Below are 57,671 nucleotides of genomic sequence, written 5' to 3' on the forward strand. Positions count from 1 at the left end.
CCCCTGGGTCCCGGCTCTCCGCTTCGCTGCGGCCGGGATGACACATTGAATTGGGTTGATGAAGGTGATTGGCATAAAGTGACCGAAGTCCTTCGCACCTCGGTCATGATCGCCACGTTCTGACCCCGGCCCCGCGATAGGCTGCCTTCCGTCGACCACCGGAACAGCGCCATGACCTCCTCGGTATTCACCGGCCTCACGCCTCAGGCGCCGGACTCCCTGCTGTCGCTGATCGGCCTCTATCGCCGCGATCCGCGGCCCGAGAAGATCGACCTGGGTGTCGGCGTGTTCCGGGACGATCTGGGCGCGACACCGGTGCTGGCGACGGTCAAGGCCGCCGAACAGATCCTGCTGAACACCCAAGTCACCAAGTCCTATCTCGGCCCCGAGGGCGACCTCGGCTTCTTGGACCTGCTGAAGCCGATCATCTTCGGCGACCAGGTCAGCCACGAGGTGTTCGGGGTGCAGACGCCGGGCGGCACCGGCGCCATCCGCCTGGCCTGCGAGCTGCTGAAGGCCGCCAAGCCGGACCTGCGCGTGTTCATCGGCGCGCCGACCTGGCCCAACCACACCCAGATCCTGGACCAGCTGGGCGTCGAGACCGTCACCTTCCGCCACTACGACCAGCGCGGCCAACGTCTCTGTTTCGACGAGATGATGTCGGTGCTGGAGACGGCGCGGGCCGGCGACGCCGTCCTGCTGCACGGCTGCTGCCACAACCCGTCCGGGGCCGACTACAGCCTGGACGAGTGGCGCGCCATCGCCGAGCTGGTCGCCCGCAAGGGCCTGACGCCGCTGATCGACCTGGCCTATCAGGGCCTGGGCCTGGGGCTCGAGGCCGACGCGGCGGGCGCGCGCCTGGTGCTGGCGGCGGCCGACGACGGCCTGCTGGCCTATTCCTGCGACAAGAACTTCGGCCTCTACCGCGAGCGCGTCGGCGCGCTCTACACCCTGTCGCGCGACGCCGACACGCTGGACCTGGCCGCCAGCAATATCCGGGCCCTGGCGCGGACCAACTGGTCAATGCCGCCCGACCACGGCGCGGCCACGGTGCGGGTCATTCTCGAGTCCGAGGCCCTGACCACCCTCTGGAGGTCCGAGTTGGAGGCCATGCGCGTCCGCGTGGCCGACCTGCGCCAACGCCTGGCCAAGGCGGCGCCGGCCCTGGCGCCGTTGGCCGGCCAGCACGGCCTGTTCGCCCTGCTGCCGCTGTCGCCGACCCAAGTCGCGCGGCTGCGCGAGGAGCACGGGATCTACATGGCCGGCTCGGGCCGCATCAATCTGGCCGGCCTGACCGTTACCAACATCGACACATTCGCGCGGGCCTATGAGGCCTGTCTGCAGGGAGAACCGGCATGACGCTCGTCAGCGACCAAAACCCGCTCGGCCTCGACGGCTTCGAATTCGTCGAGTTCACCAGCCCCGACCCGGCCACGATGAAGGCCCTGATCGAGCAGCTGGGCTTCGTGCCGGCCAGCAAGCACCCGACCAAGCCGGCGACCCGCTACAAGCAGGGCCGCATCAACCTGATCGTCAACGAGGATACGAGCGGCCAGGTCGCCGACTTCCGCCAGGCCCACGGCCCGTCGGCCAACGGCATGGCCTTCCGCGTCGAGAACGTCGAGCACGCCTATGCCGAGGCCCTGAAGCGCGGGGCCTCGGCGGCCGACGCCAGCCGCTCGCTGCTGGGCGAGGGCGCCAAGGTGCTGGAAGGCATCGGCGGCAGCTTGCTCTACCTCGTCGACCGCTACGGCGACGCCGGCACCATCTACGACAGCTGGGAGCAGGTCCCGGGCGCGGCCCTGGCCGAGGCCAAGAGCAATGTCGGCCTCGACCTGCTCGACCACCTGACCCACAACGTCAAGCGCGGCCAGATGCGAACCTGGTCGAGCTTCTATCGTCAGGTCTTCGGCTTCGAGGAGCAGAAGTACTTCGACATCAAGGGCCAGGCCACGGGCCTGTTCAGCCAGGCGATGATCGCGCCCGACAAGGCCATCCGCATCCCGCTGAACGAGAGCCAGGACGACAAGAGCCAGATCGAGGAGTTCATCCGCCAGTACAACGGCGAGGGCATCCAGCACCTGGCCCTGACCACCGAGAATATCTACGACACCGTCGAGAAGCTGCGCGCCCGGGGCGTCAAGCTGCAGGACACCATCGAGACCTATTACGAGCTGGTCGACAAGCGCGTGCCCGGCCACGGCGAGGACCTGGAGCGCCTGAGGAAGAACCGCATCCTGCTGGACGGCAATGTCGGCGACGAAGGCCTGCTGCTGCAGATCTTCACCGAGAACCTGTTCGGCCCGATCTTCTTCGAGATCATCCAGCGCAAGGGCAACCAAGGCTTCGGCAACGGCAACTTCCAGGCCCTGTTCGAAAGCATCGAGCTAGACCAGATCCGCCGGGGCGTGATCACGGTCGAAGGGTGAGCCTCCCGGTCAAATACCCCTTCCTTGTCATCCCGGCCGAAGCGTAGCGTAGAGCCGGGACCCAGGGGGTGACGAAGCGCGGTGCGCGCCGCTCCTGGGTCCCGGACAGCCTCTGCGAGGCTTCCGGGATGACACGACAATGATGGCCAGAAGGTCACGGGAACGCACATGGACCTCCGCTACCAGACCGGCTTCGGTTCTCACTTCGCCACCGAGGCCGTGGCCGGCGCCTTGCCGGTGGGCCAGAACTCGCCGCAGCGGACGCCGTTCGGCCTCTATGCCGAGCAGCTGTCGGGCACGGCCTTCACCGCGCCGCGGCACGAGAACCGCAGGAGCTGGCTCTACCGCCTGCGGCCCAGCGCCGGCCATGGCCCCTACAAGCCCTACGCCCAGGCCAGGATCGCCGGGCCGGCCGACGGTCCGGTAACGCCAAACCGCCTGCGGTGGGACCCGCTGCCGATCCCGAGTGAGCCGACGGATTTCGTCGATGGCCTGGTCACCCTGGCCGGCAACGGCGACGTGGCCACCCAGGCCGGCGTCGGCATCCACCTCTATCTCGCGACCGCCTCGATGAAGAACCGCGTGTTCTACGACGCCGACGGCGAGCTGTTGATCGTGCCGCAGCAGGGCGTGCTGACCCTGGTCACCGAGATGGGCGTACTGCAGGCCGGGCCCGGCCACATCGTGGTGATCCCGCGCGGCGTGCGCTTCCGGGTCGAGCTCGACGGCCCGTCGCGCGGCTATGTCTGCGAGAACCATGGCGCGGCCTTCAAGCTGCCGGACCTCGGCCCCATCGGCTCGAACGGCCTGGCCAATCCGCGCGACTTCGAGACGCCCGTCGCGGCGTTCGAGGACGTCGATGCGCCGACCGAGGTCATTCAGAAGTTCCAGGGCCAGCTGTGGGCCGCCGAGTGGGACCACAGTCCGCTGGATGTGGTGGCCTGGCACGGCAATCTCGCGCCGTACCGCTACGACCTGGCGCGCTTCAACACGATCAACACGGTCAGCTTCGACCATCCCGACCCGTCGATCTTCACGGTCCTGACCTCGCCCAGCGAGATCCCGGGCACGGCCAATTGCGACTTCGTGATCTTCCCGCCGCGCTGGATGGTGGCCGAGCACACGTTCCGCCCGCCGTGGTTCCACCGCAACGTGATGAGCGAGTTCATGGGCCTGGTCCACGGCGCCTACGACGCCAAGGCGGGCGGCTTCTCGCCGGGCGGGGCCAGCCTGCACAATGGCATGAGCGACCACGGCCCCGACGTGGCCAGCCATCGCAAGGCGACCGAGGCCGAACTCGCGCCGCACAAGATCGACGGGACCATGGCTTTCATGTTCGAAAGCCGCTGGGTGATCCGGCCGACGAAGTTCGCGCTGGAGACTTCCGCGCTTCAGGGTGACTATGACGCCTGCTGGACGGGCTTCCCCAAGGCGCGCCTGCCTTAAGAGCCCGGCCTAACAAGAACGAACAGAGGAAGCGCCGATGAAGCTTGCGTCTCTCAAGGGCGGCCGCGACGGCCGGCTGGTGGTGGTCTCCAACGACCTGGCCTGGTTCACCGACGCCGGGACGGTCGCGCCCACCCTGCAAGCGGCGCTGGACGATTGGGAGCGCTGTGGCGCGCTGCTGCAAGGCCTGGCCGACAGCCTCGAACACGGGGCGGTGCCCAAGGAACGTTTCCACGAGCACGACGCCCTCAGCCCGCTGCCGCGCGCCTTTCAATGGCTGGACGGCAGCGCCTATGTGAACCACGTGCAGCTGGTGCGGCAGGCGCGGGGGGCCGAGATGCCCGAGACCTTCTGGACCGATCCGCTGATGTACCAGGGCGCGTCCGACGGCTTCCTGGGTCCGCGCGATACGATCCCTCTGGCCGACGCGGCCTGGGGCTGCGACTTCGAAGGCGAGATCGCCGTGATCGTCGATGACGTGCCGCTAGGCGCCAGCCGCGAGGAGGCTCTGGCCGCCATCCGCCTGGTCATGCTGTGCAACGACGTCAGCTTGCGCAACCTGATCCCGGGCGAACTGGCCAAGGGCTTCGGCTTCGTGCAGTCCAAGCCGGCCAGCGCCTTCTCGCCGGTGGCGGTGACGCCGGAAGCCCTGGGCGCGGCCTGGAAGGACGGCAAGCTGTCCGGCGCGCTGCTAGTCGAGCTGAACGGCGTCGATTTCGGCAAGGCCGACGCGGGCGTCGACATGACCTTCGACTTCGGGACCCTGGTGGCCCACGCGGCCAAGACCCGGGCCTTGAGCGCCGGCACCATCGTCGGCTCCGGCACGGTCAGCAATCGCGGCGCCGACGAGGGCCCGGGCAAGCCGATCGCCGACGGCGGCGTCGGCTATTCGTGCCTGGCCGAGCTGCGCACGGTCGAGACCCTGCTGAGCGGCAAGGCCAAGACGCCGTTCCTACTGGGCGACGACACCGTCCGCATCGAGATGAAGGACGCCAAGGGCCACACGATCTTCGGGGCCATGGAGCAGACGGTCGAGCGGGTTTGAGTGAAGAGGCCCCTGTCGAGGCGTCCAGTGTCGAGGCGTCCAGTGTCGCGGTCGGCCGTGTCTGGTCGACCCCGGCGGGGGTCAATCTCGGCCCGCTGGAGCTGATCGCCGACGGCGAGGCGCGGAACTACGTGCTCCAGATCGGTCAGAACCGCTTCCACGGCTTCGTGGTGCGCCGGGGCGAGGCGGTGTTCGGCTATGCCGACCGCTGCCCGCACGCCGGCCTGCCGCTGGCCCAGCAGCTGGACCAATACCTGAGCCCCGACGGCGGCCTGATCGCCTGCTCCTGGCACGGGGCAGTGTTCGCGGTGGAGACGGGGACCTGCGTCGGCGGTCCCTGCGTCGGGGCCAGGCTGACGCCGTGGCCGGTCGAGGTTCACGAGGGGCGGGTGGTTACGGGGTAGCGCACGGGTGGTTCATGGCAGGATCGACCCGAACGAAATTTCGAGATCCCTCTCTCATAGAGAGAGGGAGGGGCCCATGCGCAGCATGGGAGGGTGAGTGGTTACGGTCTCGCCGAATGTGCACTGTTCCCCCGACCTCCCCGGCGAAGGCCGGGGCCCAGGCCGAACCCACCAGCGCCTGTGATCCTGCCCGATCGGCGGATCGCGAATACCCCAGCCTTTCCGGATGAATCTGGGCCCCGGCTTTCGCCGGGGAGATCGGCGTTTTGGGGAGCGAACCCTTGATCTCGGGATTTTCCGGCCGGCGGTGAAACCTCTCACCCTCCCACCGCCTGCGGCGGCGGGCCCCTCCCTCTCTCTATGAGAGAGGGGTTTCGCGCGCGATCCGCATGTCCGTTGTCACATCGGCAAGAGGCCCGCCGCTCCGGCGGGCCCGAAGCTCAAGCTCACACCAGGGTCGTCACGACCTCGATATTGCCGTGCGTGGCCTTCGAGTAGGGGCAGATCGTGTGGGCGGTGTCGACCAGGTCCCGCGCCACGTCACGATCCAGACCCGGCAGGGCGACGTCGAAGCGGGCGCGCAAGAAGAACGCGCTGGCTTCGTTAAGCAGGTCGATAGTGGCGTCGACCGCGAGGTCGGCCGGCAGGGCCACCTTGCGCTGAGCCGCCACCAGGCCGATCGCGCCCATGTAGCAGGCCGACCAGGCCGCGCCGAACAGGTTCTCGGCGGCCGGGTGGGGCTCGGGGATCTTGAGGTCGAGGAACCCGTCGCTGCTGCGCGCGCCGCCGTCGCGGCCAGCGGTGTTGTGGGTCTTGCCGGTGAAAAGAACCTTCGCGGTCATAGGAGCACCTTTCGTTTCGCTTTGTTGATCAGAACCGATCTGATCGGATGCGATGTAATTTGGTGCGACCTTGAGCGGCTTCAAGGGGCTCGATTAAATCGGATGCGATTATTTTCTCGGAGACTCAGGCGCGGGCTTCGTCGGCGTCCTTGCGGGCGGCGCGCCAGACGGCGCGGGCGGCGTCCAGGTTCATGATCGCGATGCCCAGCCCCGCGACGATGTCGGGCCAGATCGAGCGCGTCAGGACGGTCAGCAGGCCCGCCGCGATGATGGCGATGTTGGCGACCGCGTCGTTGCGCGCCGACAGGAAGGCGGCCTTGGACAGACTGCCCGCCGCCGCGCGGTGACGAGCCAAGGCGAAGGCGCAGACGAGGTTGACCGCCAAGGCGCCCAGGCCGGTGACGCCCAGGGCCAGGGGTTCCGGCGGTGTGGGGTCGCCCAGCTTGCGCCACAGAGTCCACAGGAACGCCACGGCCGGGGCCAGCAGGATCGCCGCCAGCACTGCGCCGACCCTGGCCCGGCGCGACGCGCTCCAGCCCAGGGCGGCCAGGATCAGGAAGTTGACGGCGGCGTCCTCGAAGAAGTCGATGCTGTCGGCCAGCAGCGACACCGAGCCGATGCGCAGGGCCACCGTCATCTCGACGGCGAAATAGGCGAGGTTCAGCAGGGCGACGAGGCGAACGGCTGAACGGAAGCTGGGCGAAGGGCTCATGGCCCGCCGACTAGCACGCGAGCCTTGCCGGCGATATCGCGGCGCCCGGACAAAAGAACGGCCGCCCTCCAGGAGAAGAGGGCGGCCGAGTCATTGGGAGGAAACGCCCGAAAGGGCTGAATTCCATATAGCCGTTTGGATGGCGCTTGACAACGTTGTCACGAAAATATTTCGCGTAACGGTGAAATGCGCGGGCGACGGCGTGGCGGCTACTTCTTCTTCGCCGCCTGGACCTCGATCTCGACCAGCATGCCCTCCTGGACCAGCGAGGTGATCTGGCTGGTGATGCGCGAGGGCTTGTTGGGCTGGGTGGCGGTGCCGAAATAGGTCTTGTAGCCCTCCATCATGCCCATGAAGTCCATCTTGCCCTCCTTGGCCGGGTCGCCGACCAGCAGGACGCGCATCATCACGACGTCGGCCATGGTCGCGCCCTGGGTCTTCAGCGCGGCCTCGATGCGGCCCAGCACGCCCAGGGTCTGGGTCTTGGTGTCGCCGAACTTGGCGACGCCGGTGGCCTTTTCGTCGATCACCGGCGGGGTCATGCCGCTGACATAGATGGTGTCGAAGCCGGCCGGCACGGTGACGACGCTGGCGATCGGCGACTTGGGGTCGCCGCCGCGGACGATCTCCTGGGCGTTGGCGGCGGTGGCGACGCCAGCGAGGGCGCAGAGGCCAGCGGCGAGGGCGACGAGGCGTTTCATGGGATCTCTCCGGTTCAGTCTTTGGGGTTCAGATCTTGGAGTCAGAGGCGGATCAGTGAGCCTGCAGGCCGCGCGACTTGGCGCCGGCCTTGGCGGCGAGGCGGGCCTTGGCGACGTCGACGGGCTTCACGGCCGAGGCCTTGTTGCCCCACGACGAGCGGACATAGGTCAGGATGGCCGCCAGGTCGGGGTCGGTCAGGTCGTCCTTGAAGGCCGGCATGCCGGCGCGGCCGTTCAGGACGGTGGTCGTCACGATCTTCGGGTCGCCCTGCACGAAGGCCGAGCCGGCCAGGGCCGGGAAGGCGCCCTTGACGCCCTTGCCGGTGACCTGGTGGCAGGCCGAGCAGTTGTCGTTGAACAGCGACTTTCCATCAGCGAGCGCTAACGCGGGCGCGGCGACGGCGGTGACGAGCGCCAGGGCGGCGAGACGGTAAGCGAAGGTCATCATGTCCTCGAAGGCTTTCGTTTCTTTCGCGTGATGGTCGCCGAAACCGGCTTCCACTTTCGGCTATCACGCTTGCTAGGCCTGCTGCACGCGGGCGTGAATCTTGGCGATCTGTTGCCAGGCCGACTCGATGGCGCCGGCCTGCCAGCCGCCAAGGTAGCTGAGGTGTTCGCCGGCCAGATAGAGGCGACCGTCGGGCTGGCAGAGCAGGGGGTAGGACTCCTTGCGGCCGTTCTCGCCCCACTCGGCCCAGCCGCCCAGATTGAACTCGGCCAGGTGCCAGCTGAAGGAGAAGGCGTTCTCGAAGTTCTCGGCGTATTCCGGGAAGATCTTCTGGCCCGCCGCCACGGCGTAGGCCGCGCGGTCAGCCGGGCTCTTGGCGCTGATCCGCGCCGCCTCGCCGCCGAACCCGTAATAGCCCAGCAGCACGCCCTTTTGCCCCTGCCAGCCGCACGAGGGCATGGTGATGCTGTTGATGCCCGGGATGTCGTTGTAGACGTGGCCGCCATAGATGTGGTGCTTCTCTTCCCAGAAGCGGGTCTTCATCTGCAGGCCGATCTTGTTGACCGGCGCGTACGAGACGCCTTCCATCGCCGCCTTGAACGGGGCCGAGGCGTCGAGGTCGATCTGCTTGAGCACGCTGAGCGGGATGGTGCAGACGCAATAGTCGGCGGTGATCTCGCCGGACTTGCCGTCGGCTCCCTTGAACGAGACCGTCACGCCGCTGGGCGACTGCTTGATCTTCTCGACCACGGTCGAATAGCGGATCATCGAGCCGACGTGCTTCTCGAAGCCCTTGGCGATCTGGTCCATGCCGCCGATCGGCTGCAGCATGGTGCGCTGCTGCTCGAAGCCGGTGACCGAGCTCAGGACTCGCCAGGCGTTGCTGTCCAGCACGTCCTTGAACGCGAACGGCGGCAGCTCCTTGCCAGGGCCCGGATCGACGCCGGCCCCGGGGTGGACCGCGAAGCCGCGCCCCTCGGTGCCCTTGTAGGCCAGGTCCTTGGACAGCCGGCCTTCATTGACCAGGTAGGCGATGAACTTCTCGCGATCGATCCCCGACAGCGGGGCGTCCAACTGGCCCTGGCTGGCGGCCTTGGCGACCAGTTCGGCGGTGTAGCCGCGGATGTCGGCGGCGATCTCGCCCTTGCGCACCGGCTTGCCGGCCAGCGGCCCGGTCGCCTTCTCGAAATAGACGTAGGAGGCGTCGTTGTCGTTGACGAAGCTCTCCAGCGGCACGCTGAACAGCTTGGTGTAATGCAGGGTCGAGCGGTGGTGATACGGGATCCGCCAGGGGCCGTGATTGATGTAGTGGCCTTCGTCGAACTCACAGGTCTGCTCGTGGCCGATCAGGTCGGTGTGCTTGAAGCCCTTGCGCGCCGTCTGGCAGCGGCCGCCGGCGAACGCGCGCGCCTCCAGCACCTGCACCTGATAGCCGGCCTTGCTGAGTTCATAGGCGGCGGTCATGCCGGCCAGGCCCGCGCCCAGGACGATGATCTTGGTCCCCTTGGCCCCACCGGTCAGTTCGGGCGGCAGTTCGGTGGCCGAGGCCATGCCGAAGCCCAGGGCGTCCATGCCCGAGAGCACCAGCGACATGCCGCCGACCGCGGCCAGGCTTTCGAAGAAGCGACGGCGTGTGAGTACGCCACCCGTCGCAGACGCGTCCAATCCACTCATGCAATCCCCGCCGTCCTTGTTGATCAGCCGGCGTCGCCTTGGCGCTGGCTTGGCTCCGGCGATCGTGTCGCGCCGGACGGAAGACATCTCCAAATTCCGATCACGGCGACGCAATCCGTTTTCGGTCAAGGTCGGGTCTGACATGTTAGACGCCTCGGCATTGGGCGCCTGAGGCGGTCAATGAGCGATCGGTGAGCGAGGTCGGAAGATCGCCGGGCACTCGCCGAATCCTTGTTTTCTCGCGCGCCGCGACGTTGTGATGGAGCCCGTATGAAATCGTCCGTCCCCGCCTTACGCCTGCGCTTGGCGCGTCCCGACGACATGCCTGTCCTGTCGGCCCTGATGGATCGCGCGATCGGCGAGCTTCTCGGGGCCTTCCTGCCGCCCGAGGGGGTGAAGGCCTCGTTCGAGATCATGGGCCTGGACACCCAGCTGATCGCCGACGGCACCTATTTCGTGGTCGAAGAGGGGACCGAGATCGCCGGCTGCGGCGGCTGGTCCCGGCGCGCCACCCTGTTCGGCGGCGACCATTCGGCCGGACGCGATGCGGCGCTGCTGGACCCGGCCAAGGACGCGGCGCGAGTGCGGGCGATGTACACCCACCCCGACCACACCCGCAAAGGCGTCGGCCGGCTGGTGCTGGACGCCTGCGAGGCGGCGGCGCAGGCCGAGGGCTTCTCCCGCGTCGAGATGGCCGCGACCGTGGGCGGCGTGCCGCTGTACCGGGCCTGCGGCTATCACGACATCGAACCGTTCGAGGCGGTGACCTCGACGGGCTATCGGGTGCCGTTGGTGCGGATGGGGAAGGCGTTGTGACTTGGGGAAGCGCCCCCTCCGTCGCGATGCGTATCCGCATCGCGCCACCTCCCCCGCTGCGCAGGGGAGGAGGATTTCCTCCTCACCCGTGAAACGGGGAAGGTGGCGCGGCGCCGATAGGCGACGTGACGGAGGGGGTGTTCCAGCATCTCCTCCAAAGCAAAAGGGGCGGACCTCGCGGTCCGCCCCTTCGCGTTTCAGCTTGAAACCCGCCCTAGAAGGCGAACGACAGTCGGCCGTAGTAGTAGCCGCCGTTGATGCCGTACGGCGAGAACGAGGTGTACTGGGCCACGCAGCCGCCGCCGGAGGCGATGCAGGCGGCCTGGTAGGCGGCCGTGAACTTGTCCGGATACTTGTTGAACACGTTGTTGGCCCCGATCGCGGCGGTGACGCCCATCGGGAACTTGTAGGACAGTTCGGCGTCGGTGATCGCCGCCGCGCTGGCCTGGGTGTTCAGCAGCGGGCCGGTGCCGGGGTCGGACAGGGCCTCGGCCTTGCCGTAGAAGGTCTCGGTCACCGACAGCGAGACCTTGCCGAACGTGTAGAGGCCGTTCAGGCCGATCTTGTACTTCGGAGAGCCTTTTTCGAGCAGCGAGGCGGCGTTGCCGGCGAACAGGACCTGGCCGCTCGGGAAGGCGGCGCTGGGGGTCGCCAGCGGCGCCGGGGGAGCCTTGACCTTGGTGATCTTGGTCTTGTTGAAGTTGCCGCTCAGCGTCCAGTCGACACGGCCGTAGTCGCCCAGGCTGGTGGGGTAGGCGACCACGAAGTCCAGGCCGCGGGTGCRGCTGTCGAGGCCGTTCGAGAAGATGTTGATGCCGGTGCTGGTCACCGTGCTGTCCAGCACGTTGCCATTGGCGGCGATGGCGGCGTTGACGTTGGCGTTGACCACCACGCCGTTGCGGATGCCGAAGATCGAGCTGGAGCCGAAGATCCGGTTCTTGAGGTTGATCTGGTAGATGTCGACTGTGGCCGTCATCTTCGGGATCGGGTGGGCCACGATGCCCAGGCTGTAGTTCTTCGACTTCTCGGGCTTCAGCGTATCGATGCCCAGCAGGCGGGCGGCGCTGGAGTTCGGGGCCAGCTGGACGAAGGCGCTGGTCGGCGAGACGTTGGTCGCCGAGTAGTACGACTCCGCCAGGGTCGGGGCGCGGAAGCCGGTCGAGGCCGTGCCGCGAACCGCGAACATCTCGTTGAAGTCATAGCGGCTGGTCAGCTTGGCGACCGTGGTGTCGCCGAAGTCGCTGAACTTCTCGTAGCGGACGGCCGCGTCGATCTTCCACGCCTCGACCGGCGTGGCGGCGATGTCGCCGTACACGGCCCAGCTGGTGCGGGCGTGGCCGCCGGCGTCGGTCTTGGAGAAGCCCGGATACGACTGCGAGCCTTCCTTGTAGGTCGAGGYCGCGTCGCCCTGGCCGATCCGGTAGGTGTCGCGGCGCTGCTCGTAGCCGACGGCGACGTCCAGCGGGGCCGAGAAGCCGACGTCGAAGCCGCGACGCAGGTCCAGGTTGTTGGTCCACTGGGTGGTGCGCCAGCTGCCGGCGTGGAACGAGGTCGGGGTGAAGCCCTTGGTCGTCAGGGTCGAGGTGTCGGCGTAGAGGCTGGCGTTGGCCGAGTTCTCGACGCGGACCTCGATGTCATCCTTGCCGTAGGTCGAGGACAGGTCGACATCCCAGCCGGCCAGCTTGCCCGATACGCCCAGGGTCATGGCGTAGTCGTCTTCTATGATGCGCTCGCGCGGGCTGAAGCCCAGCGGGAAGGGCCGGTCGGCCGCGCCCTGCTTGCCCTGGATACGGTTGTAGCGGCGATAGTTCTCGTAGGCCGAGGCGTCCTTGTGGCCCAGGGTGCCGAACGAATAGACCTCGAAGTCCATCGGCAGCGCGATGCCGGCGTTATAGACCAGGTTATTCAGGCGATACTCGGCGTCGCCCGAGATCAGGTTCAGGTTCGGATAGCCGGGGATTTTGCTTTCGATGGCGTTGTTGGCGGCCGAATAGCTGGGGCTGGCCGGGTTGAAGACGCGCTGGTCGGGCAGGCCGCGGTTGCTGAAGCCGTGATATTTGCTCTCGACCGTGATGTTCAGATAGCTGTTCTCGGTCGGCGACATGCCGATATTGACCGAGCCGCCGGCCGTCTTGCCGCCGCCGTCGAAGTATTCGCCGCCGGTGGCCGAGATCGAGCCGCCAGAGCCGTTTTTCTTCAGGATGATGTTGACGACGCCGGCGATGGCGTCGGTGCCGTACTGGGCCGCGGCGCCGTCGGTCAGCACTTCAATGCGGCCGATGCCGGCCATCGGGATGAAGCCCAGGTCGGCCGCGGCGGCGCCTTGATAGACGCCCGACAGCACGGCGAGGTTGCCCGTGGTGTGGCGGCGCTTGCCGTTGACCAACACCAGGGCCTGGTTGGGCGAAAGGCCGCGCAGGCGGGCCGAAAGGGTCAGGTTGGCGGTGTCGCCGCCGAACGCCTGGGCGTTGAACGAGGGCACCAGATTGGCGAGGCCGACCCGCAGGTCGAYCGCGCCCGTGCGCTCCAGCGTGCTGGTGTCGACGACTTGGACGGGGGCGGGGCTGTCGATGACACGCAGACCCGTCTGGCGCGTGCCGGTGACGATGACGGTGTCGACTTCAGTTTGGTCGGGCGGCGTGGCCGCGGCGTCGGCGGCGAAGGCGGATGCAGAGTATCCGATAGTAATGGACAATGCCGAAATGCCCGCCAACAGTGCGGGTTTGAAACGTCGAGTCATTAATAACCCCCTCATTTTGTTTATTGACGCGTGTCGAATGCTCCATCCATGGCGTTTTTCTCCCGACGATTATATTTTTTGACGCACGCACTAAAAATCTATCGGGAACTTTCCGATTTATTCATGGGGGGGAAGGTCTCGGCGTTCGGCAATGGCGGGGTGTCAGGAAATCGCCACAACCGCGCCGGCGCCCGGCGGGCGCCGTTTTGCGCGGCGGCGGATATCGGATTTTAGGCAGATGCGCGCATTACGGGCGCTCGCGGAGGTCGCGGCGATCGCCTCATGAGCGTGCTCGCGGCGCCCCGGGTCAGGCGCAGAGGCGCATCGGTTCGGCCATTTCGTCGGTGTCCTCGGTCTCGAACAGCTCGAACGCCTCTTCCCAGGCGGCCATGCGAGAATCGCGCAGTTCGGCGTCGTCGGTGACGCGGACGATCTGGTCTTCGCGATCGTTCCACACCAGGCCGATGTCGGTGACGCGCTCGACGTCGCGGCCCAGCAGCAGGAACATGTCGGCCTTGGCCGCGCGCTCGTGGCTGATCCGGCGCAGGGTGCGTCCGCCGCCCAGGTCGCGATGGATGTCGGCGAAGTCCAGCACGGCCGAGATCATGGCCTGGTTGACGGGGGCAACGGCCCAGGGGGAGCAGGCGAAGCGCGACATCAGGGCCTCCTTTGAAGGGTCTCCAGTCTCGACCCCCGCAGAATGTGCGGGCGTTGCGACAGAAACGGTCGTAAGCTGTGCGTCTGCTTGAGGAACGCATGAGACACGAGAAAGCCACCCGCCTGCTGGACCTGGCCCGGATGCTGGCCGGTTCCGCCGAAGGCCTGACCCTGGACGAGATGGCCCAGAACCTGGACGTCGGCCGCCGTACCGCCGAGCGGATGCGCGACGCCGTCTGGGCCGCCTTCCCGCAGATGGAGGCGATCGACGATCCGCCGACCAAGCGCTTCCGGATCCCGTCGGGGCTGGACGGCCTGTTCCAGACCCCGACCGCCGAGGAGCTGGCCGCCCTGCGCACGGCCGCCGATTCGTACAAGGCGTCCGGGGCCGAGGCCCGCGCCGCCTCGCTGTACGCCCTGGAGGCCAAGCTGCTGTCGGCCCTGCGCGGCTCGGCCCGCCGACGCGTCGCGCCCGACGTCGAGGCGCTGGTCCAGGCCGAGACGATCGCCGTCCACGCTGGCCCCCGGCCGTTCGAGGACCAGGCGCTGCTGGCCGCCATCCGCCAGGCGGTCAAGGGGTTGTCGGCCCTGTCCTTCCGTTACCAGGGCGGCAGCACGCCGGGACGGACGCGGGAGGTGACGCCGCTGGGCGTCCTGTTCGGGCGCAGCAACTATCTGGTGGCGCTGGAGGGCCAGGGCGGCCGGCCGCGCTCCTGGCGCCTGGACCGGATGAGCGACATCAAGGTGCTCGACAGACCGGCCCCCCCGCCCGAGGACTTCTCGCTGCAGGCCTTCGCCGACGAGAGCTTCGGCATCTATCACGACGAGATCCAAGACGTGGTCCTGCGCATCAAGAAGGAGCGGGCCGACGACGCCCTGCGCTGGCGCTTCCACGCGACCCAGCAGGTGACCCAGGAGCCGGACGGCTCGGTGCTGGTCACCTTCCGGGCCGGCGGCATGCGCGAGCTGTCCTGGCACCTGTTCACCTGGGCCGACGCGGTCGAGATCGTCGCGCCGCCGTCCTTGAAAGAGATGATGGTCGAGGAACTGCGCGTGGCTGGCCGCGCCCACGGGGCGTGGTAGGGACGCGGGATGAATTACCGCCACGCCTTCCACGCCGGCAACTTCGCCGACCTTCATAAGCACGCGATCCTGCTGGCCATGCTGTCGGCCCTGCAGAACGAGAGCAGCGCCTTGTCGGTGATCGACACCCATGCCGGGGCGGGCGGCTATGACCTCTCGGGCGAGATGGCCCGCCGCTCGGGCGAGGCCCAGGCGGGGATCTTCCGGCTGAAAGCGGCGAGCGATGCTCCGTCGGTGTTCGATCCGCTGCTGAAGGCGGTGGCGGATATGAACGGTGGGAAAGACGGCGACCTCTATCCGGGCTCGCCGCTGCTGCTGGCCCGGGCGCTGCGCAAGACCGACCGCTACGCCGGCTGCGAGCTGCGGCCCGACGACGCCCGGCTGCTGCGCGAGACCCTGGCCCCCTATGCCAGCGCCCAGGCGCTGGAAGCCGACGGCTTTACGACCGCCGTGCAGCAGGCCGGGCGCGGCGGCCGGCCCTTCGTGGTCATCGACCCGCCGTTCGAGCGGCCGGACGACTATTCGCGCATCGTCGAGACGACCCGGGCGGTCCTGGCCCGCGCCAAGGACGCCGCCCTGGCCGTCTGGCTGCCGATCAAGGACCTGGAGACCTTCGACGCCTTCCTGCGCGCGATGGAAACCGTCACGAACCAGCTGCTAGTCGCCGAGCTCCGCCTCCGGCCGCTGACGGACCCCATGAAGATGAACGGCTGCGCGATGGTGATGATCGGGGCTCCGGCCTCGGTCGACGAGGCGGCCGCTCGGGCGGGCGACTGGATCGCCTCTGGCCTGGGCGAGACTGGCGGCCGCTCGCGCGTCTGGCGGACCTGACTTGACCGCCAATCCGCCGAGGATCCCGCCCACCTTCGCCGAGGCCCTGCCGGTCTGGCTGAAGATCGGCCTGCTGGGTTTCGGCGGACCGGCCGGGCAGATCGCCCTGCTGCACCGGGAAGTGGTCGAGACCCGTGACTGGGTCGACGACGACGAGTTCGCCCGCGCGCTCAGCTTCTGCATGCTGCTGCCCGGCCCCGAGGCCCAGCAGCTGGCCACCTGGCTGGGCTGGCGGCTGCACGGGATCCGGGGCGGCCTGGCGGCGGGCCTGCTGTTCGTGCTGCCGGGCCTGGCCGTCATGCTGGCCCTGTCGGCGCTGTATGTCGCCCATGGCCGCTCGGACTGGGCCGCGCCGGTGCTGCTGGGCCTGAAGGCGGCGGTGGTGGCCCTGGTGCTGCAGGCCCTGCTGAAGATCGGCGGGCGGGCCATCAAGGATCGCATGGCCGCCATCGCCTGCGGCGCGGCCTTCGCCCTGCTGGCCTTCACCACCGTGCCCTTCCCGCTGGTCGTGCTGGGCGCGGGCGTGCTGGGCTGGGCCACGGCCAAGGGCGGAGAGGGCGTTTCCGACGTTGCGCCCGCGCCGCTCAAAGGGCAGGGCAGGACCGCGCTGGCCTGCCTGGCCCTGTGGCTGGCTCCGATCGCCCTGGCCTGGATCGTCGCGCCGGGCTCGACCCTGGCCTGGATGGGCCTGTCGTTCGGTGGCTTGGCCGCGATCAGCTTTGGCGGCGCCTATGCGGCCCTGGCCTATATCGGCCAGGCGGCCTCGGCGCTGGGCTGGCTGTCGGCGACCCAGATGCTGGACGGCCTGGGCCTGGCCGAGACCACGCCGGGGCCGCTGATCCTGGTGTTCGTCTTCGTCGGCTTCGTCGGCGCCTTCCAGACCGCCGCGCCGGAATGGGCCTGGGTGCTAGGTGTCCTAGGCGGGCTGATGGCGGCCTGGACCACCTTCGCCCCGTCGTTCCTGTGGATCTTCGCCGGCGGGCCGCTGTTCGAGCGCTGGGGCCGGCGGCCGCGCCCGTCGCGAGCCCTGGCCCTGATCTCGGCCGCCTCGGTGGGGGTGATCGGCCAGCTGGCCCTGTGGTTCGCCATCCACCTGCTGTTCCGCGGCGGCCAGACGATGGAGGTCGCGGGCCTCGTGCGCGTCATGCTGCCGGACGTCGCCACTTTGGACTACGGCGCCCTGGGCTTGATGGTCCTTGCCCTGATGCTGGTCTTCGCCACCCGCCTGCCGATGCTGGCCATGATCGCCGTCCTGGTGGTCGCGGGGGTCCTTTTGAAGGTCGTCGGGCTGAGCTGAGACTCAGTTGATCGAAGGCCGGCACTTTTGCGATTGCGAACGCGTTTTCCGTGTTATGCTGCGCTGCAATAAATCGCGGTTGTCAGCCCAACGGAGCGCGCCATGGTTTCGATCTTCTCCTTCCTACCCGAGTACAAGACCGACGAGGCCGAGGCGCGGACCGCCCCGCACCTGGCGATCGGCGCGGCCTCGCCGCTGTGGCTGATGTTCGGCGGCGCGGCGGCGGCCGGGGCCACCTATTGGTGGTGGGCCTCGCGCTGGCGCGAAGCGGTCAACCTCGAAGCCTTGATGGCCCTGACGCCGGAACCGGTCGCGCCGCCCGCCGAAGCCGTGGCCGAACTGGAGGCGACGCCGCCGCTGACCGAAGCGATCGCCGAGCCGGTCGTTGGCGCTGTCGCCCTGGCGGTCCAGGCCACCGAGACGGTGCTGGACGCCGCTCAGGAGATCGTCGAGGCTGCGGCCGAGCCGCTGGTCGAGACCGCCGCCGCCAACGAAGACGTCGCCCAAGCGGTGGTCGCGCCGGAGGCTGAGCCGGTGGTCGCCGAGGCGGCCGAAGTCGTCGCCGAAGCGCCTGTCGAGTTCGCCGAGACGGCCGCCCCGGCAGTGGAGGCCGCTCCTGAAGCCGTCCTCGCCGCTGTCGAAACCGCCGGCGACGATCTGACCCGCCTGGTTGGCGTCGGCCCCAAGCTGGCCGCCTCTCTGGCCGAGTTGGGCGTGACGACCTTCAGCCAGATCGCCGCCTGGACGCCGGACGAACTGGCCTCCTACGACCAGCTGCTGAGCCTGAAGGGGCGCGCCGAGCGCGACGCCTGGATCGCCCAGGCCAAGCGTTTCGCCACACCCGACGAAGCCTGACCCTTCCCTCCGAGAATCAGAGAGGCCGCCGAGGAGACTCGGCGGCCTTCTTCTTTGGGTGATCCCCGAGGGGCGACACATGAGGCCGGAAATGTGGCGGCTGGGGTCGCTTTCCCCGCGCGTAAACGGTTAAAAAGACTTCGCAATATGGCTTTCGAAGCACGAACTGCGTGCCGTCTGCCACAGTTCGCCTGAAATGCGACAATTCGCTGACGGTAAGATTGCGGTCCCGCCGCGAAGCGGATTGGGTGGTCGCAGCGGTAATTCGTCGCGCGCCAACGGGGCTTGGCGGGGGGGCGTGCCGCGTTGTCCGCAATCGAAGGCGAAAATCCTCCAATGCTCACTCATCGTAGACATCTTCTGGCCTCGACGATCATCGCGGGGCTGGCGGCCGGCGTGGCTCTCCCGGCCATGGCCCAGACGGCGCCCCAGACGCCCGATCAACCCCAGACCGAGGTCGAGGCCGTCGTCGTCACGGGTTCGCGCATCAAGCGTAGCGCGTTCAACAGCCCCGACCCGATCCAGGTCATCTCGGCCGAGCAAGGCCAGCTGCGCGGCATCGCCAGCGCCACGGGCCTTCTGCAGTCGTCGACGATCGCCTCGGGCTCGCCGCAGGTGACCGCGGCGATCTCCAACGCCTTCGTCACGGACGGCGGTCCCGGTTCGGAAACCGTGTCGCTGCGTGGCCTGGGCCCGAACCGCACCCTGGTGCTGCTGAATGGCCGCCGGGCGGGTCCGGCCGGCACCCGCGGCGGCGTCTCGGCCTTCGACCTGAACGTCCTGCCGCTGTCGGTGATCGACCACGTCGACATCCTCAAGGACGGCGCGTCTTCGGTCTACGGCTCGGACGCCGTGGCCGGCGTGGTCAACATCATCACCAAGCGCGACACCGACGGCATCGACGCGGAGATGTTCTACAGCCAGCCGCAGAAGCATGGCGGCGAGCAGTACTCGGCCAGCGCCAGCTGGGCCAAGACCTTCGACCGCGGCTTCCTGAGCCTCTCGTACGAGTACTTCAAAAAGGCCGAGCAGACGCGGGGGCAGCGCAGCTACACCAACTGCGGTCGTCAGTACATCACCGGCTCGAACGGCAAGCGTAGGGACACGATTGATCCACGCACCGGCCAGATCCAGTGCCGTGACCTGCTGTACGATCAGATCTGGCTCTACGACTTCAGCTTCGCCGGCTTGCCGGGCAAGTTGCAGTACGACTACACCGGCAAGATCAAGGGGCTGATCCCGCAGGTTCCGGCGGGCGGCGGCTATCCGGGCATGCCGGCCGGCTTCTACACCGTCGGCTACAGCGACGATCCGGCGGCCGCCGACATCGGCGTGCTGGACTACAATAGCCCGTTCAACCTGTCCAAGTCGCTGACCCCTCGCACCGAGCGCAACACGGTCTTCGCCCAGGGCACGTTCAAGATCACCGATAGCGTCGAGGCGTATGGCGAGGCCCTGCTGAACCGCCGCGCGACCAAGACCAATGGCTATCGCCAATTCTGGAGCTACTTCTACACGGGCGACGCCGATCCGTTCTCGGCCGGCTTCACGGGCGACTTCATCCTGTCGCCGACCCCGGTCACGAACCACGCGCGTGATGGCCAGCGTGTCGACTACCAGCGCTATGTCGGCGGCCTGCGCGGCGACTTCGGCAAGATCGACTTCCTGAAGGGCTGGGACTGGGACATCTTCACCCAGTACAGCCACAACAAGGGCCTCTATTCCCAGGACGTGATCCTGAAGGACGCGGTCGACATCGCCGCGTTCCGCACGGGTTCCTGCGCCGGTCAAGTCACGCCGATCAGCAAGAAGCAGTGCGTCGACGTGGCTTGGATCACGCCCGACTTCCTGGCGGGCAAATACGCGCCCGAGGAGGAAGCCTTCCTGTTCGACACCGAGACCGGCAAGACAATCTACAAGCAATTGGTCTTCGAAGGTTCGGTCTCGGGCAATCTGTTCAAGTTGCCAGCCGGCGAGGTCGGGGTGGCCCTCGGCTTCCACTACCGCAAGGACTCGATCAATGACACGCCCGGCCCGATCACCTTGGCCGGCAACATCTGGAACTCGTCGGCCTCGGGCATCACCAAGGGCGATGACCTGACGCGGGAAGTCTACGGCGAACTCAGCGTGCCGATCTTCAAGGACATGTTCCTGGCCAAGAGCGTCGAGCTGTCGCTGTCGGGCCGTCACACCAAGGTCAATTCCTACGGCGAGGACGACACCTATAAGGTCGGCCTGAACTGGCAGATCGTCCCGTCGCTGCGTCTCCGGGCCACCCGTGGCACCTCGTTCCGCGCGCCGGCCTTGTTCGAGCTGTACAAGAACGCCGAGACGGCCTTCGCCAACCAACGCACGATCGATCCGTGCGTGCGCTGGGGCCAAAACCTGGCGCAGGGCAACATCACCCAGCGCGTGGCCGACAACTGTCGCGCCGACGGCATCCCCGACAGCTATACCGGCGCGGGCGCCCAGGCGACCGTCACCTCGTCCGGCGGCAAGGGCGGTCTCGTCGCCGAAACCTCGCTGGCCAAGACCTACGGCGTCATCTGGACGCCAAAGTTCGCCGACTTGCAGGTCGTCGTCGACTATTTCGACATCGACGTGAAGAACGAGGTCACGCAGCTGGGGGCGGGGACGATCGTCAACCAGTGCTACAAGTCGCTGAACTTCCCGAAAGACCGGCTGTGCAGCCTGTTCGCGCGCAATCCCGGCTCGCACCTGATCACCACCGTCACCGACAATTACATCAACATCGCCGAGCAGATTAACCGCGGCATCGACCTGACCGTCCAGTACGGCGTCGACCTGCCCTGGGACATCCGCATGACGACCGAGCTGCAGTCGACCTGGCAACTGAAGGACACCGAGGCCAAGTTCGCCGACACCGTCGTCGACCAGAACGGCTTCGTCGGCGATCCGGACTGGACTGGTCAGCTGAACCTAAGCTTCCAGAAGGGCGACTGGACCGGCTTCTGGGGCGTCGACATGATCGGCAAGGCCTCGGACGCCGAGACGGAGGTGGACAAGAACACGGCGGGGACCTCGTTCTACAAGATCCACACCGAGTTCACGGCCTACCACAACGTCTCGCTGCGCAAGCAGTTCGAGGGTTGGTCGATCACCGGCGGCGTCTCGAATCTGTTCGACGAGCAACCGCCGGCGCTGACGATTGGCCAAGGCCTGTACGAGACGGTCGGGACCTCGGTCCTGTCGTCGCAGTACGATTATCTGGGGCGTCGCGTCTTCATGAACATCAAGGCGCACTTCTAGTCCCGACCTGATCCTCTAAGATGACGGCGGCGGAGCGATCCGCCGCCGTTTTTCTGTCCGCTTCTTTTCAAGGCCCTCGCGTGAACGCCATCATCCGCGGCAAGCCCGACAATCTCGACGCGATCGGCGAGCGCTTCGACCGCGCGCGCCTGTCCCAGCCGGTGTTCCTGAACAGCGTGCCCAAGGCCGGCACGCACCTGATCCGCAACATCCTGCGGATGTTCGTCGACCCCGAGCAGCATTGGCGGCGCGAGTACATCCAGCACGCCCTGCTGTCGCGCAGCCGCGACGCGTTCCTGGCCGACAAGCCGATGATCAGCTGGGGCCACATGCTGTTCTCGGACGAGTCGGCCGTGGCCTTGCGCGACGTGCGCCACCTCGTGCTGGTGCGCGATCCCTACGACTGGGTGCTGGCCCGGGCCCGCTTCTACCTGTCCGACGAGTTCCAGGGCGGGCTGGAGCACATCAAGAACGGCGGCGCGACGGTCGAGGACGTCATCATGATGATGATCCTGGGCGCGCACGGCCGCGTGCCGGACCTGAAGGACATCTTCAGTATGAACGCCGTGGCCTGGCTGGGCTCGCGCGCCGTGATCGTCCGCTACGAAGACATCGTCGAGGCCCTGAACGACCTAGGCTCCAGGCGGGCCGAGGCCTTCTTCCGCCAGCTGCTGGCCGACTGCGGCCTCGACCTGCCCGCCGACTGGCGCGACCGCGTCGAGGCCGGCGCCGACCGCCGCGAAAGCCGCACCGCCAGCGAGAACCTCAAAGTCACCGCCGAAGTGCCCAGGCTGCTGTCCGACACCCACAAGCGGGTGGTGGACTTCCACGCGCCGGGGCTGCGGGCGTTGCTGGGGTATCGGTGACGAGGCCGAGTTCCACCCGCCAACGCCGCAGAGCCCCCACCTGACCACGCTCCGCGTGGTCGTCCGCCCCCGGAGGGGGCGGAAGGACTTCCTTCTTCCCTCTCCGGGGGAGGAGCGCGCAGCGCGGAGGGGGGCCAGTGACCAACCCGCCACCGCGACCCATCGTCCCAGATTCACAATTAACCGGGATTCACCACGCCTCGCGACCCCGCCTTAACCATCCCGCTCCATCCTGTACTGAAATGGGATTGCCCAAACGGGATTGGAGGGGCGGATGGCCCAGCACGTGGAAACCCTGGTGATCGGCGCCGGTCCGGCCGGCCTGACGACCGCCTATACGCTGGCCAAGGCCGGGCGCGGCGTGACCGTGCTGGAGATGGACCCCGTGTATGTCGGCGGCATCAGCCGCACCGTGGACTACAAGGGCTTCAAGTTCGACATCGGCGGCCACCGCTTCTTCTCGAAGAGCCAGGAGATCGTCGACCTCTGGAACGAGATCCTGCCCGACGACTTCATCGACCGCCCGCGCCTGTCGCGGATCTATTATCGCGAGAAGTTCTACGCCTATCCGCTGAAGGCCTTCGAGGCCCTGGCCAATCTGGGCGTCTTGACCGCCGCCAAGTGCATGGCCTCGTTCGGCTGGGCCAAGTTCCGGCCGATCGCCGCCCCGACCACCTTCCACGAATGGGTCCGCAACCAGTTCGGCGAGAAGCTGTTCTCGATCTTCTTCAAGACCTACACCGAGAAGGTGTGGGGCATGAGCTGCGATGAGATCTCGGCCGACTGGGCCAGCCAGCGCATCAAGGGTCTGGACCTGGCCGCCGCCATCATCGACGGCGTCAAGCGCTCGCTGGGCGTCAAGGCCAAGGCGACCGGAGAGGGCGCGCCCAAGACCCTGATCGAGAGCTTCCGCTATCCCCGCAAGGGCCCTGGCATGATGTGGGAGGCCTGCGCCGCCAAGATCACGGCCCTGGGCGGCGAGGTCCGTCTGGGCCGCAAGGTCGACGGCCTGCACTACGACAAGATGGCCAAGATCTGGACGGTTTCGGTCGCCGGCGTCGACGGCAAGAAAGAGATCTACACGGCCAACGACGTCGTCTCCTCGGCCCCGATCCGCGAGCTGATGCAGGCGGTTTCGCCTACCCCGATCAGCGTCTTCCACGCCGGCGAGCTGATGTACCGCGACTTCATCACCGTGGTCCTGATCGGCAAGCCGCAAAAGGAGCTGCCGGACAACTGGATCTATATCCACGACCCGTCGGTGAAGGTCGGCCGCGTGCAGAACTTCCGCTCGTGGTCGCCGGAGATGATCCCGGACGGCGTCTCGACGTGCCTGGGCCTGGAATATTTCTGCTTCGAGGGCGACGGCCTGTGGACCAGCTCGGACGAGGACCTGGTCGCCCAGGCCAAGCGCGAGATCGGCAAGATCGGCCTGATGGAGCCGGCCGACGTCTACGACGCCTGCGTGGTGCGCCAGCACAAGGCCTATCCGGTCTATGACGACGCCTATGCCGAGCACATCAAGATGATCCGTCTGGACCTGAAGATGCACTTCCCGGGCCTGCACCTGGTGGGCCGCAACGGCATGCACAAGTACAACAACCAGGACCACGCCATGATGACCGGCCTGCTGACGGCCGAGAACATCATCGCCGGCGAGATCGTCCACGACGTTTGGGAGGTCAACGAGGACGCCGAGTACAGTGAGGCCGGCGTCTCCGGGGCCCGCGAGGCGCTGCGTAGCGAACGCGCCGTGCCCAAGAAGGTCGCCGCCTAGCATGGGCCTTGGCCTTCAGCTCTGGCGCCGACTCCCCGAAGGCTTGCGGGAACTGACGCTCTACGGCCTGGCCAGCGCCCTGGCGTTGGGCGTCGACTGGGGCCTGTTGCTGATCCTGACCAAGCTTGGCGTGAACTATCTGGTCGCCTCGGGCGCGGGCTTCACCAGCGGGATCGGCGTGACCTATGTCCTGTCGGTCTCGGTGGTGTTCCGCCACCGCCCGGTCGCCGACCGCAAGCGCGAGTTCGTGGGCTTTCTGGGTGTCGGCCTGGCGGGCCTGATCCTGACCCAGGGCCTGATGGCGCTGTGGGTCGAGGCCCTGCATTGGACGCCCGGCCTGGCCAAGATCCCGACCGCGGGCGTCGTCTTCCTGTTCAACTTCACCGTCCGCCGAGCGCTGCTGTTCCGCGCGCCCCGCGTCGACGCCGCGCGGCCGTGAGCCCGGCCGACCGCGTCTCCTCCTGGGCCAAGGGGGCCTGGCCGGGGCTGCTGGCGGCCTTCGGCCTCTTTCTCCTGAGCCGCGCCTATCCGGGCGTCTATCACGACGGCCGCCTCTATGTGGCGGCCGCCCTGGCCAAGCTGGACCCGTCCGGCGTGGGCCAGGACCTGATGTTCGTCCACGACGGCCAGTTCGGCTTCAGTCTCTACACGCCGCTGCTGGCCCGGCTGATCGACCTGCTGGGCCTGAGCAGCGGCGCCATGGCGATCGTGGCCTTGACCCTGGCGCTCTGGTTCGCCGCGGCCGCCTGGATGGTCGAACGCTTCCTGGCCGACCGCCCGCCCGCCGTCCGCTGGGCGGCGCTGGTCTTCGTCGTCGTGCTGCCACCGCTGTACGGGCCGCTGAACGCCATCGGCTATGCCGAGCCCTACGCAACGCCGCGCGGCCTGGCCGAGGCCGCGGGCTTGGCCGGCATGGCGGCGTATCTGTCGGGGCACAGGATCCTGAGCCTGGCCGCCTGCGCCGTCGGCATGCTGTTTCACCCGATCATGGGCCTCTGCTCGGCCGCGGCCGTCGGCCTGGCCTTGTGCCTGGAGGACCGCCGCTGGCTGTGGGCCGCCCTCGCGGCTGTGGCGCTGGTCACGATCGCCGGCCTGCTGCGCCTGCCCTTGGCCGATCGCGTCGTCACCCTCATGGACCCGATCTGGCGGGCCATTGTCGAAAAACGCAGCCCGATCGTCTTTCCTTCGGAATGGCCGATCGAGACCTGGAGCCTGATGGCGCTGCACGTCTGCGGCCTGGGGGCGGGAGCCGTCCTGCTGCGCGGCGCGCCCCAGCGGCTGGCCCTGGGCGCCCTGGCCGCCGGCCTTTTGGGCGTGGCCGTCTCGGCCGTGCTGGGCGACGGCGTTTCGCTGCTCCTGTTCCTGCAACTGCAGACCTGGCGGATGTTACAGCCGACCGCCGTCCTGGCCGCCGCCTGTCTGGCCATGCTGGCCGCCGAGCTGCCCCGGCGCGGGCCGCTTAGCCTATGGGGGCTGACCCTGTTCGGCGTGGCCTGGATGTTCCGCAATGTGGGCCATCTGGCTCTGGTCCTCGCCCCCGCCGGCCTGCTGTGCGTGCTGTGGGGCGAGCGGATCAAGTTCAGCCGGCCGAAATACATGGCGGTGGCCGCGATCGGCGTGCTGGCGGCGTCGGCGATCGCGTGCGGCGTGCTGGGGGGCATCGACCTGTCGGGCTTTCTCGCGACCATGCCGCGGACGTGGCCGTTCAGCCTGGGGTTCGTCTGGACCAGCGACTTGCCAGGCCTGGCGGTCGCCCTGGTCGTCGGCGTCTGGCTGGCGTCGGGATGGAAAGCTCCGCCCCGGGCCGTTCGGATCGCCGGCGCGATCGGGATCGGGGTCCTGGCGCTGGCGCTTTGGGACGATCGATCGCCGTTCGCACGCGAGCACGATCAGGGCCGCGACGCCATTCTGACCGCCATGACCGCGTCACGGTCTGGCGAGGTGCTCTGGCTGCTGGGCGACGTCGAGCCTTGGGTGCTGATGGGGCGGCCCAGCTGGTCCAGCCGCGTCCAATCCGCCGGCGTGGTATTTTCCCGGCCCTTGTCGCTGGAGATGAAGGATCGCGCCGCGCGCCTGCGGGCGCTGGGTCTGGTCCAGGACGATTGGATGAACCCGCCATCGGGGCGGATGACGCCGCCGCCGCGGCCGCGACTCGCGGCGGTGCGGGCTCTCTGCGGGCAGCCAGACGCCCCCGCCTGGATCATCTGGGCGCGGTGGACGGACGAGGCCCTCGAGCCAGAGCTCCAAGCGCGGGACTGGACCCCCCGGACGCCGTTCGCGCAGCCGACGCTTGATGGTTGGCTGACGGCCAGTCGCTACGCGGTGATTCCGTGCACGGGCGAATGAGCCGGTTCGTCGGGAGCCTTGGAAGCCGTGAGGCGATTGGCGCCCCAGCAGACGAAGTGCACCAAGGCGTCGGCCAGGCCGACCATCGCCGCCAGCACGAAGAAGCTCGAGATGATTAGGATCGCCAGAACCGACATGATGGCCTCCTGCCATTCCATTTAGCGGCGCGACGGAATTTCGGTTCCCTTGGCAGCGCTTCCAGAAATAGAAAAACCATCTAAATGGTTGACAACGTTGTCACGCTTCCGGTGAATGGCGCGTCCGCGCAAAGACGGATTCCACGAATATCGTCACTAGGGAGTGGTGCAGTGATTGCGGTGTTGAAGTTCAATTTCGGGGGTGTCGCCCAATGACCGACGCCGCGATCGCCAAGACCGCGCCCAAGAGCGGGGGCGTCAAGCTCGCTATCGTCTATGTGACGTGCCTGTTCTTCATCTGGGCGCTGGTCACCAACCTGCTGGACCCGCTGCTGAAGACCATGAAGACGGTCTTCACCCTGACCCCGGTGGAAGCCAACCTGACCGGCTTCGCCTTCTTCATCGCCTATGGCGTCATGTCGATGCCCTCGGCGGCGTTCCTGTCGAAGTTCGGCTACGCCAAGTCGGTGATGGTCGGCCTGGGCGGCATCGTCGTCGGCTGCTTTATCGCCATCGCCGCGGCCAAGCTGCACACCTTCGCCCTGGTGCTGACCGCCCTGTTCGTGATGGCTTCGGGCATCACCCTGCTGCAGGTCGCCGCCAACCCGCTGATCGCCTCGATGGGCCGGCCCGAGGATAGCTCGTTCCGCCTGAACCTGTCGCAGTCGTTCAACTCACTGGGCGCGGCCTGCGGCCTGTGGTTCGGCGCCAACTTCCTGCTGAAGGGCGAGATCTTCCAGAAGGGGATCACGATCACCGAGCCGATGCGCGAGCAGGCCCTGGGCTTCGTCTCGAACGTCTATTTCGCGATCGGCGCGGGCCTGGCCCTGTTCATCCTGGCCATCTTCTTCGTGCGCCATCTGATCACCGAGGCCGCCCCGAAGACCGGCCACTTCGTCAACCCGCTGACGGCCCTGTCGTCCAAGTGGGCCAATCTCGGCTCGATCGGCATCTTCCTCTATGTCGGCGCCGAGGTGGCGATCTCGCTGAACCTGCTGCTGTTCATCGAGCAGGCGCACATCCTCAACATCCCGGCCGAGCAGGCCGGCAAGATGACCACCTTCTACATGGTCTTCGCCATGATCGGCCGCTTTGGCGGCTCGGCCTTGCTGAAGTCGTTCAAGGACTACGCCCTGTTGACGTTCGTGGCCCTGGGCGCGATCGCCCTCAGCCTGGTCGTGATCTTGACCAAGGACATGGTCCCCAGCGCCCACGCGGGCGAGATTAGCCTGCTGCTGGCGACGGTCCCGGTGACGACCGGCCTGATCCCGGCCTTCGCCGCCCTGCTGATCGGGCTGTTCAACTCGATCATGTTCCCGACCATCTTCACCCTGACCCTGCAGCGCTCGTCGGCCCCGGCCTCGGCGACCTCGGGCCTGCTGTGCATGGCCATCGTCGGCGGCGCCTTCTTGCCGCYGATCTTCGGCAAGATCGAGGAGATGACCGGCTCTAAGTCGCTGGCCTTCGCCGCGCCGCTGGTCTGTTACCTCTACGTCCTGTGGTTCTCGATCGCGGCCAAGAAGGCCCCGACCCACGAGATCGAGGAAGGCGTGGCCAGCGGCCACTGACCCAAAATCACGAACTCGCACCTGCAAGCGCGCCCCGGGAAGTCCATCTTCCCGGGGTTCTTTTTTGGGCCTCGGTGGGCGAGCCTGTCGACGACAGCGAATGTGCCGCTGAAGGGCTAGCGCCGCGCCAGCAGCCGGTCGCGCAGCTTCAGGAACGGCCGCTCGACGGCGAAGTGCAGGGCCAGGGCGGCGGCCAAGACCGTGCAGGCGTAGAGCGCCAGGGCGGGAAAGCCGGTCAGCGCCCCGGCTCCCAGCCAAGCCTTGTCCAGCGTGTAGACCGGCTTGTGGACGAGGTAGAGGCTGTAGGACAGCGTCGCCAGCATCCCGACGCCCGGCAGCGGCAGGCGCGCCAGCCAGGGCTCGGCGTCGAGTGAGGCCGACAGCAGCAAGGCGCAAGCGAGCGAGAATAGCGGATAGCCGAAGACCGAGCCCGCGAAGCCCATGTACGGGCCCTCATAGCCGACGACGATCAAGGCGCCCGCCAGGGCGAACAGGCCGCAGATGAGCGCCGTCCAGGCCGGCAGCCAGCGAGCCATCGTCCGCGGGCGGAATGTCCGGCCGGCGGCGAGCAGCACGCCCAGCAACAGGCCGTCCAGGCGCACCCAGGTCGGATAGTAGAGCTTGGCCATGTAGAGGTTCCACGGCAGGTCCGATACGGCGCTGTAGAGTCCCGCCCGCAGCGCCATGCCGCCGACCAGGACCACACCCGCCAGCGCGGGCCCCGCCCACTTCGCCCGGCCGCGCAGGACCAGCAGGGTCAACGGAGCGAGCAGGTAGAAGTACTCCTCGACGCACAGCGACCAGGCCGAGCTGAACGTGCCGGTCGCCTTGGCGTCGAGGTTCCAGTTCATGCTGAAGGTCAGGAACCGCCAGGCCGGCAACATGGCCTTGCCCTCGCGCATGGTCGGGATCAACAGATATAGGGCCAGGACCACCAGGAAGGCCGGCAGGATGCGGAAGGCCCGGCGCAGGTAGAAGTCGGCGAAATCGATCCGCCGGCCTTGCGCCAGTCGCGCCATCAGCTGGCCGCCGATCAAGTAGCCCGAGAGGACGAAGAACACGTCGACGCCGAGCCAGCCCCAGGGCCAGGCGTCCGCCAGCACACCGACGCGTGCGGGCTTGGCCAGGTGCCACAGCATGACCATCAGGACGGCCACGGCGCGCAGCAGGTCGGGGCCGACCGCTCGCGCTGAACGCGTCGCCAGCGCTCCGACGTCGGCCGCCGCGCTCGCATAGTCCGCCACCCGCATGATCGCCCCCAAGCCCTGGTCTCAAAGGCAGTTGCGGCGGTTCGCCAGAGGCTGTCGAGAGGGCGGAGGCGGCCTCACGAGAAGTTGCGCCGGCGTGTCGCTCAACCTGATTTCCGGCTCCGGGGACTCACGCCGGTCCAGCGCTTGAAGGCCCGCGAGAAGGCGCTGGTTTCGGAGAAGCCGACCAAGTAGGCGGTCTCATTGACTGACAGGCGCTCGAGATAGGTCTCGGCCATCTCGCGGCGCAGGGCGTCCAGAACCTGATCGAAACTAGCGCCCTCGGCCTTGAGGCGGCGATAGAGCGTCTGGCGGCTCATACCGAGCGCTTTAGCGACGTCGTCCATGGCCAGTTCGCCGGTGTGGAGCAACGGGATCAGCAAGGCCTCGACCCGGCCGCGCGTGGTCTTCGAGGCCTCGAGGCTCTTGAGCAGCGCGTCGGCGCGGCTGTTGAACATGCCGAAGGCGTAGCGGTTGGGACGATGGATCTCGAGCGCCAACCACGCCTCCTCGATCCGCAGCGCGTTCCAGGCGGCGCCGAAGGTCACGGGCGCGCGCAGGATCCGCTCGTACTCAGCCGCGTGGGCGGGGCGTGGCCGGGTCAGGTGCACGGCGCGGACGAAGGCGAAGTCTGGATAGTGGCGGGTCACCTCGCAGACGAACCGGGCCAGCGCCGCCTCGACCATCTCGGGGAAGTCCTCGGCGTTCGAGCAGCGATCCTCCAGCCACAGCTCGCCGTCGCGGCGCGCCAGCTGGAAGCGCGGGCCGTCCGAGACGCCATCGACCTCGACCACCAGCCGCGAGAAGCGGTTCAGCTGCTTCAATGCCCCGCCCATGGTGTCGGCGGACTGGCAGATCAGGCCGACGATCGAGATCTGCTCAAAGCGCGTGGCCTCGGGGAACTTCAGGGCCAGGGCCGGCTCGCCGGTCATCGCCTGGCCGGCCCGATAGAGCGCCTTGTAGGCCGCCAGCGGCACGCGGGCGTCCTGGTCGGCGAAGTCGGCCGGGCGGACACCGGTGCGCGCCAGCAAGGCCTCCCGATCCGCGCCCAGCGACCCGGCGAACGCCAGCAAAGCGCTGAAGAACCCACCCGATACGGTCGCCTGGGCTCGCACAGTCTCGTTGGGGGCATTCTCCATGCGCCGAGCGGTAGCAGGGTGATCGCCAGGGTCAAGTTCGTGGCGCCGCGCGTCATGGCTGTGGTCGGCGTCGATCCCTAGCCTGGCTCCGAGATGCTTGTCAGGACAGGGTTTGCGTATGAAGTCGACCGCCGCCAAGGCGCTGAGTCTTTCGGCCTCCGCCTGGTTCGTCGCCCTGATCGGAGGGCTCTGGGCTTTCGGGATCTATATCGTCGGCCTTTACGGCGTTGGCGCGGCGACCGGGAACTGGGAACGCTGGAACGCCGTGCTGCCCAGCGGCCATGGCTACACCCCAGGCGACACGGCGGGGAACCTGGCGCTGGGCGTCCACCTGCTGATGGCGGTGTTCGTGACCTTCGCCGGCGCGATGCAGCTGGTCCCCGCGCTGCGGGCTAGGGTCCCGGCCTTCCATCGCTGGAACGGGCGGATCTTCGTCGTGGTGGCCTTCGCAATCGCGGGTTCGGGTCTCTACGTCGCCTTCGCGCGCGGGGCTGTGGCCGGGGTCTATATGACGATCGGCAATACGCTGAACGCGGTGCTGCTGATGGCCTGCGCAGGCCTGGCGCTGCGGTTCGCCATGAAGCGGCGGTTCGACCTTCACCGACGCTGGGCGCTGCGGGCCTTCGTCCTGATGCTGGGCGTCTTCTTCTATCGCCTGGGCATGATGCTGTGGTTCGCCGCCAATCGTGGGCCGGTCGGTCACACCGACGTCTTCGACGGCCCGTTCGACATCTTCCTGGCCTTCGCCCACCTCCTGCTGCCCCTGGCCGTGCTGGAGCTGTATCTCCTGGCGCGCGACAAGGGCGGAGCGCTCGCCAAGTGGGCCATGGCCGGCGGGATGGCCGTGGCGACCTTGGCGACGGCGGCGGGCGGGTTGCTGGCTTTGGTCGGCCTGTGGCTGCCGCGTCTTTAGGCAGATCAGTTTTCCTGAGGGGGCCTGTGGAAAAACCTCGCTCGTAAATCCCACCGGCCGGCACGACATTGATGCCTTGAGTTGCCAAGGAACGAGCATGGCCGCCGCCCAAGCCAAAAGCAGCCGCTTCATCAGCGGGTTCGGGGTCCAGGTCCTGGCCGCCATGGTCGTCGGTCTGGGCCTTGGCCTGCTGGCGCGCAACCTGGGACCGGCGGAAGGGCAGGCGGGTTACGTCCTGGCCGAGACCCTGCACCAGGTCGGGGCGATCTTCATCCAGCTGCTGCGCACCCTGGTGCCGCCGCTGGTGTTCACGGCCATCGTCGCTAGCATCGCCAACATCGCCCAGATGCAGAACGCGGCCCGCCTGGTCTGGCGGACCCTGTTCTGGTTCGCCGTCACCGCGCTGATCGCGGTGCTGATCGGCATCGCCCTCGGCCTGATCCTGCAGCCGGGCCTGCACACCTCGGTGGCCGCCGCGGCCGCCAAGGCGCCCAAGACCCACGGCTCGTGGCTGGACTTCTTGACCGGCCTGGTTCCCGCCAACATCCTGGGCCTGGCCGCCTCGACCAAGATCTCGGACGCCGGCGCGGCCACGACCTCGCTGTCGTTCAACGTGCTGCAGATCGTGGTGATCTCGCTGGTCGCCGGCGTCGCGGCCCTGAAGGTCGGCGAGGCGGGCGAGGCCTTCTTGAAGTTCAACGCCTCGGCCCTGGCCATCGTGCGCAAGGTGCTGTGGTGGGTGATCCGCCTGACCCCGATCGGCACCATCGGCCTGTTCGGCAACGCCGTGGCCCAGTACGGCTGGACCACCCTGGGCCAGCTCGGGGCCTTCACCGGCGCGATCTATCTCGGCCTGGCCCTGGTGCTGCTGGTCGTCTACCCGACGATCCTGGCGCTGAACGGGCTCAATCCGGTGAAGTTCTTCCAGGGCGCCTGGCCGGCGATCCAATTGGGCTTCGTCTCGCGCTCGTCGGTCGGCACCCTGCCGGTGACCGAGGCGGTGACCGAGACCAGCCTGGGCGTGCCGCGCGCCTACGCCGCCTTCGCCGTGCCGTTCGGCGCGACCACCAAGATGGACGGCTGCGCGGCCATCTATCCGGCGATCTCGGCGATCTTCGTGGCCCAGTTCTTCGGCGTGCACCTGGGCGTGTCGGACTATTTCCTGATCGTCTTCGTCTCGGTGATCGGCTCGGCCGCCACGGCGGGCCTCACCGGCGCGACGGTGATGCTGACCCTGACCCTGTCGACCCTGGGCCTGCCGCTGGAAGGCGCGGGCCTGCTGCTGGCCATCGATCCGATCCTGGACATGGGCCGCACGGCCGTGAACGTCGCGGGCCAGGCCTTGGTCCCAACCATCGTGTCAAAGCGGGAAGGGATCCTGGACCTCGACATCTACAACGCCGCTCGCGTTCCGGCCGAGGCGACCCTGCATCCCGCCGAATAGGCGAGCGCGGTTGCGCCGCGGGGTTTTAGCGGCGATTTTGCCGGCTTGGTGAAGCGTCCCCGGGGGATTCCATGACTTTGAAGACGGCGAACGGCGCCCCTGTGGGGGCGAGCCGGCGCGGCTTCCTGTCCGGCGCGGCCGCCTTTGCGGGCCTGGCCGTTGCGACCCCGCGCGCCTTCGCCCGGGCCTCCAATCGCGTCGAGGCCCTGCTGGCCCAGATGACGATCGAGGAGAAGGCCGGCCAGCTGTCATGCTTCGCCGACATGATCCGGCCGCCGATCGGCGACATGAACCCGCTGGTCAACATCCGCAACGCCCAGACCCTGACCGCCGAGATCAAGGCCGGGCGGATCGGCGTGCTGATGAACGGCGTCGGCGCTCAGGCCGCCTACGACACCCAGAAGGTCGCGGTCGAAGGCTCGCGCCTAAAGATCCCGCTGCTGTTCGCCGCCGACGTGATCCACGGCTTCCGCACTGTGTTCCCGATCCCGCTGGCCGAGGCCGCCAGCTTCGACCCGCACCTGGCCGAGCGCACTGCCCGGGCGGCGGCGGTCGAGGCCACGGCCACGGGCCTGCACTGGACCTTCGCGCCAATGGTCGACGTCGCCCGCGACCAGCGCTGGGGGCGCGTCGCCGAGGGCTCGGGCGAGGACGTCTTCCTGGGCGAGGTGATGGCCGCCGCCCGCGTGCGCGGCTTCCAGGGCAAGGACTTGAAGGCCGACGACAGCATGCTGGCCACGCCCAAGCACTTCGCCGCCTATGGCGCGGTGACGGCGGGGCTGGAATACAATTCCGTCGAGCTCTCGGAAGCGACCCTGCGCGAGGTGCACCTGCCGCCGTTCCAGGCCGCCTTCGCCGCGGGGGCCCTGACCGTGATGTCGGCCGTCAACGACGTGAACGGCGTGCCCGCCACCGCCAACAAGCGCCTGCTGACCGACCTGCTGCGCGGAGAGTGGGGCTTCAAGGGCGTGGTCATCTCCGACTACACGGCCGACCAGGAGCTGGTGGCCCACGGCTTCGCCGCCGACGACCGCGACGCCGCGCGGCTGGCCATCCTGGCTGGCGTCGACATCAGCATGCAGAGCGGCCTCTACATCCGCCATCTGCCGGAACTGGTCGCCTCGGGCGCGGTGCCGATGGCGACGATCGACGCGGCCGTCCGCCGGGTGCTGTCGCTGAAGGAGGCGATCGGCCTGTTCGACAATCCCTATCGCTCGCTCGACCCCAAGGCCGAGGCCGCGCACACGGCCACGCCGGCGATGCGGGCGCTCAGCCGCGAGGCCGGCGGCCGCTCGATCGTGCTGCTGAAGAACGACCGCGCCCTGCTGCCTCTGCCCAAGGCCGGCAAGCGCCTGGCGCTGATCGGTCCGTTCGCCGACGATCGCGAGAACGTGCTGGGCGCCTGGGGAGGCTTCTTCGCCGACCGGCGGCTGAACGTCGACCTGGCCACGGGCCTGCGCGCCCAGCTGGCCGATCCGAACGGTCTGATCGTCGAGCGCGGCTGCGAGGTCGAGACCACCATCGCCGGTGGCTTCGAGCGAGCCGTGGCCGCGGCGCAGGCCGCGGACATCGTCCTGCTGGCGATCGGCGAAAGCCAGGACATGACCGGCGAGGCCAAGTCGCGCACCGACATCCGTATTCCCGCCGTGCAGCAGCGCCTGGCCGAGGCGATCGCAGCCACCGGCAAGCCGGTCGTCGTCCTGCTGCGCCACGGCCGCGCTATCGCCCTGGAAGGCGTGGTCCGCGACGCGCCCGCGATCCTGGCCACCTGGTTCCTGGGCAGCGAGATGGGCAACGCCGTGGCCGACGTCCTGTTCGGAGCGGTGAACCCGTCGGGACGCCTGCCGGTCAGCTTCCCGATCGACAGCGGCCAGGAGCCGTTCTTCTACAACGGCCGCACCACGGGACGCCCGGCGCCCACCGACCCGAACGGTCAGGAATACAAGGCGCGCTGGAGATCGATCCGCAACGACGCCTTGTATCCGTTCGGCTTCGGCCTGACCTATACCAGCTTCGCGGTCTCGGACGTGAAGCTCAGCGCCACGCGCCTGGGCTGGAACGACACCCTGCGGATCACGGCCAAGGTGCGCAACATCGGCCAGGTCCACGGCGAGCACGTGATCCAGCTCTATATCCGCGACCGCGTCGCCAGCCGCACACGACCGGTGCGCGAACTGAAAGGCATCCAGCGGGTGTCCTTGGCCCCGGGGGCCGAGCGCGAGGTCAAATTCGAGCTGGAGCGCGAGAACCTGATGTTCGTCGGCGACAACGACTACTGGCTCGCCGAGCCAGGCATTTTCGACGTCTGGATCGCCAATTCCTCGGTCGATGGGCTGGGAGCGAGCTTCGAGTTGCTGGCGGCGGGGCAGGGCTGACGCCGAATCAATCCGTTAAGAAATCCGTCCTGAATGTGGCGGGCGCGGCTTTTCGCCGCGGCTGGACTGGTCGCCGACAAGCAAAATGCGTGTGGTTCAGAACAGTGATCGGATGATCCAGGTCCAGGTAGATCCTTGTCTTGCAAGGGTTTGCTGCAATTCTAGCGCCTAGATTCAGCTCGTTTTGGAGCGCGGTCGCTCGCGGGAGTAGCGCTGCGGCCGCATGTCTCGTTGAAAGGTCTTGGAAAGGAAATAAGGTTACGCCGATCAGGCCGTAGTGCGGCTTGTTGTCGGGACGCTTGAGTTGGGGGGCGTCTCCATTGCTTCGTGACGTGCTCGGGGCGCGTCCACCCAGCAAGGATGGATGAATGTCGATCTCGAGCCTTTCCGCCGCCCAGATCTCGAGCCTCACGGTCACCGCGATCCAAGGCCTGTCGACGACGGACATCCAGTCCCTCAGCGGGACCCAGGTCGCCGCGATCAGCGCAACCGGGATTGGCGCGCTCGCCGACACCCAGGTCGCCGCGCTCAGCACCACCCAGGTCAAGTCGCTCACCGCGGCCCAGATCCCGAAGTTCGCCACTTCGGTGACCTTCGACGTCACCCAGCTGACCCAGCTCTCGACCCAGCAGGTCTCGGCCCTGACCTCGACCCAGCTGGCCTCGCTCGACGTTTCCCACATCGCCGTCCTCAGCTCGACGCAGATCGGCGCGCTGTCGGCCACCAACTTCTCGGGCTTCGACGCCACCCAGGTCGGGCAGCTGAACGAGACCCAGATCAAGGGCCTCACCGCCAGCCAGGTGAAGGGTCTGTCGACCACCGACATTGGCGAACTGTCCTCGACCCAGGTCGGCGCCCTGGCGGGTGACCGCCTCGCCGCGCTCACGACCACGAATCTGTCGGCGCTTGACGCCACCCAGGTCAGCGCGCTCAGCACCACCCAGATCGCGGCGCTGACCCCGACCCAGCTGAAGGGCCTGACCACCACCGACATCGGCGAGCTGTCCGCCGCGCAGGTCGGCGCCTTCTCGGCCGCCCAGGTGGGCGCGCTGTCGGCCACCAATTTCTCGGCCCTGAACGCCACCCAGACGGCGGCGCTGTCGGTCACTCAGATCAAGGGCGTGACCAACGACCAGATCAAGGGCCTGACGACCACCGACATCGGCGAGCTGGCCGACACCCAGGTCGGCGCCCTGAACGCCTCGCAGCTGGGCGCCCTGGCTTCGACCCAGGTCCAGCAGCTGGCGACGACGCAACTGGCCGCGCTGGGCTCGACCCAAGTGGCCGCGCTCAGCGCGACGAACTTCTCGGCCCTGAACACCACCCAAGTCGGGGCGCTGAACGAGACGCAGATCAAGGGCGTGACCGTCGCCCAGATGGCCGCGTTGAACGCCACGGACGTCGGCGAACTGAGCACCACCCAGATCGGGGCGCTCAGCGCCACGCAACTGGGCTCTCTGACGGCGACCGCCTTCTCCGCCCTGGACGCCACCCAGGTGGCGGTGCTGAACACCACCCAGGTCAAGGGCCTGTCGGCGACCCAATTGAAGGGGCTGTCGGTCACGGACGTCGGCGAACTGGCCGACACCCAGGTCGGGGCGCTCGCGGCCACCCAGCTCGCCAGCGTGAACGCCACCAACATCTCGGCGCTGGACGCGACCCAGGTCGCGGCGCTGTCGACGACCCAGATCAAAGGCCTGACGGCCGACCAGCTGAAGGGGCTCTCCACCACCGACATCGGTGAGCTGGCCGACACCCAGGTCGCGGCCCTGACCGCCGAGCAGCTCAAGAATCTCTCGGCCGCCAACATCTCGGCCCTGAACCAGACCCAGGTCACGGCGCTTACCAACAGCCAAGTCGCCGCCCTGACCACGACCCAGGTCAAGGGTCTGACGACCACGGACATTGGCGAGCTCTCGTCGACCCAGGTCGGCGCCCTGACGACCGCCCAGGTCGGCGCCCTGGCCACGACCCAGGTCCAGACGCTGACGACCACCCAGGTCGGCGGCCTGTCTTCGAGCCAGATCGGCGCGCTTTCGACGACGAACCTGACCCAGCTGGACGCCACCCAGGTGGGCACGCTCAGCACGACCCAGCTGAAGGGCCTGACGACCGCCCAGCTGGCCGGCCTCAGCACCACCAATATCGGCGATCTCGCCGACACCCAGGTCGCGGCCCTGTCCTCGACCCAGCTGGGCGCCCTGACGGCGACCGGCTTCTCGACCCTGAACGCCACCCAAGTGGCGGCGATCACTGAGACCCAGATCAAGGGCCTGACGGCCACCCAGCTTAAGGGCCTCACGGCCACCGATATCGGCGAGCTGGCCGACACCCAGGTCGCGGCCCTGACCGCCGCCCAGGTCGGCGCCCTGACGGCGACCAATGTCTCGGCCCTGAACGGCACCCAGGTCGCGGCCCTGACCACGACCCAGATCAAGGGCCTGACGGCCGACCAGTTGAAGGGCCTGTCGACCACGGACGTCGGCGAGCTGTCGACGACCCAAATCAGCGCCTTGAGCGCCGACCAGATCAAGAACCTGACGGCGACCAACATCTCGGCCCTGGCCGGCACCCAGGTCGCGGCCCTGACGAGCACGCAGATCAAGGGTCTGTCGACGACCCAGCTGCAGGGCCTCAGCACCACCGACATCGGCGAACTGGCCGATACGCAGATCGCGGCCCTGGCCGCCTCGCAGATCTCCGCGCTCAGCCAGACCAATGTGAAGAGCCTGTCGACCACCCAAATCGGCGCGCTGAGCGCCGTGCAGGTGGGCGCGCTCTCGACCAGCAACTTCTCGGCGCTGGACGCCACCCAGGTCGGCGCTCTGAACGAGACCCAGGTCAAGGGCCTGACGGCTTCGCAGCTGGCCGCCCTGAACGCGACCGACATCGGCGAGCTGGCGACCACCCAGATCGCGGCCCTGGCTTCGACCCAGGTCGGCGCGCTGTCCGTGACCGGCCTGCAGGCCCTGGACGCGACCCAGACCGCCGCCCTGACCACGACCCAGGTCAAGGGTCTGACCGCCACGCAGTTGAAGGGCCTGACGGTCACCGACATCGGCGATCTCGCCGACACCCAGGTCGGCGCCCTGACCGCGAGCCAGGTGGGCGCGCTGACGGCCACGGGCTTCTCGGCCCTGAACGCCACCCAGGTGGCGGCGCTGTCGACGACCCAGATCAAGGGCCTCACCGCCGATCAGCTGAAGAACCTGACGACCACCGACATCGGCGAGCTGGCCGACACCCAAGTGGCCGCCCTGACCGCTGATCAGATCAAGAATCTCACGGCCACCAGCGTCTCGGCGCTGAGCCAGACCCAGGTCACGGCCCTGACCAACAGCCAGGTCCAGGCGCTGTCGACGACCCAGCTGAAGGGTCTGTCGGTCACCGACATCGACGAGCTGTCGTCGACCCAGGTCGGCGCGCTCTCGGCCGCCCAAATCACCGCCTTGGCCTCGACCCAGGTGCAGGAGCTGTCGACCACGCAAATCGGCGGCCTGACGGCCACTCAGATCGGCGCGATCACCGCGACCAACGTCTCGCTGATGGACGCCACCCAGCTGGGCGCGCTGAGCACGACCCAGGTCAAGGGCCTGACGAGCAGCCAGCTGGCCGGCCTCAACACGACCAACATCGGCAACTTGGCCGACACCCAGTTCGCGGCCCTGTCGGCCAGCCAGCTGGGCTCCCTGAACGCCACCAACTTCTCGGCCCTGAACGCCACCCAGGTGGCGGCGCTGAGCGAAACTCAGGTCAAGGGCCTGACGGCGACCCAGCTGAAGGGCCTGACGACCACTGACATCGGCGAGCTGGCGACGACCCAGCTGGCGGCCCTGTCGGCCGTGCAGATCGGCGCCCTGACGGCGACCAACGTCTCGGCCCTGAACGGCACCCAAGTCGCGGCTCTGACCACCACCCAGGTGAAGGGCCTGACGGCCGATCAGCTGAAGGGTCTGACGACCACCGACATCGGCGAACTGGCCGACACCCAGATCGGCGCCCTCAGCGCTGACCAGATCAAGAACCTCTCGGCGACCAACGTGTCGGCGCTGGACGCCACTCAGACCGCGGCCCTGACGGTCACTCAGATCAAGGGTCTGACCAACACCCAGATCGCCGGTCTGACGACGACCGATATCGGTGAGCTGGCCGACACCCAGATCTCGGCCCTGACGTCCGCCCAGGTCACCGCGCTGAACGTGCAGAACCTGTCGACGACGCAGATCTCGGGCCTCAGCTCCACCGTGATCGGCGCGATCGGCGCGACCAAGTTCTCGGCCTTCGACGCCACCCAGGTGGCGGCGCTGTCGACCACCCAGATCAAGGGCCTGACCGTTGATCAGCTGAAGAACCTGACGACCACGGATATCGGCGAACTCGCCGACACCCAGGTCGGCGCCCTGACGCCGACCCAGCTGGGCGCGCTGACGGCTACGGGCTTCTCGGCCCTGAACGCCACCCAGGTGGCGACGCTGAACTCCACCCAGGTCAAGGGCCTGACGCCGACCCAGCTGAAGGGCCTGTCGGTCACCGACATCGGTGAGCTGGCTGACACCCAGGTCGGCGCCCTGACGCCGACCCAGCTTGGGGCGCTGACGGCCACGGGCTTCTCTGCCCTGGACGCCACCCAGGTGGCCGCGCTGTCGACGACCCAGATCAAGGGCTTGAGCGCAGACCAGTTGAAGGGCCTGACGACCACCGACATCGGTGAGCTCGCCACGACCCAGATCGGCGCTCTGACCACCGAACAGCTGAAGAACCTCTCGGCGGCCAACGTCTCGGCCCTGTCCGACACCCAGGTCGCGGCGCTGAGCAACACCCAGATCCAAGGCCTGACGGCGACCCAGCTGAAGGGTCTGTCGGTCACCGACATCGACGAACTGTCGGCGACCCAGGTCGGCGCCCTGAGCGTCGCCCAGATCGGGGCCCTGGCCTCGACCCAGGTGCAGGAACTGTCGACCACCCAGATCGGCGGCCTCGCGGCCAGCCAGGTCGCGGCCATCTCGACGACCAACGTCGCCCAGCTGAACGCGACCCAGGTCGGTGCGCTGTCGACGACCCAGGTCAAGGGCCTGACGGCTGACCAGCTGAAGAACCTGACGGCCACCAACATCGGCGACCTCGCCGACACCCAAGTGGCGGCCCTGTCGGCGACCCAGTTGGGCGCGCTGACGGCCACCGGCTTCTCGACGCTGAACAGCACCCAGGTCGGCGCGATCACCGAGACCCAGATCAAGGGTCTGACGGCGACACAGCTGAAGGGTCTGACGGTCACCGACATCGGCGAGCTGGCCACGACCCAGGTCGGCGCCCTCACCGCGTCCCAGATCGGCGCGCTGTCGACCACGGGCTTCTCGGCCCTGGACGCCACCCAGGTCGGCGCGCTGTCGACCACCCAGATCAAGGGCTTGACCGTTGATCAGCTGAAGAACCTGACGACCACGGATATCGGCGAGCTGGCCGACACCCAGGTCGCGGCCCTGACCGCCGATCAGATCAAGAACCTGTCGATCGCCAACCTTTCGGCGCTGTCGTCGACCCAGTCGACGGCCCTGACGGCAACCCAGATCAAGGGCCTGACCAACACCCAGATCCAGGGTCTGTCGACGACCGACATCGGCGATCTCGCCGACACCCAGGTCGCGGCCCTGACCACGGCTCAGATCGGCGCCCTGGCCACGACCCAAGCCCAGCAGCTGTCGACGACCCAGATCACCGCGCTCAGCCCGACCCAGGTCGGCGCCCTGACGACGTCGGGCTTCTCGGCGCTCAACGCCACCCAGGTGGGCACGCTGTCGACGACCCAGGTCAAGGGCCTGAGCAACAGCCAACTGGCCGCTCTGACCGCGACGGACGTCGGCGAACTGGCCGACACCCAGGTTGGCGCGCTGACGTCGACCCAACTGGGCGCGCTGACGGCCACGGCCTTCTCGGCCCTGGACGCCACCCAGACGGCGGCCCTGAATACGACCCAAGTGAAGGGTCTGACCGCCACGCAACTGAAGGGCCTGACGGTCACCGACATCGGCGATCTCGCCGACACCCAGGTCGGCGCCCTGACGGCGAGCCAGGTGGGCGCGCTGACGGCCACGGGCTTCTCGGCCCTGAACGCCACCCAGGTGGCGGCGCTGTCGACGACCCAGATCAAGGGCCTCACCGCCGATCAGCTGAAGGGGCTCACCACCACCGACATCGGTGAGCTGGCGACCACCCAGATCGGCGCCCTGACCGCGGATCAGTTGAAGAACATCTCGGCCGCCAACATCTCGGCCATGGCCGACACTCAGGTCGCGGCGCTGAGCAACACTCAGGTGCAGGCGCTGTCGACGACCCAGCTGAAGGGCCTGTCGGTCACCGACATCGACGAGCTTTCGTCGACCCAGGTCGGCGCGCTCTCGGCCGCCCAGATCGGGGCCTTGGCCTCGACCCAGGTGCAGGAACTATCGACCACCCAGATCGGCGGCCTGACGGCCACCCAGATCGGGGCGATCGCGGCCACCAATGTCAGCCTGCTGAACGCCACCCAGGTGAGCGCGCTGTCGACGACCCAGATCAAGGGCCTGAACAGCAGCCAGCTGGCCGGCCTGAACACCACCAACATCGGTGATCTCGCCGACACCCAGGTGGGCGCTCTGACCTCGACCCAGCTGGGCGCCTTGACCGCCACGGGCTTCTCGAACCTCAACGCCACCCAGGTGGCGGCGCTGAGCGAGACCCAGGTCAAGGGCCTGACGGCCACGCAGCTGAAGGGCTTGACCACCACCGACATCGGTGAGTTGGCCACGACCCAGCTGTCGGCCCTGTCGGCCGGCCAGATCGGCGCCCTGACGGCGACCAACGTCTCGGCCCTGAACAGCACCCAGACGGCGGCGCTGACCACCACCCAGGTCAAGGGCCTGACGGTTGACCAGCTGAAGGGCCTGAACACGACGGATATCGGCGAGCTCGCCGGCACCCAGATCCAGGCCCTGTCCACCAGCCAGCTGGCGGCTCTGTCGACCACCAATCTCTCGGCCTTCGACGCTACCCAGACGGCGGCGCTGACCGCCACCCAGGTAAAGGGCCTGACCGTCGATCAGGTGAAGGGCTTGACGACCACCGACATCGGCGAATTGGCCGACACCCAGGTGGCCGCCTTGACCAACGCCCAGATCGGGGCCCTGGCCACGACCCAGGCGCAGCAGCTGTCGACCACCCAGATCGGCGCCCTCAACGGTTCGCAACTGGGCGCGCTGACGGCGACCGCCTTCTCGGCTCTGGACAGCACCCAGGTCGGCACGCTGAACAGCACCCAGGTGAAGGGTCTGGCCGCGACGCAGCTGTCGAGCCTGACGACGACGGATATCGGCCAGTTCGCCGACACCCAGATCGCCGCGCTCAGCATCCTGCAGCTGGCGGCCCTGTCGGCGACCAACGTCTCGGCGCTGGACTCGACCCAAACGGCCGCCCTGTCGACGACCCAGATCAAGGGTCTGACGGGAACGCAGCTGAAGGGCCTTTCCGCGACCGACGTCAGCGACCTGGCGGACACCCAACTGGCGTCGCTGACCTCGACCCAGCTGGGCGCGCTGTCGACGACCGTGATCGACACTCTGAACACCACCCAGATCGGCCAGCTGCAGTCCACGCAACTGTCCGGCCTGACCTCCACCCAACTGGACTATCTGTCGACGACCAACATCTCGGCGATGTCCAGCACCCAGGCCAACGCCCTGACCGCCACCCAGGTGCAGAGCCTGAGCGACGCCCAGATCACCGCGTATCTGAACGTCAGCTGATCCTGACCTCCGCCGCTCGCGCCCACCGGCGCGGGCGGCGGACAACGTCTCGGCCATTGGTCGAGCGTCCTTCCCCATGCCATGATCGTGTTCGGCTGACTCGCGCGCCATGTTCGCGCGTGGCTGTCGGCCGCCCACCGGTTTCAGGAAGACAATGGCCGACGTCGACACGCTGGATATGCTCAGCAAGCTGACCGCCGAGAATTGCCCGCTCGGCGATGTGATCACCCTGGCCGCGACCTTGGGGCAGGGGGGGCAACCGGCCTTGGCCGACCAGGCCTACAAGGTCTGGATCCGCTTCAATCCCGACCATCCGCAGCTGTGCGTGGCGCATTTCAACCGCTCCGTCCTGCAGGCGGCCCTGGGCGACAACGCCGCAGCGGCGGCCTCCTTGGAAGCCGCTATCGCCCTGAACGCCGATTTTCTGCCGGCCTATGTGAACCTGGGCGGCCTGCAGGAGCGCGCCGGGCTGCACGAGCTGGCGATCGTCACCTGGGAGGCGGGCGCCAACCGCCCCGCCGTCATGAACGGCATGGGCGTCAGCTACGCCTTCACCTGCCTCAAGCAGATCGCGCGCCTGCTGGGCGAGATCCACCAGCCCGCCCGCGCCGAGATGGCCCTTCAGCGGGCCGCCGACCTGGATCCGCATGCGATGGACGTGATCGGCCAGCTGGTGGCGACGCGTCTTAGCCAATGCAAATGGCCGGCGTTGCGGCCCAGCGACCGCCTAGACCGCAAGACCCTGCTGGAGGGCGTCAACCCGCTGTCGATCGCGGCCTATACCGACGACCCCCTCCTGCATCTGGCCGCCGGCAACCGGTTCAGCGAGCGCGAGGCCAAGGCCACGCCCGAACAGGTCCGGGCCGACCGCCGCGACGCTCCGATCGATCTCGCGGGCCGTCGGCCACGCATCGGCTATATCTCATCGGACCTGCGCGACCACGCCGTCGGCTATCTGATGGCCGAGCTGTTCGAAGTGCACGACAAGTCCAAGGTCGAAGTCTTCGCCTATTACTGCGGCCCTGAGTCCAGCGACGGCCTCAACACCCGCATCCGCGCCGCCGTCGAGCATTTCACCGACATTCGTCCGATGACGGACGACGAGGCCGCCCAGCGCATCGCCGAGGACGGCATCGACATTCTGGTCGACGTCAACGGCCACACCCGCGACGCCCGCACGGCCGTTTTCGCGCGCCGCCCCGCGCCGATCCTGGTCAATTGGCTGGGCTATCCCGGGACCATGGGCAGCGACTACCACCACTACATCATCGCCGATCCGTGGATCATTCCGCCGGAGATGGAGCTCTACTACTCCGAAGCCGTCCGCCGCATCCCCTGCTACCAACCGAACGACCGGCGCCGAAAGGTCGACGAAAACGTCCCGACCCGCGCCGACGCCGGCCTGCCCGAGGACGACTTCGTGTTCTGCTGCTTCAATGGCACGCAGAAGATCACCCCGCACGTGTTCGACCGCTGGATGGAGATCCTCAAGCGTACGTCGGGCAGCGTCCTGTGGCTGCTGGACAGCAATCCTGAGACCAACGCCCGTTTGCGCGACGCGGCCGAGGCGCGGGGCGTCGATCGCACGCGCCTGATCTTCGCGCCGAAGATGCCGAACGCCGCCCACCTGGCGCGCTATCGTCTGGCGGACCTGTTCCTGGACACCACCCCCTACGGCGCCCACACCACCGCCTCGGACGCCCTGTGGATGGGCGTGCCGATGCTGACCTGGTCGGGCCGCTGCTTCGCCTCGCGCGTCTGCGGCAGCCTGGTGCGCAGCGCGGGCCTGCCCGAACTGGTGGTCGACAGCGCGCGGGCCTATGTCGAGAAAGCCGTCGAGCTCGGCGCCGACCGCGAAAGGACCCAGGCCCTGCGCGCGACGCTGGAGGCCAACCGCGACACCTGCGTGCTGTTCGACATGGATCTGCTGACCGTCAAGCTGGAAGGCCTGTATGACGAGATGATCGCCGAGCATCAGGCCGGCCAGCGGCCTCGACCGAACCTGATCAATCTCGACACCTATCTCGATATCGGTCTGGCGCTGGACCGCGACGATCGCGAGATGCAGGCCGAACCCGACCTGCACGCTCTCTACCGCCACGAGCTGGCCCGGCGTCATCAGGTCAAGGCCATCCCCGCCGATCACCGGCTGTGGGAGGGCGAAGCCCCGTGAATCGCCAGCAGCTGGAGGCGCTGAAGCTGGACGGCTATGCCCCCCGCCATATCCTCGATATCGGGGCCAATGTGGGGGACTTCAGTCGCGACTTCCTGCAGGCGTTTCCAGACTGCGTTCCGACCCTGGTAGAACCCAATCCCTATTGCGAGGAGGCGCTCGCCCGGACGCCGTTCGAGCGGCACATGGTCGCCGCGTCCGACGAGAACGGCGAGGCCGAGCTGTTCCTGTCCAAGGACTGGCTGCAATCGACCGGAACCTCGCTGTACCGTGAGAACTCGCGCTATTTCAGCGACGAGATCATGATCCGCCAGACGGCGCCCAAGGTCCGGCTGGACGACCTGTTCGCCGGTCGCCGCTTCGATTTCGTCAAGATCGACACCCAAGGATCGGAACTCGACGTCCTGCGCGGCGGACAGACCGTGCTGCGCMAGGCCGACTACATCCTGGTCGAAATCTCGCTGGTCAATTTCAACGAGGGCGCGCCGCCCGCCGAGGACGTGTTCGCCCAACTGGCGTCCATGGGTTTCGCCCCGGCCGACGTCACCGAGTTCCACCGCATGGAGGAGATACGCGAGGGCATCCTGCAGATGGATGTGCTGTTCAAGCGCCGCGCGGCGCGCCCCTCGCAGTTCGACCGACTGACATCGCTGAACGATCTGGGCGCCCTCGTCGCCCACCTGCGGGCGCGCAAGGCGCAGAACGCGAACTTCCGCATCCTGCTGATCGGGGGCGGGCCCCCCGGCTGGCCCGAGGACCTGCGCGACGCCACTCTGGGCGGGACGGGCGTCGAATTTCCGGGCGACCTTTCCGATCCGGACAGCTATCGCACGGTCCTGGCGCACGTGGCGCGTGAAGGGCGGTTCGACTACGCCGTGGCCCCTCACGCGCTGCAGGTTTTGGCGCGACCGTCGGTGCTGCTGGAGCGGTTGTCGCTGGTCGCCGAGGCGGGCTGGATCACCACGCCGTCGCGCTATCTGGAAGTCTTGAAGCCGGAAGGCGCGCATCGCGGCTTCGCCCACCATCGTTGGGGCGTGGACAGCGTCGAGGGCGTCCTGGTCCTGGCGCCGAAGACGCCGCTGATCGAGCATTTGACCTTCCCGGGCGAGACGGTCTGGGAACAGGCCTCGCGGCAATTCGAGCTGCAGGTCGGCTGGCGCGGCGGGCTGCGGTTCGAGGTTCTTGGCGGGGAAGGGTCCCTTCCCGGACGCGAGCAGGCCCTGGCCCTGATGGGCCGCTTCTTCGAGGGCGTGGTCCCTGGCGCCGACCAGGGGAGTCTGGCGCCCGAGGCGTCGTCCGAAGAGGCCGGGATCGACGTCGCCGCGCAACTGGCCCAGGCGGTCGCCACCGCGCGCGATCCGCGCTCGGGCCTGCATCCGCTGGGGCGGATGAAATTCTACCACGACGCCGTCAGCCTGATCTTGTGCGAGCCCCTGACCCGCGAGCGTCTCGAGCTGTTCGAGGCCCTGTTGGCCGAGGCGGCGGCCATGGACGTCCAGGCGCCGACGCCGGAGTGGACCGACTGGGTGATCCACTACCGCGTCGTGATGGACTCCCTGACCGGCGCGAATCTCGACGGGCCCACGCCGGACGCGCCAGACGACGGTCCCCAGACCTTTCTGACCGGCGACGGCCAGACCTTCGACGGTGACGGTCTCAAGGCCCACGCCGACGCTCTGGGCGTCGAGGCGGTGTTCTTCGCCGCCGCCGACGAGCGCTATGTCGAGCTCTACGGCCGCTGGTTGGCGCTGTCGGTGCTCAAGCACAGCGACGTGCCGTTCCTGGTCGTCCTTCACGTGATCGGCGGCGGGGAACGGTTGGCGGAGGCCGCCGCGACGGTGGGGATCGACGATCCGCGGGTGATCTTCACCGGAGACGGTTTCGACGCCTCGAGCGTGAAGACCCTCTGCTACGAAGCCCCGCCCAAGGGCCTGATCGAGATCCCTGTCGCCCACTACCAGTCGGTGCGCTTCCAGCGCCTGGGCGGACTGCTGGAGCTGCTGCAGCGGCCGGTGTTCGTGTCCGACATCGACCTGCTGCTGCAGCGCGGCGTCTCGGACCTGCTGGAGCAATGGTCGCACGCGGATCTGGTGATTAACGAGAACGACCGCAATATCCAGGCCGGCTCGCGCATCACCGCCAACCTGCTGCTGGCCCGCCCGACCCCGGCGACGGCAATTCTGCTGCGCTGGCTGCGGGCCTATCTGGACGAGCGGCTGTCGCGCGAGACCGTGACGCGGTGGATCGACCAGGTGGCCCTGAACCTGGCTCGGCATCACCTGGCGCTGCACGTTCCGGACGTCACGATCGGGGCCTTCGACACGTTCAGCGACATCAACAATGTGATGTTCAGCGAGTACGTGCCGGGTCATCCCTTCCGGTTCCTGTCGCTGTACCACGGCTTCGATACGTCGACGCTGGAGGAATAGGGCGCTTCTTCCCCCCCATTAGGGGGAGGTGGATCGATGCGAATACGCATCGAGACGGAGGGGGTCGCGAAGCGATACGGCGCTTGCGGCTAGCCCCCTCCACCGCCGTTCGGCGGTYCCCCTCCCCCAGAGGGGAGGAAGGTCAGAACTCGGCGCGGGCCTTCATCAGCACCGCGCCGCCGCTCTCCGCCCAAAGCGCCGCGCCGCCGTCGATCAAACGGCCTCGCGCGGTGATCGTCTCTTCCGCGAAGGCCGGCTTCAGCGCCCGGAAGGCGAAGCGTGTCAGCGGCCGCGCGGGCATGGCCTCCAGCAGCAGCAGGGCGATCAAGGGGCCGTGGACCACCAGGCCCGGATAGCCCTCGACCTCCGTCGCATAGGCTTGGTCGTAGTGGATGCGATGACTGTTGGCGGTCGCCGCCGAGAAGGCGAACAGCAACGCCGGATCGATCGCCGTCTCGCGGCTCCAGTCGGCGGACGGCGAAGGCTCGGCGTCGGGCGTTCGCGGCGTCGGTGGGGCGGCGGTGTAGACGATCGTCTGGCGCTCGCTGACGCGGATCTCGCCCTGCTGGCTGAACGTCCGGTCGATCGTGACCAAGGTCAGCGGTCCACTACCGCCGACCTTCTCTTCAACGTCGATGATGGTCTCGACCGGCTCAGTTTCGAAGCCAGGGAGAAGGGGGCCGGCGAAGCTCATGTCCGCCGCCGCGAACATCCGGCGCGGCGCCTCGATCGGCGGCAGAAACAGGCCGCGCTTCGGATGGCCGTCCGGGCCGAGGTCCGAGCGGCGGACGGACTCGGCGAGACAGGCCCAATGCCAGGCGGGCGGGACCTCCGTCGGCGGCTCCGGGCGATCCAGCACCGCCGCCAACCGCGCTAGGTCCGACGCTTGCAGCATCGCCGTCCGTCGCCGCTGGCGGCCGACCCAGTCGGCGAAGGCGCTCATCAGTACGAGCGTGGCAGGCCGAGCACATGCTCGGCGACATAGGCCAGGATCAGGTTCGTCGAGATCGGCGCCACCTGGTAGAGGCGCGTCTCGCGGAATTTGCGTTCGATGTCGTACTCCTCGGCGAAACCGAAGCCGCCGTGGGTCTGCAGGCAGGTCTCGGCCGCCGCCCACGATGCTTCGGACGCCAGCATCTTGCCGATATTGGCCTGTTCGCCGCACGGCTGGCCGGCGTCGTAGCGGGTAGCGGCGTCATAGACGGTCAGGCGCGCGGCGTGGGCCTGGGCGTAGGCGCGGGCGATCGGGAACTGCACGCCCTGGTTCTGGCCGATTGGCCGGCCGAACACGACGCGGCTGTTGGCGTAGTCTCTGGCCTTGCCGATCAGCCAGGCGGCGTCGCCCAGGCACTCGGCCCCGATCAGGATCCGCTCGGCGTTCATGCCGTCCAGGATGTAGCGGAAGCCCTTGCCTTCCTCGCCGATCAGGCTGGCGGCCGGGATGACGAGATTGTCGAAGAAGACCTCGGTCGTGGCGTGGTTCAGCATGGTGGCGATCGGCTTGATCGTCAGGCCGACGCCTTTCGCCTCGCGCATGTCGACCAGGAACACCGACAGGCCCTCGCTCTTGCGGGCCACCTGGTCCTTGGGCGTGGTGCGGGCCAGCAGGACCATCAGGTCGGAGTGCTCGGCCCGGCTGGTCCAGACCTTCTGGCCGTTGACGACATAGGTGTCGCCCTCGCGGCGGGCGAAGGTCGAGAGCGCGGTGGTGTCGCTGCCGGCGGTCGGCTCGGTGACCCCGAAGGCTTGCAGGCGGATCGAACCGTCGGCGATCCGGGGCAGCCAGGTCTCCTTCTGGACCGTCGAGCCGTGCCGCAGCACCGTGCCCATGGTGTACATCTGGGCGTGCAGGGCCGCGGCGTTGCCACCGCTGGCGTGGACCTCCTCCAGGATCGCCGCCGCCGCCATCAGCCCCAGGCCGCCGCCGCCGTATTCCTCCGGGATCAGCACGCCCAACAGCCCCGCCTGGGTCATGGCCGCGACGAAGTCGGTCGGATAGGCCTTGTCGCGGTCCAGGGCGCGCCAATAGGCCGGCGGGAAGTCGCGGCACAGGGCCCGCACCGTCTGGCGCAGGGCTTCGATCAGTTCGGGATCGGCGGAGGCGGACATGGTCGCCAGCTTCGGGCCTGGGGCGGGCCGCGTCCAGCCTGACCCTGGGTCACCGCCAGCCGCCGCCCAACGCCTGGACCAGCGCCACCGCCGTGGTCTGGCGCGACACTGCCGTGGTGACCAGGGCTCGTCGCGCCGTCAGGGCCGAGGCCTGGGCGGTGACGACGTCGGTATAGGCCACCTGGCCGGCGCGATACTGGTTCAGCAGCATCTGCTCGGTCTGGTCGGCGGCCTGGGAGGCGGTCAGCTGCAGGGCGTACTGCCGCTCCAGGGTGCGGGCCGCGGTCAGCTGGTTCTCGACATCCTCGAAGGCCTGCAGGGCCGTCTGACGGTAGTCGGCGGCGGTCTGGTCGTAGGCGGCGCGGCTCTGGGCCACCCGGGCGCGCCGCGCGCCGGCGTCGAACAGGGTCTGGGCGGCGGAGAGGCCCAGCGACCAGGTGTTGGCCGAGGCCGCGAACAGCTCGCCCAGCTTGCTGGCCGTCGAGCTGCCGTCGGCGCTGAGATTGAACGTCGGGAAGAAGGCGGCGCGGGCCACGCCGATGTCGGCGTTGGCGGCGGCGACGCGGCGCTCGGCGGCGGCGACGTCGGGGCGGCGCTCCAGCAGGGTCGAGGGCACGCCGATCGGGATCTCGGGCACGACCGGCTTCCAGGTCGTGTCCGTCGCCAGACGGAAGGAACTGGCCGGCTCGCCGACCAACACGGCGATGGCGTTCTCGAAAGTGGCGCGGTCCTGGACTAGGCCCTCGAGAGTGGATTGGGCGTTGGCCAGCTGGGCCTGGGCCTGCAGCACGTCGGACTTGGGCGCGATGGCGGCGTTGTAGCGGTTGGTCGTGATCTGAAGACTGCGCTGATAGCCTTCGACCGTGGTCCGGACCATGGCGATCTCGGCGTCGGCGCGGCGCAGGCCAAGATAGCTGGTCGCCAGTTCGCCCTGGGCTGACAGCCGGGCGGCGGCGAGGTCGGCCTCGCTGGCTTCCGCGTTGGCCTTGGCGCCGCTGATCCCGGCGCGGATGCGGCCCCAGACGTCCGGCTCCCAACTGGCGCCGATGCCGACCTGGTAGCGCTGGGTATCGCCGGCGTTGGTGCTGCCGCCGCCCGAAGGGGTGCTGCGCGTGCCGCCGCCGCCGGACTTGGTGGCCGAGGCCGACAGGTCAAYGGTCGGAAACAGACTGGCGCGTTGCTCGCGGACGATGGCGCGGGCCTGGCGATAGGCAGCCTCGGCGGCGGCGATGGTCTGGTTGTCCACCTTCACGCGCTCGGCCAGGGCGTTCAGCTGGGGATCGCCCAGCAGGGTCCACCAGTCGCCCCGGTCGAGGTGGTCGGATGGCGTCGCGGTCTTCCAGCCCTCCAGCGCCTTGTACGATGCCGGAGCTGGGGTCTTCAGAGCGGTCGCCTCGTAGGCCGGCGTCATCGAGCAGGCGGCCAGCAGAACGAGCAGGCAGGYGGATCCGGCGATGCGGAGAGAGGAATTCATCGAGCGGGCTCCGGCGCGGTCGGATGGTGGGTCAGGTGCCGCTCGTCCTTGCGCGTCTTCCCGCGCAGCTTGTCGAGATAGACATAGACCACGGGGGTGGTGATCAGAGTCAGCAGCTGGCTGGCGATCAGGCCGCCGATGATGGCCACGCCCAGCGGGCGGCGCAGCTCGGCGCCTTCGCCGAAACCGATCGCCAGGGGCAGGGCGCCCAGGGCGGCGGCCAGGGTGGTCATCAGGATCGGACGGAAGCGCAGCAGGCTGGCCTCGCGCGCGGCTTCCTGCGCCGTCAGCCCGCGGCTGCGCTGGGCGTCGAGGGCGAAGTCGATGATCAGGATGGCGTTCTTCTTGACGATCCCCAGCAGCAGGAAGACCCCGATCAGGGCGATGATCGAGAACTCCATCTTGAAGATCAGCAGAGCCAGCACCGCCCCGACACCGGCGGCGGGCAGGGTGGACAGCACCGTGATCGGATGGACGTAGCTCTCGTAGAGGATGCCCAGCACGATATAGATCGCCACGATGGCGGCCAGGATCAGCAGGGGCTGCTGCTTCATCTGGTCGTTGGCCTGGCGGGCCTGGCCTTGGAAGCTGCCGCGCACGGTGGTCGGCATGCCGATCTCGGCCTCGGCCTGGGCCACGGCGGCCTGGGCGTCGGCCAGCGCCTTGCCGTCGGCCAGGTTGAACGAGATCGTCGTGGCCAGCTCGCCGTTCTGATGATTGACCGAGGTCGGGGTGGCGTTCTGGGCGACGGTGGCGATGGCCGACAGCGGGGTCATGGCCGTGGCGGCGGTGTTCAGGGCCGAGCCGGTCGAGGGATCGCGCAGGGCCGGATTGACGCTGGGTTCGGCCGAGGTGGCCGTCGTCTCCGTACTGGCCGGCCGGGTCGGGACATAGACGTCGTTCAGCGCCTCGGGGCCTTGAGCGAACGGCTTCTGCCACTCCAGGATCACCGCGTACTGGTTGACGTCCTCGTAGATGGTCGCGACCTGGCGCTGGCCGAAGGCGTTGTACAGCGCGTTGTCGACCGCGCGCGGCGTCACGCCCAGGCGCGCGGCGCTGTCGCGGTCGATATTGACCAGGGTCTCGACGCCGTTCTCCTGCTGGTCGGAATCGACGTCGGTCAGCACGTCGTCGTGGGCCTTCATCGCCTCGGCCAGCTTGGCGGACCAGGCCTTGAGGTCGGCGCTGTTGTCGCTGGTCAGGGTGTATTGGTACGTCGAGTTGCTCTGCCGCCCGCCCATGCGCAGGTCCTGGACCGGGTTCAGGAACACGTTGAGGCCGGTGACGCGCTGCAGCTGCGGCCGCAGACGGGCGATGACCACCGAGCCCTTCTCCTTGCGTTCGCCGATCGGCTTGAGGTTCACGAACAGGAAGCCGCCACCGGCCCGATTGCCGCCGGTGAAGCCGACGACCGTGTCGACCGCCTTGTCCTTGCGGATGATATTGACCACCTGGCGCAGCTTCTTCTGCATGGCCTGGGACGAGACCGACTGGTCGGCGCGGATGCCGGCGTTCAGCTGGCCGCTGTCCTGCTGCGGGAAGAAGCCCTTGGGCACGGCGATGTACAGCCAGGCGGTCATGGCGATCACCGCCACCAGGATCAGGATCACCAGCGGCTTGGCGGCCAGGGCCCAATCCAGGCTGTGCTCGTAGGCGCGGTGGACGGCGGCGAACGCACGCTCGAAGAAGCGGGCGATCGGGCCTTCCTTGTCCTTGCGCTCGGGCCGCAGCAGGTAGGCGCACATCATCGGCGTGGTGGTCAGCGAGATAACCAGCGAGATCAGCACCGCCGCCGACAGGGTGACGGCGAACTCGCGGAACAGTCGGCCGACTTGGCCGCCCATGAACAGCAGGGGGATGAAGACCGCGACCAGCGAGATGCTGATCGACAGCACGGTGAACCCGACCTCGCGCGCGCCCAGCAGGGCGGCCTGGAAACGGTCCATGCCCTTCTCGATGTGGCGGGCGGTGTTCTCCAGCACCACGATGGCGTCATCGACCACGAAGCCGGTCGCGACGGTGATGGCCATCAGGGACAGGTTGTTCAGCGAGAAACCCAGCAGGTACATGACCCCGAACGTACCCAGCAGCGAGACGATGGTCGCCGCCGCCGGGATGAAGGTGGCGCGGGCGCTGCGCAGGAAGACGCTGACCACCACGATCACCAGGATGATCGAGATCAGCAGGGTGACCTCGATCTCGTGCAGCGAGGCGCGGATCGAGTTGGTGCGGTCGCTGGCCACCGCCACGCTGATGTCGCCCGGCAGCTGGGCGCGCAGCTCGGGCAGGGTGGCGCGGACGCTGTCGACCGTCTGGATGATGTTGGCCCCGGGCTGGGCGGTGATCAGCACGATGATCGCCGGCTTGCCGTTGAACAGGCCCAGGGTGCGGGTGTCGGCGACGCTGTCGGTGACATCCGCCACGTCGGACAGCCGGATCGGAGCGTCGCCGCGCCAGGCCACCACGAGGCCGGCATAGTCGGCGGCCTTGCGGCCCGCGCCGGTGGTGTAGACCTGATAGCGTTGGCCGGCGCCCTCCAGCGCGCCCTTGGGCCGATTGGCGTTGGCCGACTGGATCGCCGCCCGGACGTCCTCCATGGCCACGCCGTACTTGTTCAGCAGGAACGGGTTGGCCGAGATCCGCACCGCCGGGAGCGAGCCGCCGCCGATCTCGACATCGCCCACGCCGGTCACCTGGGCCAGGCGCTGGGCCACGACATTGGAGACCGCGTCGTAGATCTGGCCGGGCGTCTTGGTGTCGGACGTCAGGGCCAGGATGATCACCGGCGCGTCGGACGGGTTCATCTTGCGATAGGTCGGGTTGCTGCGCAGCGTCGCCGGCAGGTCGGCGCGAGCGGCGTTGATCGCGGCCTGCACCTCGCGCGCGGCGCCATCGATCTTGCGGTTCAGGTCGAACTGCAAGGTGACCCGCGCCGAGCCGTTGGAGCTCTGCGAGGTCATCTCGTTGACGCCGGAGATCACGCCCAGCCGGCGTTCCAGCGGCGTGGCGACGCTGGAGGCCATGGTCTCGGGGCTGGCGCCGGACAGGTTGGCCGACACCGAGATGGTCGGGAAATCCACCTGCGGCAGGGGCGAGACCGGCAGGACGAAGAAGGCCGCGATGCCCGCCATGGCGACGCCGAGGGTCAGCAGGATGGTGGCGACCGGCCGCCGGATGAAGGGTCCGGACAGGTTCACGACGGCGCCCCCGGGATCGGCTCGGGATCGATCCGGTCGCCGTGCGGGCCCTCATCGGCGGCCCGGCGCCGGCCGGCGGGCGCCAGGCGGTCGAAGGCCAGGTAGACGACCGGGGTCGTGAACATGGTCAGCAGCTGGCTTAGCAGCAGGCCGCCGAAGATGGCGATGCCCAGCGGCCGCCGCAGCTCTGCGCCTTCGCCGAAGCCCAGCATCAGCGGGATGGCCGCGAACAGGGCCGCCAGGGTGGTCATCAGGATCGGCCGGAAGCGCAGGATGGCGGCTTGGAAGATGGCGTCGTGCGGCGACTTGCCTTGCTCGCGCTCGGCGTCGATCGCGAAGTCGATCATCATGATCGCGTTCTTCTTGACGATGCCGATCAGCAGGATGATGCCGATGATCCCGATGACGCCCAGGTCGTTGCCGGTGATCCACAGGGCCAGCAGCGCCCCGACTCCCGCCGAGGGCAGGGTCGACAGGATGGTCAGCGGGTGGATGTAGCTCTCGTAGAGCACGCCCAATACGATGTAGACGCAGACCACGGCCGCCAGGATCAGCCACAGCTGGTTCGACAGCGAGTTCTGATAGGCCCCCGCCGCGCCCAGGAAGGTGTGGGTCACCGAGGCGGGCATGTCGATCGCCTTCATGGCCTTGCGGATCTCGTCGACCGCGTGGCCTAGTGAGACGCCGGGGGCGGTGTCGAAGCCGATCGTCGTGGCCGGGAACTGGGCGACGTGGGTGACCTGCAGCGGTGACTGCTGGGTCTTGATCGTCGAGAACGCCGCCAGCGGCGTGGGCAAGCCGCCGCCGGTCTTCAGGTTCAGATTGCCCAGGGTGGTCGGGTCGGTCAGGACGCCGGGCTTGGCTTCCAGGATCACCCGGTACTGGTTGGTCTCTGTGAAGATGGTCGAGACGATCCGCTGGCCGAAGGCGCTGTAGAGTGCATCGTCGACATCCGAGGCCGTAATGGAAAGACGGGCGGCGGTGTCGCGGTCGATGTCGACGAAGGCGGCCTGACCCGTCGCGGAGGCGTCGGAATAGACGTTGCGGACAGCCTTCACCTTGGCCAGCTGAGCGGTCAGCTTGCCGGCCCATTCCTTGATCGTGGCGGTGTCGGCGCCTTCCAGCGACAGGCGGTATTGGGTCGGGCCGGTCTCGGCGTCGATGGTCAGGTCCTGGGTGGGCTGCAGGTAGAGGGTGACGCCGGCGACGTTGGCCACGCGCTCGCGCAGCCGCTGCATGATCTGCTCCTGCGAGCCCGAGCGGTTGGGCTTCAGGTTGATCTGCAATTGGCCGGTGTGGAGCATGGCGTTGTTGGCGCCGTCGACGCCGATGAACGAGGCGACGTTCTCGACGGCCGGGTCGTACAGGATCGCCTCGGCCGCCTGCTGCTGCAGGGTCGACATGCGCTCGTACGACACCGACTGGGCCATCTCGGTGCGGCCTTGCAGCTGGCCGGTGTCCTGGGTCGGGAACAGGCCCTTGGGGATGACCAGGTAGAGCACGGCGGTCAGGACGAGCGTGGCGACGGCGACGATCAAGGTCGCGGCCTGACGCTCCAGAACCCAGGCCAAGGCGGTCTCGTAACGGGCCTCGACGCGCTCGAACAGGTCCTGGGCCTTGCGGCTGATCCCCTTGGACTCCTGCTCGGGATGCGAGGACAGCCAGCGGGCCGACAGCATCGGGGTCAGGGTCAAGGAGACGACGGCCGAGATCAGGATGGTGATGGCCAGGCTGATCGCGAACTCGCGGAACAGCCGCCCGACCACGTCGCCCATGAACAGCAGCGGGATCAGCACCGCGATCAGCGAGATAGTCAGCGAGATGATCGTGAAGCCGATCTCGCGCGCGCCCTTCAGCGCCGCCTCCATGGGCTTCTCGCCCTTCTCGAGGTGGCGGGTGATGTTCTCGATCATCACGATGGCGTCGTCGACGACGAAGCCGGTCGCGATGGTCAGGGCCATCAGGCTGAGGTTGTTGAGGCTGAAGCCCAACAGGTACATCACCCCGCACGAGCCGATCAGCGAGATCGGCACGGCCAGGCTGGCGATCACCGTGGCGCGCAGGCTGTGCAGGAAGAAGAAGATCACCAGCACCACCAGCACAACGGCCAACAGCAGCTCGATCTCGACGTGGTGCACCGAGGCGCGGATGCCGGTGGTGCGGTCGGCCAGAACCTTGACGTCCAGGGTGGCGGGCAGGCCGGCTTGCAGCTCAGGCAGCTTGGCCTTGATGGCGTCGACGGTCTTGATGACGTTGGCGCCGGGCTGGCGCTGGACGTTGACGATGATGGCCGGGGTCTTGTCGGCCCAGGCGCCCAGGCGGGTGTTCTCGGCGCTCTCGACGACCTGGGCGATGTCGGACAGGCGGATCGGGGCGCCGTCCTTGTAGCTGACGATCAGCGAGCGGTAGTCGTCGACGCTGAGCAACTGGTCGTTGGCGTTGATCGTGTAGCTGCGGGTCGGGCCGTCGAAGCTGCCCTTGGCGCTGTTGGCGTTGCTGTTGCTGATCGCCGTCTGCACGTCCGACAGGGTGAGGCCGTAGCTGGCCATGGCCTGGGTGTCGGCCTGGATGCGCATGGCGGGCCGCTGGCCGCCCGAGAGCGACACGAGGCCGACACCCGAGACCTGGCTGATCTTCTGCGCCAGGCGGGTGTTGACCAGGTTCTGCACCTCGGTCAGCGGCAGGGTGTCGGAGGTGATCGCCAGGGTCAGGACCGGCGCGTCGGCCGGATTGACCTTGGCATAGACCGGCGGCGCGGGCAGGTCGGCTGGCAGCAAGGAGCCGCTGGCGTTGATGGCGGCCTGCACCTCCTGCTCGGCGACGTCCAGCGTCTCGCCCAGATTGAACTGCAGGGTGATCACCGATGCGCCGGCCGTGCTGACCGAGCTCATCCGCGCCAGGCCCGACATCTCGCCCAGCTGGCGTTCCAGCGGGGCGGTGACGGTCTGGCTCATCACCTCGGGGCTGGCGCCCGGATAGAGGGTCTGGACCTGGATGGTCGGATAATCGACCTGCGGCAGGGCCGACAGCGGCAGGAGGCGGAAACCGACCAGACCCGCCAGGACGATGGCGGCCATGAACAGGGCCGTGGCGACCGGCCGCTGGATGAAGGGGCGCGAGGGGTTCATCGCGGGACTTATTCCGAACGCTGACGACGGCTTTCACCGCCGCCCTGGCCGGCCCCTTGGGCGCCGTCGCGATGGCGACGCTGACCCTTGCCTTCACCCTTGCCCTGGCCTTGCGGACGCGCGCCGGGCAGCTGGACCTTGCCGCCGTCGCGCAGGCGGTCGCCGCCCTCCGTGATGACCTTGTCGCCGGCCTTGAGCCCGTCGGTGATCTGCACCTGGACGCCCGTGGCCTGGCCGGTCTTCACCGGAGTCTTGGAGACGGTCCTGTCGGCGTTCAGCAGCCAGACGAACGACCCGTCGCTGCTCTGGCGCACGGCGGTG

At 68.1% G+C, this 57,671-nt stretch carries 38 protein-coding genes and 1 pseudogene (1 of these 39 running past the window's edge); 23 read left to right on the top strand and 16 right to left on the bottom strand.

All coding sequences use genetic code 11. From position 1 onward, the window contains the following. The first annotated feature begins 171 nt into the window (after positions 1 to 171). The 5 genes from AC1DSO_RS09830 (at position 172) to AC1DSO_RS09850 (ending at position 5,324) form a co-directional block, all read left to right on the top strand. Entirely contained in the window at positions 172 to 1,359 is a 1,188-nt protein-coding gene (locus AC1DSO_RS09830) for an amino acid aminotransferase (protein ID WP_477068648.1), read from the top strand. Continuing rightward, positions 1,356 to 2,429, top strand: coding sequence for a 4-hydroxyphenylpyruvate dioxygenase (gene hppD, locus AC1DSO_RS09835; RefSeq protein WP_477068649.1), 1,074 nt, complete (start codon positions 1,356 to 1,358; stop codon positions 2,427 to 2,429). The genes AC1DSO_RS09830 and hppD overlap by 4 nt, the downstream gene beginning before the upstream one ends. A gap of 168 nt (positions 2,430 to 2,597) precedes the next feature. Beyond that, the gene (hmgA, locus tag AC1DSO_RS09840; protein WP_477068650.1) at positions 2,598 to 3,875 is read left to right on the top strand and encodes a homogentisate 1,2-dioxygenase; all 1,278 of its coding nucleotides are present in this window, start codon (positions 2,598 to 2,600) and stop codon (positions 3,873 to 3,875) included. 37 nt (positions 3,876 to 3,912) lie between these two features. Then, entirely contained in the window at positions 3,913 to 4,920 is a 1,008-nt protein-coding gene (locus AC1DSO_RS09845) for a fumarylacetoacetate hydrolase family protein (protein WP_477068651.1), read from the top strand. Continuing rightward, a complete protein-coding gene (locus AC1DSO_RS09850) occupies positions 4,917 to 5,324 on the top strand; it encodes a Rieske (2Fe-2S) protein (protein WP_477068652.1) in 408 nt (135 codons plus the stop codon). The genes AC1DSO_RS09845 and AC1DSO_RS09850 overlap by 4 nt, the downstream gene beginning before the upstream one ends. 446 nt (positions 5,325 to 5,770) lie before the next feature. Here AC1DSO_RS09850 and AC1DSO_RS09855 read toward each other — a convergent pair whose 3' ends face one another. From AC1DSO_RS09855 to AC1DSO_RS09875, 5 genes are all read right to left on the bottom strand, one after another. After that, entirely contained in the window at positions 5,771 to 6,166 is a 396-nt protein-coding gene (locus AC1DSO_RS09855; RefSeq protein WP_477068653.1) for an Ohr family peroxiredoxin, read from the bottom strand. Between the two features lie 124 nt (positions 6,167 to 6,290). Then, positions 6,291 to 6,878, bottom strand: coding sequence for a cation efflux transmembrane domain-containing protein (locus AC1DSO_RS09860; RefSeq protein WP_477068654.1), 588 nt, complete (start codon positions 6,876 to 6,878; stop codon positions 6,291 to 6,293). A 209-nt stretch (positions 6,879 to 7,087) separates the two neighbouring features. Beyond that, a complete protein-coding gene (locus AC1DSO_RS09865) occupies positions 7,088 to 7,579 on the bottom strand; it encodes a RidA family protein (protein WP_477068655.1) in 492 nt (163 codons plus the stop codon). A gap of 52 nt (positions 7,580 to 7,631) precedes the next feature. Then, positions 7,632 to 8,024: a c-type cytochrome gene (locus AC1DSO_RS09870; protein WP_477068684.1), complete on the bottom strand. Its 393-nt coding sequence runs from the start codon at positions 8,022 to 8,024 to the stop codon at positions 7,632 to 7,634. Between the two features lie 75 nt (positions 8,025 to 8,099). Continuing rightward, on the bottom strand, positions 8,100 to 9,701 hold the full coding sequence (locus AC1DSO_RS09875) for a flavin monoamine oxidase family protein (RefSeq protein WP_477068685.1): 1,602 nt from the start codon (positions 9,699 to 9,701) through the stop codon (positions 8,100 to 8,102). A gap of 270 nt (positions 9,702 to 9,971) precedes the next feature. Between AC1DSO_RS09875 and AC1DSO_RS09880 the strand changes: the two genes are divergently transcribed. Next, the gene (locus AC1DSO_RS09880) at positions 9,972 to 10,517 is read left to right on the top strand and encodes a GNAT family N-acetyltransferase (protein ID WP_477068656.1); all 546 of its coding nucleotides are present in this window, start codon (positions 9,972 to 9,974) and stop codon (positions 10,515 to 10,517) included. A 214-nt stretch (positions 10,518 to 10,731) separates the two neighbouring features. On the opposite strand, the gene AC1DSO_RS09885 is transcribed toward AC1DSO_RS09880, so the two are convergent. Beyond that, entirely contained in the window at positions 10,732 to 13,257 is a 2,526-nt protein-coding gene (locus tag AC1DSO_RS09885) for a TonB-dependent receptor plug domain-containing protein (RefSeq protein WP_477068657.1), read from the bottom strand. Between the two features lie 307 nt (positions 13,258 to 13,564). Then, positions 13,565 to 13,915, bottom strand: a complete 351-nt coding sequence (locus AC1DSO_RS09890) for a hypothetical protein (RefSeq protein WP_477068658.1) — start codon at positions 13,913 to 13,915, stop codon at positions 13,565 to 13,567. 98 nt (positions 13,916 to 14,013) lie between these two features. On the opposite strand from AC1DSO_RS09890, the gene AC1DSO_RS09895 reads away from it, so the two are divergent. The 10 genes and pseudogenes from AC1DSO_RS09895 (at position 14,014) to AC1DSO_RS09940 (ending at position 26,239) form a co-directional block, all read left to right on the top strand. Beyond that, on the top strand, positions 14,014 to 14,997 hold the full coding sequence (locus tag AC1DSO_RS09895) for a helix-turn-helix transcriptional regulator (protein WP_477068659.1): 984 nt from the start codon (positions 14,014 to 14,016) through the stop codon (positions 14,995 to 14,997). A gap of 9 nt (positions 14,998 to 15,006) precedes the next feature. Next, positions 15,007 to 15,828, top strand: coding sequence for a 23S rRNA (adenine(2030)-N(6))-methyltransferase RlmJ (rlmJ, locus tag AC1DSO_RS09900; RefSeq protein WP_477068660.1), 822 nt, complete (start codon positions 15,007 to 15,009; stop codon positions 15,826 to 15,828). 1 nt (position 15,829) lies between these two features. After that, a complete protein-coding gene (gene chrA / locus AC1DSO_RS09905) occupies positions 15,830 to 17,125 on the top strand; it encodes a chromate efflux transporter (RefSeq protein WP_477068661.1) in 1,296 nt (431 codons plus the stop codon). A gap of 102 nt (positions 17,126 to 17,227) precedes the next feature. Continuing rightward, positions 17,228 to 17,980 carry a phasin PhaH gene (gene phaH, locus AC1DSO_RS09910; protein ID WP_477068662.1) on the top strand — a complete coding sequence of 251 codons (753 nt, stop codon included), beginning with the start codon at positions 17,228 to 17,230 and terminating at the stop codon, positions 17,978 to 17,980. A gap of 336 nt (positions 17,981 to 18,316) precedes the next feature. Further along, a complete protein-coding gene (locus AC1DSO_RS09915; protein ID WP_477068663.1) occupies positions 18,317 to 21,250 on the top strand; it encodes a TonB-dependent receptor plug domain-containing protein in 2,934 nt (977 codons plus the stop codon). A gap of 80 nt (positions 21,251 to 21,330) precedes the next feature. After that, on the top strand, positions 21,331 to 22,116 hold the full coding sequence (locus AC1DSO_RS09920; RefSeq protein WP_477068664.1) for a hypothetical protein: 786 nt from the start codon (positions 21,331 to 21,333) through the stop codon (positions 22,114 to 22,116). Between the two features lie 61 nt (positions 22,117 to 22,177). Then, positions 22,178 to 22,249 (top strand): annotated as a pseudogene (locus AC1DSO_RS09925) (hypothetical protein); the annotation flags it as partial. A gap of 141 nt (positions 22,250 to 22,390) precedes the next feature. Beyond that, positions 22,391 to 23,893 (top strand): NAD(P)/FAD-dependent oxidoreductase, encoded by a 1,503-nt coding sequence (locus tag AC1DSO_RS09930; protein ID WP_477068665.1) that lies wholly within the window; start codon positions 22,391 to 22,393, stop codon positions 23,891 to 23,893. Between the two features lies 1 nt (position 23,894). Beyond that, positions 23,895 to 24,332, top strand: coding sequence for a GtrA family protein (locus AC1DSO_RS09935; protein ID WP_477068666.1), 438 nt, complete (start codon positions 23,895 to 23,897; stop codon positions 24,330 to 24,332). Further along, complete coding sequence (locus tag AC1DSO_RS09940; protein ID WP_477068667.1) at positions 24,329 to 26,239, top strand: hypothetical protein; 1,911 nt, start codon at positions 24,329 to 24,331, stop codon at positions 26,237 to 26,239. The genes AC1DSO_RS09935 and AC1DSO_RS09940 overlap by 4 nt, the downstream gene beginning before the upstream one ends. Here the strand turns inward: AC1DSO_RS09940 and AC1DSO_RS09945 are convergent. Further along, positions 26,209 to 26,376 carry a hypothetical protein gene (locus AC1DSO_RS09945; protein ID WP_477068668.1) on the bottom strand — a complete coding sequence of 56 codons (168 nt, stop codon included), beginning with the start codon at positions 26,374 to 26,376 and terminating at the stop codon, positions 26,209 to 26,211. The two genes, AC1DSO_RS09940 and AC1DSO_RS09945, sit on opposite strands and share 31 nt — an antisense overlap. A gap of 212 nt (positions 26,377 to 26,588) precedes the next feature. Here AC1DSO_RS09945 and AC1DSO_RS09950 point away from each other — a divergent pair, with 212 nt between their 5' ends. Further along, positions 26,589 to 27,944 carry a sugar MFS transporter gene (locus AC1DSO_RS09950; RefSeq protein WP_477068669.1) on the top strand — a complete coding sequence of 452 codons (1,356 nt, stop codon included), beginning with the start codon at positions 26,589 to 26,591 and terminating at the stop codon, positions 27,942 to 27,944. 116 nt (positions 27,945 to 28,060) lie between these two features. Here the strand turns inward: AC1DSO_RS09950 and AC1DSO_RS09955 are convergent, their stop codons facing one another. Both AC1DSO_RS09955 and AC1DSO_RS09960 read right to left on the bottom strand, forming a co-directional pair. Further along, a complete protein-coding gene (locus tag AC1DSO_RS09955) occupies positions 28,061 to 29,194 on the bottom strand; it encodes an acyltransferase family protein (protein ID WP_477068670.1) in 1,134 nt (377 codons plus the stop codon). A 101-nt stretch (positions 29,195 to 29,295) separates the two neighbouring features. Continuing rightward, on the bottom strand, positions 29,296 to 30,330 hold the full coding sequence (locus AC1DSO_RS09960) for an AraC family transcriptional regulator (protein WP_477068671.1): 1,035 nt from the start codon (positions 30,328 to 30,330) through the stop codon (positions 29,296 to 29,298). Between the two features lie 118 nt (positions 30,331 to 30,448). On the opposite strand from AC1DSO_RS09960, the gene AC1DSO_RS09965 reads away from it, so the two are divergent. The 6 genes from AC1DSO_RS09965 to AC1DSO_RS09990 all read left to right on the top strand — a co-directional run bounded on the left by AC1DSO_RS09965 (position 30,449) and on the right by AC1DSO_RS09990 (position 47,442). After that, positions 30,449 to 31,243: a DUF2306 domain-containing protein gene (locus AC1DSO_RS09965; RefSeq protein ID WP_477068672.1), complete on the top strand. Its 795-nt coding sequence runs from the start codon at positions 30,449 to 30,451 to the stop codon at positions 31,241 to 31,243. A gap of 97 nt (positions 31,244 to 31,340) precedes the next feature. Beyond that, entirely contained in the window at positions 31,341 to 32,687 is a 1,347-nt protein-coding gene (locus tag AC1DSO_RS09970) for a dicarboxylate/amino acid:cation symporter (protein WP_477068673.1), read from the top strand. Between the two features lie 71 nt (positions 32,688 to 32,758). Further along, the gene (locus tag AC1DSO_RS09975; protein WP_477068674.1) at positions 32,759 to 35,062 is read left to right on the top strand and encodes a glycoside hydrolase family 3 N-terminal domain-containing protein; all 2,304 of its coding nucleotides are present in this window, start codon (positions 32,759 to 32,761) and stop codon (positions 35,060 to 35,062) included. Between the two features lie 368 nt (positions 35,063 to 35,430). Continuing rightward, positions 35,431 to 42,840, top strand: coding sequence for an ice nucleation protein (locus AC1DSO_RS09980; RefSeq protein ID WP_477068675.1), 7,410 nt, complete (start codon positions 35,431 to 35,433; stop codon positions 42,838 to 42,840). A 154-nt stretch (positions 42,841 to 42,994) separates the two neighbouring features. Beyond that, positions 42,995 to 45,013 carry an O-linked N-acetylglucosamine transferase, SPINDLY family protein gene (locus tag AC1DSO_RS09985; RefSeq protein ID WP_477068676.1) on the top strand — a complete coding sequence of 673 codons (2,019 nt, stop codon included), beginning with the start codon at positions 42,995 to 42,997 and terminating at the stop codon, positions 45,011 to 45,013. After that, complete coding sequence (locus AC1DSO_RS09990; protein ID WP_477068677.1) at positions 44,992 to 47,442, top strand: FkbM family methyltransferase; 2,451 nt, start codon at positions 44,992 to 44,994, stop codon at positions 47,440 to 47,442. Before AC1DSO_RS09985 ends, AC1DSO_RS09990 begins: the two co-directional genes overlap by 22 nt. A 142-nt stretch (positions 47,443 to 47,584) precedes the next feature. Here the strand turns inward: AC1DSO_RS09990 and AC1DSO_RS09995 are convergent, their stop codons facing one another. The 6 genes in view from AC1DSO_RS09995 to AC1DSO_RS10020 are tightly spaced (at most 49 nt apart) and all read right to left on the bottom strand, a layout consistent with a single transcriptional unit that may run on beyond the window. After that, positions 47,585 to 48,385 (bottom strand): HTD2 family dehydratase, encoded by an 801-nt coding sequence (locus AC1DSO_RS09995; protein WP_477068678.1) that lies wholly within the window; start codon positions 48,383 to 48,385, stop codon positions 47,585 to 47,587. Next, on the bottom strand, positions 48,385 to 49,551 hold the full coding sequence (locus AC1DSO_RS10000) for an acyl-CoA dehydrogenase family protein (protein WP_477068679.1): 1,167 nt from the start codon (positions 49,549 to 49,551) through the stop codon (positions 48,385 to 48,387). Before AC1DSO_RS10000 ends, AC1DSO_RS09995 begins: the two co-directional genes overlap by 1 nt. A 49-nt stretch (positions 49,552 to 49,600) precedes the next feature. Continuing rightward, the gene (locus AC1DSO_RS10005) at positions 49,601 to 51,025 is read right to left on the bottom strand and encodes an efflux transporter outer membrane subunit (RefSeq protein WP_477068680.1); all 1,425 of its coding nucleotides are present in this window, start codon (positions 51,023 to 51,025) and stop codon (positions 49,601 to 49,603) included. After that, a complete protein-coding gene (locus AC1DSO_RS10010; protein ID WP_477068681.1) occupies positions 51,022 to 54,222 on the bottom strand; it encodes an efflux RND transporter permease subunit in 3,201 nt (1,066 codons plus the stop codon). The genes AC1DSO_RS10005 and AC1DSO_RS10010 overlap by 4 nt, the downstream gene beginning before the upstream one ends. Next, a complete protein-coding gene (locus AC1DSO_RS10015; protein WP_477068682.1) occupies positions 54,219 to 57,350 on the bottom strand; it encodes a multidrug efflux RND transporter permease subunit in 3,132 nt (1,043 codons plus the stop codon). The genes AC1DSO_RS10010 and AC1DSO_RS10015 overlap by 4 nt, the downstream gene beginning before the upstream one ends. Before the next feature lie 8 nt (positions 57,351 to 57,358). After that, positions 57,359 to 57,671, bottom strand: partial view of an efflux RND transporter periplasmic adaptor subunit gene (locus AC1DSO_RS10020; RefSeq protein ID WP_477068683.1) — the 3' portion only. The gene runs 989 nt beyond the window's last position; the window shows 313 of its 1,302 coding nt (coding positions 990-1,302); its start codon lies off the right edge, out of view; it ends in the stop codon at positions 57,359 to 57,361.

This window comes from Caulobacter sp. P4_E5 (assembly GCF_056401555.1).

Bases quoted from the DNA above. Each gene is read 5' to 3' on its own strand.
- AC1DSO_RS09995 (WP_477068678.1), bottom strand. From the start codon at position 48,385: ATGAGCGCCTTCGCCGACTGGGTCGGCCGCCAGCGGCGACGGACGGCG.
- AC1DSO_RS09935 (WP_477068666.1), top strand. From the start codon at position 23,895: ATGGGCCTTGGCCTTCAGCTCTGGCGCCGACTCCCCGAAGGCTTGCGG.
- AC1DSO_RS09875 (WP_477068685.1), bottom strand. From the start codon at position 9,701: ATGAGTGGATTGGACGCGTCTGCGACGGGTGGCGTACTCACACGCCGT.
- AC1DSO_RS09890 (WP_477068658.1), bottom strand. From the start codon at position 13,915: ATGTCGCGCTTCGCCTGCTCCCCCTGGGCCGTTGCCCCCGTCAACCAG.
- AC1DSO_RS09855 (WP_477068653.1), bottom strand. From the start codon at position 6,166: ATGACCGCGAAGGTTCTTTTCACCGGCAAGACCCACAACACCGCTGGC.
- phaH (WP_477068662.1), top strand. From the start codon at position 17,228: ATGGTTTCGATCTTCTCCTTCCTACCCGAGTACAAGACCGACGAGGCC.
- AC1DSO_RS09960 (WP_477068671.1), bottom strand. From the start codon at position 30,330: ATGGAGAATGCCCCCAACGAGACTGTGCGAGCCCAGGCGACCGTATCG.
- hppD (WP_477068649.1), top strand. From the start codon at position 1,356: ATGACGCTCGTCAGCGACCAAAACCCGCTCGGCCTCGACGGCTTCGAA.
- AC1DSO_RS10015 (WP_477068682.1), bottom strand. From the start codon at position 57,350: ATGAACCCCTCGCGCCCCTTCATCCAGCGGCCGGTCGCCACGGCCCTG.
- AC1DSO_RS09845 (WP_477068651.1), top strand. From the start codon at position 3,913: ATGAAGCTTGCGTCTCTCAAGGGCGGCCGCGACGGCCGGCTGGTGGTG.
- AC1DSO_RS09895 (WP_477068659.1), top strand. From the start codon at position 14,014: ATGAGACACGAGAAAGCCACCCGCCTGCTGGACCTGGCCCGGATGCTG.
- AC1DSO_RS09980 (WP_477068675.1), top strand. From the start codon at position 35,431: ATGTCGATCTCGAGCCTTTCCGCCGCCCAGATCTCGAGCCTCACGGTC.
- AC1DSO_RS09970 (WP_477068673.1), top strand. From the start codon at position 31,341: ATGGCCGCCGCCCAAGCCAAAAGCAGCCGCTTCATCAGCGGGTTCGGG.
- AC1DSO_RS09975 (WP_477068674.1), top strand. From the start codon at position 32,759: ATGACTTTGAAGACGGCGAACGGCGCCCCTGTGGGGGCGAGCCGGCGC.
- AC1DSO_RS09865 (WP_477068655.1), bottom strand. From the start codon at position 7,579: ATGAAACGCCTCGTCGCCCTCGCCGCTGGCCTCTGCGCCCTCGCTGGC.
- AC1DSO_RS10000 (WP_477068679.1), bottom strand. From the start codon at position 49,551: ATGTCCGCCTCCGCCGATCCCGAACTGATCGAAGCCCTGCGCCAGACG.
- AC1DSO_RS09965 (WP_477068672.1), top strand. From the start codon at position 30,449: ATGAAGTCGACCGCCGCCAAGGCGCTGAGTCTTTCGGCCTCCGCCTGG.
- AC1DSO_RS09930 (WP_477068665.1), top strand. From the start codon at position 22,391: ATGGCCCAGCACGTGGAAACCCTGGTGATCGGCGCCGGTCCGGCCGGC.
- AC1DSO_RS09870 (WP_477068684.1), bottom strand. From the start codon at position 8,024: ATGACCTTCGCTTACCGTCTCGCCGCCCTGGCGCTCGTCACCGCCGTC.
- AC1DSO_RS09955 (WP_477068670.1), bottom strand. From the start codon at position 29,194: ATGCGGGTGGCGGACTATGCGAGCGCGGCGGCCGACGTCGGAGCGCTG.
- AC1DSO_RS09830 (WP_477068648.1), top strand. From the start codon at position 172: ATGACCTCCTCGGTATTCACCGGCCTCACGCCTCAGGCGCCGGACTCC.
- AC1DSO_RS09880 (WP_477068656.1), top strand. From the start codon at position 9,972: ATGAAATCGTCCGTCCCCGCCTTACGCCTGCGCTTGGCGCGTCCCGAC.
- rlmJ (WP_477068660.1), top strand. From the start codon at position 15,007: ATGAATTACCGCCACGCCTTCCACGCCGGCAACTTCGCCGACCTTCAT.
- AC1DSO_RS09860 (WP_477068654.1), bottom strand. From the start codon at position 6,878: ATGAGCCCTTCGCCCAGCTTCCGTTCAGCCGTTCGCCTCGTCGCCCTG.
- AC1DSO_RS09915 (WP_477068663.1), top strand. From the start codon at position 18,317: ATGCTCACTCATCGTAGACATCTTCTGGCCTCGACGATCATCGCGGGG.
- AC1DSO_RS09945 (WP_477068668.1), bottom strand. From the start codon at position 26,376: ATGTCGGTTCTGGCGATCCTAATCATCTCGAGCTTCTTCGTGCTGGCG.
- hmgA (WP_477068650.1), top strand. From the start codon at position 2,598: ATGGACCTCCGCTACCAGACCGGCTTCGGTTCTCACTTCGCCACCGAG.
- AC1DSO_RS09985 (WP_477068676.1), top strand. From the start codon at position 42,995: ATGGCCGACGTCGACACGCTGGATATGCTCAGCAAGCTGACCGCCGAG.